53 protein-coding genes, 1 tRNA gene and 2 pseudogenes (2 of these 56 running past the window's edge) are annotated in these 56,948 nt (G+C 62.7%); 22 read left to right on the plus strand and 34 right to left on the minus strand.

What is annotated here, in order from left to right:
• The 5 genes and pseudogenes from J8I87_RS08180 to J8I87_RS08200 all read right to left on the minus strand — a co-directional run.
• Positions 1 to 199, minus strand: the start of a protein-coding gene (locus J8I87_RS08180) for an MdtP family multidrug efflux transporter outer membrane subunit (RefSeq protein WP_209930940.1). Its footprint begins 1,286 nt before the window's first position; the window shows 199 of its 1,485 coding nt (coding positions 1–199); it begins with the start codon at positions 197 to 199; the stop codon falls past the left edge of the window.
• Positions 196 to 2,295, minus strand: a complete 2,100-nt coding sequence (locus J8I87_RS08185; protein WP_209930941.1) for an FUSC family protein — start codon at positions 2,293 to 2,295, stop codon at positions 196 to 198. Before J8I87_RS08185 ends, J8I87_RS08180 begins: the two co-directional genes overlap by 4 nt.
• Before the next feature lie 9 nt (positions 2,296 to 2,304).
• Positions 2,305 to 3,363, minus strand: coding sequence for a multidrug transporter subunit MdtN (gene mdtN / locus J8I87_RS08190; protein WP_209930942.1), 1,059 nt, complete (start codon positions 3,361 to 3,363; stop codon positions 2,305 to 2,307).
• 22 nt (positions 3,364 to 3,385) lie between these two features.
• Positions 3,386 to 3,727, minus strand: a complete 342-nt coding sequence (locus tag J8I87_RS08195; protein ID WP_313064253.1) for a YtcA family lipoprotein — start codon at positions 3,725 to 3,727, stop codon at positions 3,386 to 3,388.
• 126 nt (positions 3,728 to 3,853) lie between these two features.
• Positions 3,854 to 4,281 (minus strand): annotated as a pseudogene (locus J8I87_RS08200) (methyl-accepting chemotaxis protein); the annotation flags it as partial.
• A 235-nt stretch (positions 4,282 to 4,516) separates the two neighbouring features.
• Here J8I87_RS08200 and J8I87_RS08205 point away from each other — a divergent pair.
• From J8I87_RS08205 to J8I87_RS08215, 3 genes are all read left to right on the plus strand, one after another.
• Entirely contained in the window at positions 4,517 to 5,389 is an 873-nt protein-coding gene (locus J8I87_RS08205) for a hypothetical protein (protein ID WP_209930943.1), read from the plus strand.
• A 362-nt stretch (positions 5,390 to 5,751) separates the two neighbouring features.
• Complete coding sequence (locus J8I87_RS08210) at positions 5,752 to 5,997, plus strand: hypothetical protein (protein WP_209930944.1); 246 nt, start codon at positions 5,752 to 5,754, stop codon at positions 5,995 to 5,997.
• Positions 5,998 to 6,142: 145 nt separating this feature from the next.
• Complete coding sequence (locus tag J8I87_RS08215) at positions 6,143 to 6,898, plus strand: SDR family oxidoreductase (protein ID WP_209930945.1); 756 nt, start codon at positions 6,143 to 6,145, stop codon at positions 6,896 to 6,898.
• A gap of 433 nt (positions 6,899 to 7,331) precedes the next feature.
• Here the strand turns inward: J8I87_RS08215 and J8I87_RS08220 are convergent, their stop codons facing one another.
• The 3 genes from J8I87_RS08220 to J8I87_RS08230 are packed head-to-tail and all read right to left on the minus strand — an operon-like array spanning position 7,332 to position 8,897.
• Positions 7,332 to 7,790 (minus strand): carboxymuconolactone decarboxylase family protein, encoded by a 459-nt coding sequence (locus J8I87_RS08220; RefSeq protein ID WP_209930946.1) that lies wholly within the window; start codon positions 7,788 to 7,790, stop codon positions 7,332 to 7,334.
• Between the two features lie 40 nt (positions 7,791 to 7,830).
• Positions 7,831 to 8,463, minus strand: a complete 633-nt coding sequence (locus tag J8I87_RS08225; RefSeq protein WP_209930947.1) for an FMN-dependent NADH-azoreductase — start codon at positions 8,461 to 8,463, stop codon at positions 7,831 to 7,833.
• On the minus strand, positions 8,460 to 8,897 hold the full coding sequence (locus tag J8I87_RS08230) for a GNAT family N-acetyltransferase (protein WP_209930948.1): 438 nt from the start codon (positions 8,895 to 8,897) through the stop codon (positions 8,460 to 8,462). The genes J8I87_RS08225 and J8I87_RS08230 overlap by 4 nt, the downstream gene beginning before the upstream one ends.
• Positions 8,898 to 8,987: 90 nt before the next feature.
• Between J8I87_RS08230 and J8I87_RS08235 the strand changes: the two genes are divergently transcribed.
• From J8I87_RS08235 to J8I87_RS44550, 3 genes are all read left to right on the plus strand, one after another.
• Positions 8,988 to 10,427, plus strand: coding sequence for a PLP-dependent aminotransferase family protein (locus tag J8I87_RS08235; RefSeq protein ID WP_209930949.1), 1,440 nt, complete (start codon positions 8,988 to 8,990; stop codon positions 10,425 to 10,427).
• 226 nt (positions 10,428 to 10,653) lie between these two features.
• Entirely contained in the window at positions 10,654 to 11,178 is a 525-nt protein-coding gene (locus tag J8I87_RS08240) for an Ohr family peroxiredoxin (RefSeq protein WP_209930950.1), read from the plus strand.
• Positions 11,179 to 11,395: 217 nt separating this feature from the next.
• Positions 11,396 to 11,671 (plus strand): DUF3331 domain-containing protein, encoded by a 276-nt coding sequence (locus J8I87_RS44550; protein ID WP_245253785.1) that lies wholly within the window; start codon positions 11,396 to 11,398, stop codon positions 11,669 to 11,671.
• Between the two features lie 73 nt (positions 11,672 to 11,744).
• On the opposite strand, the gene J8I87_RS08250 is transcribed toward J8I87_RS44550, so the two are convergent.
• Both J8I87_RS08250 and J8I87_RS08255 read right to left on the minus strand, forming a co-directional pair.
• The gene (locus tag J8I87_RS08250) at positions 11,745 to 12,224 is read right to left on the minus strand and encodes a hypothetical protein (protein ID WP_209930952.1); all 480 of its coding nucleotides are present in this window, start codon (positions 12,222 to 12,224) and stop codon (positions 11,745 to 11,747) included.
• A gap of 445 nt (positions 12,225 to 12,669) precedes the next feature.
• A complete protein-coding gene (locus J8I87_RS08255) occupies positions 12,670 to 13,095 on the minus strand; it encodes a nuclear transport factor 2 family protein (RefSeq protein WP_209930953.1) in 426 nt (141 codons plus the stop codon).
• A gap of 204 nt (positions 13,096 to 13,299) precedes the next feature.
• Here J8I87_RS08255 and J8I87_RS08260 point away from each other — a divergent pair, with 204 nt between their 5' ends.
• Positions 13,300 to 13,497, plus strand: a complete 198-nt coding sequence (locus J8I87_RS08260; RefSeq protein WP_209930954.1) for a LysR substrate-binding domain-containing protein — start codon at positions 13,300 to 13,302, stop codon at positions 13,495 to 13,497.
• A 14-nt stretch (positions 13,498 to 13,511) separates the two neighbouring features.
• Positions 13,512 to 14,153 (plus strand): annotated as a pseudogene (locus J8I87_RS08265) (sigma factor-like helix-turn-helix DNA-binding protein); the annotation flags it as partial.
• 119 nt (positions 14,154 to 14,272) lie between these two features.
• Here J8I87_RS08265 and J8I87_RS08270 read toward each other — a convergent pair.
• The 4 genes from J8I87_RS08270 to J8I87_RS44555 all read right to left on the minus strand — a co-directional run bounded on the left by J8I87_RS08270 (position 14,273) and on the right by J8I87_RS44555 (position 18,228).
• Positions 14,273 to 15,094, minus strand: a complete 822-nt coding sequence (locus tag J8I87_RS08270) for an SDR family NAD(P)-dependent oxidoreductase (protein WP_245253786.1) — start codon at positions 15,092 to 15,094, stop codon at positions 14,273 to 14,275.
• 216 nt (positions 15,095 to 15,310) lie between these two features.
• A complete protein-coding gene (locus J8I87_RS08275; RefSeq protein ID WP_209931036.1) occupies positions 15,311 to 16,036 on the minus strand; it encodes a cysteine hydrolase in 726 nt (241 codons plus the stop codon).
• Positions 16,037 to 16,262: 226 nt separating this feature from the next.
• Entirely contained in the window at positions 16,263 to 17,471 is a 1,209-nt protein-coding gene (locus J8I87_RS08280) for an NAD(P)/FAD-dependent oxidoreductase (RefSeq protein ID WP_209930956.1), read from the minus strand.
• A gap of 364 nt (positions 17,472 to 17,835) precedes the next feature.
• Positions 17,836 to 18,228, minus strand: coding sequence for a hypothetical protein (locus tag J8I87_RS44555; protein ID WP_245253787.1), 393 nt, complete (start codon positions 18,226 to 18,228; stop codon positions 17,836 to 17,838).
• On the opposite strand from J8I87_RS44555, the gene J8I87_RS08290 reads away from it, so the two are divergent.
• Complete coding sequence (locus tag J8I87_RS08290; RefSeq protein WP_280923062.1) at positions 18,208 to 18,543, plus strand: hypothetical protein; 336 nt, start codon at positions 18,208 to 18,210, stop codon at positions 18,541 to 18,543. The genes J8I87_RS44555 and J8I87_RS08290 overlap by 21 nt on opposite strands.
• Before the next feature lie 172 nt (positions 18,544 to 18,715).
• Here the strand turns inward: J8I87_RS08290 and J8I87_RS08295 are convergent, their stop codons facing one another.
• The gene (locus J8I87_RS08295) at positions 18,716 to 18,994 is read right to left on the minus strand and encodes an HU family DNA-binding protein (protein WP_209930957.1); all 279 of its coding nucleotides are present in this window, start codon (positions 18,992 to 18,994) and stop codon (positions 18,716 to 18,718) included.
• 74 nt (positions 18,995 to 19,068) lie between these two features.
• Positions 19,069 to 19,353, minus strand: coding sequence for a hypothetical protein (locus J8I87_RS08300; RefSeq protein WP_209930958.1), 285 nt, complete (start codon positions 19,351 to 19,353; stop codon positions 19,069 to 19,071).
• A 121-nt stretch (positions 19,354 to 19,474) separates the two neighbouring features.
• Between J8I87_RS08300 and J8I87_RS08305 the strand changes: the two genes are divergently transcribed.
• A complete protein-coding gene (locus tag J8I87_RS08305; RefSeq protein WP_209930959.1) occupies positions 19,475 to 19,858 on the plus strand; it encodes a tautomerase family protein in 384 nt (127 codons plus the stop codon).
• 62 nt (positions 19,859 to 19,920) lie between these two features.
• Positions 19,921 to 20,508 (plus strand): TetR/AcrR family transcriptional regulator, encoded by a 588-nt coding sequence (locus J8I87_RS08310; RefSeq protein WP_209930960.1) that lies wholly within the window; start codon positions 19,921 to 19,923, stop codon positions 20,506 to 20,508.
• Positions 20,509 to 20,572: 64 nt separating this feature from the next.
• Here the strand turns inward: J8I87_RS08310 and J8I87_RS08315 are convergent, their stop codons facing one another.
• A complete protein-coding gene (locus tag J8I87_RS08315; RefSeq protein WP_209930961.1) occupies positions 20,573 to 21,223 on the minus strand; it encodes an FMN-dependent NADH-azoreductase in 651 nt (216 codons plus the stop codon).
• 112 nt (positions 21,224 to 21,335) lie between these two features.
• Here J8I87_RS08315 and J8I87_RS08320 point away from each other — a divergent pair, with 112 nt between their 5' ends.
• The gene (locus tag J8I87_RS08320; protein ID WP_209930962.1) at positions 21,336 to 22,265 is read left to right on the plus strand and encodes a LysR substrate-binding domain-containing protein; all 930 of its coding nucleotides are present in this window, start codon (positions 21,336 to 21,338) and stop codon (positions 22,263 to 22,265) included.
• Positions 22,266 to 22,629: 364 nt separating this feature from the next.
• A tRNA-Sec gene (locus tag J8I87_RS08325) sits at positions 22,630 to 22,722 on the plus strand.
• A gap of 37 nt (positions 22,723 to 22,759) precedes the next feature.
• On the opposite strand, the gene selB is transcribed toward J8I87_RS08325, so the two are convergent.
• The 6 genes from selB to fdnG all read right to left on the minus strand — a co-directional run bounded on the left by selB (position 22,760) and on the right by fdnG (position 31,927).
• The gene (selB, locus tag J8I87_RS08330; protein WP_209930963.1) at positions 22,760 to 24,700 is read right to left on the minus strand and encodes a selenocysteine-specific translation elongation factor; all 1,941 of its coding nucleotides are present in this window, start codon (positions 24,698 to 24,700) and stop codon (positions 22,760 to 22,762) included.
• Complete coding sequence (selA, locus tag J8I87_RS08335; RefSeq protein ID WP_313064302.1) at positions 24,697 to 26,085, minus strand: L-seryl-tRNA(Sec) selenium transferase; 1,389 nt, start codon at positions 26,083 to 26,085, stop codon at positions 24,697 to 24,699. Before selA ends, selB begins: the two co-directional genes overlap by 4 nt.
• Before the next feature lie 165 nt (positions 26,086 to 26,250).
• Complete coding sequence (gene fdhE / locus J8I87_RS08340) at positions 26,251 to 27,183, minus strand: formate dehydrogenase accessory protein FdhE (RefSeq protein WP_209930964.1); 933 nt, start codon at positions 27,181 to 27,183, stop codon at positions 26,251 to 26,253.
• 92 nt (positions 27,184 to 27,275) lie between these two features.
• Entirely contained in the window at positions 27,276 to 27,911 is a 636-nt protein-coding gene (locus tag J8I87_RS08345) for a formate dehydrogenase subunit gamma (RefSeq protein ID WP_209930965.1), read from the minus strand.
• Positions 27,908 to 28,846, minus strand: a complete 939-nt coding sequence (gene fdxH, locus J8I87_RS08350) for a formate dehydrogenase subunit beta (protein WP_209930966.1) — start codon at positions 28,844 to 28,846, stop codon at positions 27,908 to 27,910. The genes J8I87_RS08345 and fdxH overlap by 4 nt, the downstream gene beginning before the upstream one ends.
• A 9-nt stretch (positions 28,847 to 28,855) precedes the next feature.
• Positions 28,856 to 31,927, minus strand: a complete 3,072-nt coding sequence (gene fdnG, locus J8I87_RS08355) for a formate dehydrogenase-N subunit alpha (RefSeq protein ID WP_209930967.1) — start codon at positions 31,925 to 31,927, stop codon at positions 28,856 to 28,858.
• 272 nt (positions 31,928 to 32,199) lie between these two features.
• Here fdnG and J8I87_RS08360 point away from each other — a divergent pair, with 272 nt between their 5' ends.
• Positions 32,200 to 33,525 carry a YihY/virulence factor BrkB family protein gene (locus J8I87_RS08360; protein WP_209930968.1) on the plus strand — a complete coding sequence of 442 codons (1,326 nt, stop codon included), beginning with the start codon at positions 32,200 to 32,202 and terminating at the stop codon, positions 33,523 to 33,525.
• 395 nt (positions 33,526 to 33,920) lie between these two features.
• Entirely contained in the window at positions 33,921 to 35,090 is a 1,170-nt protein-coding gene (locus J8I87_RS08365; protein WP_209930969.1) for a porin, read from the plus strand.
• A 185-nt stretch (positions 35,091 to 35,275) separates the two neighbouring features.
• On the opposite strand, the gene J8I87_RS08370 is transcribed toward J8I87_RS08365, so the two are convergent.
• The 7 genes from J8I87_RS08370 to J8I87_RS08400 form a co-directional block, all read right to left on the minus strand.
• The gene (locus J8I87_RS08370) at positions 35,276 to 36,190 is read right to left on the minus strand and encodes a proteasome-type protease (RefSeq protein WP_209930970.1); all 915 of its coding nucleotides are present in this window, start codon (positions 36,188 to 36,190) and stop codon (positions 35,276 to 35,278) included.
• A gap of 185 nt (positions 36,191 to 36,375) precedes the next feature.
• Positions 36,376 to 37,182, minus strand: coding sequence for a transglutaminase family protein (locus tag J8I87_RS08375; RefSeq protein WP_209930971.1), 807 nt, complete (start codon positions 37,180 to 37,182; stop codon positions 36,376 to 36,378).
• 13 nt (positions 37,183 to 37,195) lie between these two features.
• Positions 37,196 to 38,146 (minus strand): alpha-E domain-containing protein, encoded by a 951-nt coding sequence (locus J8I87_RS08380; RefSeq protein ID WP_209930972.1) that lies wholly within the window; start codon positions 38,144 to 38,146, stop codon positions 37,196 to 37,198.
• Between the two features lie 147 nt (positions 38,147 to 38,293).
• Positions 38,294 to 39,703: a circularly permuted type 2 ATP-grasp protein gene (locus J8I87_RS08385; protein ID WP_209930973.1), complete on the minus strand. Its 1,410-nt coding sequence runs from the start codon at positions 39,701 to 39,703 to the stop codon at positions 38,294 to 38,296.
• A gap of 1,228 nt (positions 39,704 to 40,931) precedes the next feature.
• A complete protein-coding gene (locus J8I87_RS08390) occupies positions 40,932 to 41,384 on the minus strand; it encodes an HU family DNA-binding protein (RefSeq protein WP_209930974.1) in 453 nt (150 codons plus the stop codon).
• A gap of 326 nt (positions 41,385 to 41,710) precedes the next feature.
• Positions 41,711 to 43,180 carry a PLP-dependent aminotransferase family protein gene (locus J8I87_RS08395; protein ID WP_209930975.1) on the minus strand — a complete coding sequence of 490 codons (1,470 nt, stop codon included), beginning with the start codon at positions 43,178 to 43,180 and terminating at the stop codon, positions 41,711 to 41,713.
• A 155-nt stretch (positions 43,181 to 43,335) separates the two neighbouring features.
• On the minus strand, positions 43,336 to 44,853 hold the full coding sequence (locus J8I87_RS08400; protein ID WP_209930976.1) for a peptide MFS transporter: 1,518 nt from the start codon (positions 44,851 to 44,853) through the stop codon (positions 43,336 to 43,338).
• A 779-nt stretch (positions 44,854 to 45,632) separates the two neighbouring features.
• Between J8I87_RS08400 and J8I87_RS08405 the strand changes: the two genes are divergently transcribed.
• The 7 genes from J8I87_RS08405 to J8I87_RS08435 all read left to right on the plus strand — a co-directional run bounded on the left by J8I87_RS08405 (position 45,633) and on the right by J8I87_RS08435 (position 53,544).
• A complete protein-coding gene (locus J8I87_RS08405; RefSeq protein WP_209931038.1) occupies positions 45,633 to 46,202 on the plus strand; it encodes a cupin domain-containing protein in 570 nt (189 codons plus the stop codon).
• Between the two features lie 208 nt (positions 46,203 to 46,410).
• Positions 46,411 to 48,027 carry a peptide ABC transporter substrate-binding protein gene (locus J8I87_RS08410; protein WP_209930977.1) on the plus strand — a complete coding sequence of 539 codons (1,617 nt, stop codon included), beginning with the start codon at positions 46,411 to 46,413 and terminating at the stop codon, positions 48,025 to 48,027.
• Positions 48,028 to 48,045: 18 nt separating this feature from the next.
• On the plus strand, positions 48,046 to 48,984 hold the full coding sequence (locus J8I87_RS08415; RefSeq protein ID WP_209930978.1) for an ABC transporter permease subunit: 939 nt from the start codon (positions 48,046 to 48,048) through the stop codon (positions 48,982 to 48,984).
• Between the two features lie 16 nt (positions 48,985 to 49,000).
• The gene (locus tag J8I87_RS08420) at positions 49,001 to 49,891 is read left to right on the plus strand and encodes an ABC transporter permease (RefSeq protein ID WP_245253788.1); all 891 of its coding nucleotides are present in this window, start codon (positions 49,001 to 49,003) and stop codon (positions 49,889 to 49,891) included.
• A 1-nt stretch (position 49,892) separates the two neighbouring features.
• Positions 49,893 to 50,882: an ABC transporter ATP-binding protein gene (locus J8I87_RS08425; protein WP_209930979.1), complete on the plus strand. Its 990-nt coding sequence runs from the start codon at positions 49,893 to 49,895 to the stop codon at positions 50,880 to 50,882.
• On the plus strand, positions 50,879 to 51,874 hold the full coding sequence (locus J8I87_RS08430) for an ABC transporter ATP-binding protein (RefSeq protein ID WP_209930980.1): 996 nt from the start codon (positions 50,879 to 50,881) through the stop codon (positions 51,872 to 51,874). The genes J8I87_RS08425 and J8I87_RS08430 overlap by 4 nt, the downstream gene beginning before the upstream one ends.
• A 155-nt stretch (positions 51,875 to 52,029) precedes the next feature.
• The gene (locus J8I87_RS08435) at positions 52,030 to 53,544 is read left to right on the plus strand and encodes an OprD family outer membrane porin (RefSeq protein ID WP_209930981.1); all 1,515 of its coding nucleotides are present in this window, start codon (positions 52,030 to 52,032) and stop codon (positions 53,542 to 53,544) included.
• Positions 53,545 to 53,727: 183 nt separating this feature from the next.
• Here the strand turns inward: J8I87_RS08435 and J8I87_RS08440 are convergent, their stop codons facing one another.
• From J8I87_RS08440 to J8I87_RS08455, 4 genes are all read right to left on the minus strand, one after another.
• Positions 53,728 to 54,027, minus strand: a complete 300-nt coding sequence (locus J8I87_RS08440; protein ID WP_209930982.1) for a hypothetical protein — start codon at positions 54,025 to 54,027, stop codon at positions 53,728 to 53,730.
• 83 nt (positions 54,028 to 54,110) lie between these two features.
• Positions 54,111 to 55,049 carry a 2-dehydropantoate 2-reductase gene (panE, locus tag J8I87_RS08445; RefSeq protein WP_209930983.1) on the minus strand — a complete coding sequence of 313 codons (939 nt, stop codon included), beginning with the start codon at positions 55,047 to 55,049 and terminating at the stop codon, positions 54,111 to 54,113.
• A 143-nt stretch (positions 55,050 to 55,192) separates the two neighbouring features.
• A complete protein-coding gene (locus tag J8I87_RS08450; RefSeq protein ID WP_209930984.1) occupies positions 55,193 to 56,377 on the minus strand; it encodes a thiolase family protein in 1,185 nt (394 codons plus the stop codon).
• Positions 56,378 to 56,444: 67 nt separating this feature from the next.
• On the minus strand, positions 56,445 to 56,948 hold the 3' end of the coding sequence (locus J8I87_RS08455) for an efflux transporter outer membrane subunit (protein WP_209930985.1). The gene runs 987 nt beyond the window's last position; 504 of the gene's 1,491 nt are visible here — the last part of the coding sequence; its start codon lies off the right edge, out of view; it ends in the stop codon at positions 56,445 to 56,447.

Here is a 56,948-nt window from a genome sequence, read left to right on the forward strand (position 1 = left end):
GCGTCCACCAGCGGGCAGCCGGCCAGCCATCGCGGGCGAGATGGATGTCGTTCGCAAGATTGATCTGCTCGGGCGCGATCTCGCGATAGGGCGCGCTGTCGTGATGGATCAGCGCGCAGCCCTGCAGCACGCATGACACCCATGCGACGTTTATCGCGCATCGGCGCCATGCCGTGCTTCGACCCGCTCGCGCGTTCATGTATTGACCGCCTGTGAAGAAGGCGCCGTGACGGCCGCGTCGACATGCCAGTCGGGCAGTCCCGCCACCTCGCGCGAGAGATTCCCGGCCGCCGCGACGAGCCTCGATTCCGCCATGGACACCGCAAGCGCGGCGATCTCGACGCGTCGCGGCGCATGCGCAGCGGGCGGATTGGCGGCAAGCTCAGTCGCGTAGCGATCGAGTTCTTCGCGTGCCTGGTCCTGAACCGCGTGCACTGCACGGGCCACCGCCGGGCTCGACGTTGCGTCCTGTGCGGCGAGCGCGTTGCGCAGCACATCGCCCGCCAGCATGATTTCGCGCCCTTGCGCCAGCACCGTTTGCGCGCGCAGCGTCAACCAGGCCTGCTCTCCTTCGTGCCAGTTGGGCTCGAGCACGACACGCGCCAGCGTCGCTTCGCAATCGGCAAGCGCCGCCCATGCTTTGAGCTGACGTTGCGCATAAGGCATCTCGTCCGTTCGATCGGCGCCCGCGAGCGGCGCGCGCAGTTGCGCGGCAATGGCACGCAGCATCGTCGCGAGCTTCTGCCGCAGCACGTCGCCCTCGCCTTCGCGCCAGAACGACATTTGCACGAAGGTCGCGACGCCCACGCCAAGCATGATGCCGACCATGCGATCGCGGATCTCAGTGAGATTCGTGGTCGGACCGAACTGGTCGAGCAACGCCAGCGAGAAGGTGAACACCAGTTGCACGCCCGCGTAGCCGATCCGTTCCGATCCGGCTGCAATCCACGCTCCGAACGCGACGACGGGCAGCGTCACCAGCAGCAGCTCGACGATGTCGTCCAGATGCGGGAAGACGAACACGACCATGAACAACGCGAGCGCGCTGCCGGTCACGGCCCCGGCAACCCGCAGCAACGCGCGCTGCGTCGATGCGCCGAGGCTCGGCAGCGCGACGATCACGCAGGTCAGCATGATGGTGTGAATGCCCTGCCAGTCGGCGGCGTTATAGAACACATAGCAGCCGAGCACGGCGAGCAGCGTCTTCAGCGAAAAGCGCATGTACGCGGGATTGGTCCACGCGTCCGGCGCGATCATCGGTTCGCTCGCGGGCGGCTTGCCGGGTTGCGCGCCGCTTACGGCCAGATCGGCGTATGCGTTCAGCGCGCGCTGCAATTCGCTCGCGCCGGGAATCGCATCGGCGGCAGCGCGTTCTTCAGGGGTCGCCGTGCTCACGTAGCGATAAGGGGCGCCTGTCATTACCGCTTCGTCGAGCGCGCGGACGTTTGCGCGCAACTCGTGCAGCATCTTCAGTTGCGCTGCCGAAGCACGCGGCCCGTCGTGCGGCAGTTCACTCGCGCCGCGATACAGGCGCGATACCGTCGCAACGCACGCGAGCTGCGCCGCCTGATGCTCGCGATAGCGGGCGTCGCGCATCATCGTGAACCGCAGCAGCTTCTGCAATGTCATCGCGCCTTGCTGGACAGCCGTGAGCGCAATCGGCGCGGCCGTCGCAACGCCGTCGATCAGTTGCGTCAGGCGCGCTTCGAGCGCCGTCAGCTGACGATGGATCTCCGCCTTCAGTTGCAGTTGCGGCTCGGCTGGCAACAGCAACGTGTTGATCACGAGCGTCAGCGCAATCGGATAGTTGACGGCGACCCAGACCCACAACACCGCGCGTATCAGCAGATCCGCCTGGCCGGTCCGATCGACGAAGCTCTGCACATAGATGATGACGATTGCGACGACGAAGAATACGACGCCGATCCTGAGCACGCGGATCAGGTAGACGCTGCCGAAAAACAGCAGACTGGCGACGACGATGCGCACCAGCGGGTAATCGAACGTGAACTTCAGCAGCAGGATCGACAGGCCGATGGCGAGCGTCGAACCGATGATGAACATCACGCCGACGAGGCGCGTCAGCACTACGTTCGCTTGCGTGACGTAGAACACCACCAGCAGCGACAGCGGCAGTTCCGGCACCTGCAGCGCCATCGACGCGACGATCGCGATTGCGCTCGTCAGCATGCAACGCAACATCACGTTGGTCCGCCCCGGAAACGGCGCAAGCTCACGTTCGAGGAACGCGCCCATCTGACGCAGCGTAACGGGCAGGTAGTCGGCCACGGACATGCGCGCTCCTCAACGACGCCCGACGTCGTTGCCGCTGCCGGCGTGCAGCACGGCGACCGCCGATGTGCCGACACGGAACAGCTCCGGATTGGGATGCTCGACGAGGATCTTCACGGGGAAACGCTGCGATACATGAACCCAGTTGAGCGTTCGCTGGATGCGCGGCAATCCGCCTGGCAGCGCAATGCCGCCTTCGTCGGGCGACACGCCGTAGCTGATCGAATCGACGGTGCCCTTGAAGCGCTGCCCCGTATCGCTCATCAGATAGACGGTGGCCGGCGTGCCGGAGCGAACACCCTGCAGTTCCGTCTCGCGGAAGTTTGCGACCACATACCAGCGTCGTGTGTCGATCAGCGTGAAGACGGGCTTGAGCGCCGATGCGAACTGCCCCGTCGTTGTCTTTAGCGACACGACGCGTCCATCGAACGGCGCACGCACGCTTGCATACTCGAGGTTCAGTTCGGCGATGGCAATCTCGGCCATGATCACGGCACGCTGCGCGACGAGTGCGTCGACGCCGCTCACCGCCGCTGCCGCCTGCTGCGCCTGCAGTTGCGCGGCGCTCAGTTCGGCCTGCGTGGCGCGCTGCGCGGTGCGCGCGCGATCGACGTCCTCTGCCGACACATAACCGTGCGACAGCAACGGCTCCATCCGATGCAGCGTGTCGGACGCCTGGCCGGCCGCGGCGCGCGCCCGCTCGACGGCGGCGCGCACCGACTCCGCGTTGTACTGCTGCGCATTGACCGTACGCTGGGTCAACTCGATCTGATGGTCGAGCGCGACGAGCGATGCCTTGCCGCGCGTCAGCGCGTCCTGATACGGACGCGGATCGATGCGAAACAGCAGATCGCCCTGCTTCACCGCCTGGTTGTCGTGCACCGCCATTTCGACGATACGGCCGTTGACTTCGGGCACGACGTCGATGGTATCGGCGTACACGTAGGCGTCGTCGGTGCGCGGCGCGCGATCGAGCTCGCGGATGACGAAAAGCAGCAGCAACAGCGTCACCACAACCAGAACGATGGCCGGCCAGGTTCTCTTCGATGTTCTACTGGCTGTCGTCGCCATTTACCCACCTGAAAGAGATTAGTTATCTGAACAACATCAACCAGACAGCGAACGAAAAGAAAGCGACGAGCGTCGGGTACACGACGGCTGAAGGCCCCAGCAGATGGCCGGCCTGGAAACGTTTCAAAAGCAGATAAATGACGATCGCGAACACAACGCCCGCGATGATGCAGAACAGCCAGTCCGGAAAGTAGGCGCCAAGCACGCTGATCGACGGCGAGTTGACACAGCCGGCCAGCGGAACCGCGGCAATGGCTGCAAGACCGAGTGAATGCCCTGGGTATCGGCCCAGAGGGCTGGCGCCCATCGTTCTATGGTCGTTCTCGTTGTTCGAATCGATTTCACGGACGGCGGTGCGGTCCACGTTCTTCAGTAAGGTATGCATAGATCACAGATCAGCAATCCGGGAAGACAAATGCGCGGCCAAGCCCCCCGCAAGCATACCAAGAACGAAGAAAAAGCAGAAATCGCGCAATAAAAGCATGCGCCCGACGAGCGCGGCATTCTGTTGCGTCACCGAGTCCATTTGCCCGACTGCCTCTGACCCTGGCCGATGCCTTTGCTTTGCTCGATCGATGCCGACGCGATCTCGCTCATGATATCGGTCACGCGTTGCACGGATTGCACGATCCCGGTCATGGTCGAACCGGCGACGCTGACGAACTCCGTGCCCGCCTTCACACGTTGCACCGAGTCCTCGATCAGTTCCTTGACTTCCTTGGAAGCCGATGACGACCATTGTGCAAGCGAGCGCACCTCGGCCGCGACGACGGCAAAGCCGCGCCCCTGTTCACCCGCGCGCGCAGCTTCGACGGCGGCATTGAGCGCAAGAATGTTTGTCTGGAATGCAATGCTTTCGATGATGCCGATAATATTGGCAATCTTCTGAGAACTGGTGTTGATGCCGTCCATCGCCTCCGGTGCTGGTCAACGACGGCTTTCGCAGCGCACGTATGCATCGATGTGCCACCGTATCAAGACATGCCCTTTATAAACGGCTTCCGCATGCACGACAGCACACGGGTCCGGCCACCGCCCCCCTTCGATGACACGTTTTGGCACCGCTCATATAATCGGCCGGGTTTGACAAATTCGCCCCATTCGCTACTTTGAAAATGTCCAATAGTCGGTTCCTTTGTGGCTAACGACGATCGTGCATACCATCCAGATCCTGCTTCAAACGACCATCCCGGCCGCGCCGGACGACTGGTCGATCGCGCGGTTCGACCGCCTCGCGCAATTGCTGCGTGCCCATCGCGATTGTGACGGGCGCGTGACGTTCAACGTCACTGCCCGGGACCGCGATCCCCTCGGGCAGCCCGATTCTGTTCTCTCACGTCTCGATGAAAGCGGCTTCGACGAGTTGTGGTTGTTCGCCGTTGATAATGGTGACGGACTGACGCCCGAAGACTGTGCGGGAATCACGCGATTCCGGCAGGCGGGCAAAGGCCTCTTCGCCACGCGGGATCACATGGATGTGGGCAGTTCGCTGTGCAGTCTGGGCGGCGTGGGCAAGGCGCATCACTTTCACACGCGCAATCTGGACCCCGACGAATCCATGCGCACAACCGACGACCCGTTTTCGACCCACATCTCGTGGCCTAATTTTCATTCGGGTGCGAATGGAGATTTTCAGGAAGTGGCGATCGTCGCACCCGTTCATCCCGTGTTGGCGAACCCTGACTCTCCGACGGGTGCAATCCGGTTCCTGCCGGCGCACCCGCATGAGGGCGCCGTCGACGCTCCCGATGGCCAACCCGCCCGCGTGATCGCACGAGGCAAAAGCAAAGTCACAGGAAAGGGCTTCAATCTGGCTGTCGCTTTCGAGTCGTCGGCAGATGGCGGACGCGCCGTCGCCGGCAGTACTTTTCACCATTTCGCCGACTACAACTGGGACGCACGACTCGGCTGTCCGAGCTTTGTGGATGAGCCTCCTGGCAACACCATGCAGACTGAGCCGCAAGCCTTGCGCGACACGCATCGCTATTGCGTCAATCTCGCGCTGTGGCTGGCGGGAGCCGTCTGAAATGCGGCGACGACAAGGCTACAAAAGCAATACGCGCGCCTTTCAGATCCATATACCATTTTGCGTCAGAAGGTATATCGTTAAGCGTGCGTCTTCCTTTGCACGCACCGGGCTCACCGGCCCATGACAGTTCTTCAGGTGCCCCTGTCACCTCGAACGTCACGCGCGGCATCGCCGCGTTCCTTTACCTCAGAAATCCGGCAGAGGGCCACGATCAAGGCCTTGGCAACCGGGTCATTCCAGCATCAGGCGCAGTCGCCGGCAGTGCCTGGCAGACACGCGTGCAAACCGTTTCGCCTGGTGTCTAAACCAAAGCGGCAGCAAGTTCTGAAATCTGATTTCGTGTTGAAGGAGAGCAAGTCATGAAGACAACATTCCTCCTGTCTGCGGCATTCCTCGGTGCGATTTCGTTCGCGGGTGGAGTGAACGCCCAAAGCACATCGGGCCAGCAAAACGCGCAGCCGGCGACCACCTCGACCAGCAACACCGAGTATGGCGGTGTGTCCGGCACGAGTAGTGCAATGGGCAGTTCGGCACGCGCTGAATGGTCCCAGTACGTGACCTCCTGCGGGCACCTGCCTCGATGCAGCCCGAATGCGGGCCACTAGAGCGCAACACGCAACACTCGCGGAAGTCGTCAGCGGCATTTTCGCGGATGGGGCCGACTCGTCCGCGAAGAGCGCCGCGATGTTTCCCTCGACTGCATTCAGACCCAGTCAGGGTTCCAAAGTGCTCGACAACAAAGGGTGAATCATGAAGATCGTCGTCGTCGGCGGCACGGGCCTGATCGGCTCGAAGACCGTCCCCATTTTGCGCCAGGGCGGCCATGAGGTCGTCGTCGCCTCACCGAAGAGCGGTGTGAACACCATTACGGGCGAAGGGCTCAAAGAATGCCTGGCGGGCGCACAGGTGGTGATCGACCTCGCCAATTCGCCCTCGTTCGAAGACAAGGCCGTGCTCGAATTCTTCGAGACCTCCGGCCGCAATCTGCACGCAGCGGAAAAGGCAGCCGGCGTCGGGCATCATGTCGCGCTATCCATCGTCGGCATCGACCGCTCGCCCGACAATGGCTATTTCCGCGCCAAGGTGGCCCAGGAGAAATTGATCGCGGCTTCCGGCATTCCCTACACCATCATCCGCTCGACCCAGTTCCTCGAATTCCTCGGCGGCATCGCCGATTCATGCGCGAGCGGCAACGTCGTCAGGATTTCACCGGGCTTGTTCCAGCCCATCGCGGCCGACGACGTATCCGCCTTCGTCGCCGATGTGGCGCTTGCGGCGCCGCGCAATGGCATCGTCGAAATAGCGGGCCCCGAACGCGCGCCGTTCGACGAAATCATCGCCCGCTATCTGAAGGCAGTCGGCGACCCGCGTGAAGTCGTGCGCGATCCCGAGGCCCGATACTTCGGCAGCCTGGTCGACGAACAGTCACTCGTGCCGTTGGGTGACGCGCGCCTCGGCGCCGTTGGTCTGGATGAATGGCTTCGCCGCTCGAAGGCGGCAGGCTGATTCCAATTGCGATGCAGCCCGTATGGAAGGCCGTATTGCGTCGCGAGAAATGCGCACGACGGTCGCGCGCCGGTGAACCGCTATCAGACTTCAAATGCTGCCGCTGAACGAGACTGCGAGCGCAAGCCCGACGTTGACGGCAGCCAGCATGATCCAGCACGTCAGCACCAGCACAGGTCCAAAACGAAACATGATGCTCTCCACGAACGGCCTCGGTGATGCGTCGACTCAGTCGAGTCACGCGCGCTGCCGTGTCGGAATGAAACGTGCCGGATTCCCGCCGCCGTAGGCACGCATCGGGACATTCGCTGTTTCCGCGCAATACCGTAGCGGCCGGCACTCCTCACTCCATACAATCGGCCCGGGATTCGAGGGGATCACGGGCCGCTTGCCCTGCAACCGGCCTCGATATCCGGGCTTCACCTGCGCACCGTCAGTCGATGGGATTCGTATCGACGGGTTGGTGCATGCTGATCGCCATGCGATTCCAGGCATTGATCACGGCAACGGACCACGTCAGCTCAACGATTTCTTCGTCGCTGAAATGTTCGCGCAGCGCCTGATACTCGATCTCGCGCTCCGAATAGCCGTCGGGCAGACGGGTCAGCGTCTCGGCCCATGCCAATGCGGCCTTTTCTTTTGCAGTGAAAAGGTTGGTCTCCTGCCATGCCGACAGCACATTCAGTCGGTGCCACGTTTCGCCGCCCTTGCGCAGTTCGCGTGCGTGCATGTCGAGACAGAACGCACAGCCGTTGATTTGCGACACGCGCGTCTGCACCAGTTCGATCAGGTTGCTGCCGAGAGACGATTTGGCGAGCGCCTGGTTGACGCCGTACATCGACTTGTATTGAGCGGGCGCGAGTGTGGTCCACGGAAGACGAGGTGCATTCATGATGATGAATTCCTTGAATTGAAGTATGAAATAGCAGTGTTCAGACGCCGCTCACTGCCTGGTCTTCGCGCAGCCATTGCGCCGCCTTCGTCTGCACGACGGAAAGCGGCTCGTCTGCGAAAGCGAGACCCGTGGCAGGGACGTAGGTGATGTCCTCGATTCCGATGACACCCAGCACGGCAGTCAGATAAGGGCGGAAGAAGTCAGGCTGGAGTGCGGGCTCGCGGAACATCGCGCCGCCGGACGTGACCGCGACGAATGTCGGGCGGTCACGCAACAAGCCGACCTTGCCCGTCTCCGTCGTGGTGAACGTCACGTCGCGACGAACCACCAGGTCGATCCAGTTCTTCAGCACGCCCGGCACCGTAAAGTTGTACACGGGCGTCGAGATCCACAGAATGTCCGCCTGATCGAGTTCCTCGATCAGTTCGTCCGAAAGCGCAAGCGCGTCGCCGAAACGCTCCTTTGCCGCAGCCGCCGGCATCACCAGCGAGTCCGCATACTCTGCCGAGATGGCCTCGAGCGGCTCGACGCCGAGATTGCGCCGGGTGATCTGAATGTCGCGCCCGAGACGCGCGGACAGCGCGGGCAACAGGTGTTGAGTGAAGTGCCGGCTCGTCGAGTTCTCACGCCGGGGGCTGCAGTCGAGCAGAAGCAATTTGAGGCTGTTCATTGCAGATCCATGCTGAAGTGAAGGCCACGGGCAAGCAAGCCGAAGCGAAAATAGAAGCGTTGCGCGAGCGCGTTGGCGAGCGCCGTGTCGAGCACGAGCTTTTCGCAGTTCTGTGCGCGGCCGAGCGTGCTCAGTTCGGACAACAGGCGCTCTCCGTAGCCGTGGCCGCGTCCGCTCTCGTCCGTGATCAGATCGTCGACGTAGACGAAACGGCCATGAATCAGGTTGTCCAGATGCCGATAGCCGGCGAGCGCCACGGGCCTGCCGTCACTCCAGACGGCAAGCAGGCGATATCCTTGCGGGCGCTGCACCGCGACTCTCGCGAGAAGATCGTCTGATGATTTCAAATGTGGCCGCAATTGCCGCATGACATCGAAACAGGCCATCAATTCGGCGTCCGTTTCCGCGTGTCTGAGAATGAGGGTGTCAGTCATGATGCCGATGAATCCGGGTTGGTGTAGGCTCCAGTGTCGTCGATCGATGACACAGCGGACAGGGACATTTTTTTCACTTTGGACCAGGCCATGAACCAGTCACCGGCTCCGGACGCATCCGGCAGCGCGCCGATCCATGAGCAGATCTACGCCCGGTACCGCGCGATGATCGAGCAGGGGCAACTCAAGCCGGGCCAGCGGGTGTCCTCGTTGCGGGCGCTGGCGATCGAGCTGGGCGTCGCGCGGGGGACGGTACAGGTGGCGTACGACCGGCTCCTCGGAGAGGGTTATCTGATATCGAGGGGGCCCGCCGGGACCTTCGTCTCGGAGCACACCACACCCGCGAAACCTGAGCGCGCGAAGAGCCCGCGTGCCGCGGTTCATCACCTGCCACTGCAGGACACGTCCGGCGCCATGTTCGAAATGGAAGGAGGCGATCCGGCGGCGTTGCAACTGGGCCTGCCCGCACTCGACGAATTCCCGCGGAAACTGTGGGCCCGCCTGATGGCGCGCGAAGTCCGAAAGGCGGGATCACTGAACAAGCCCGCGCCTGCCGGCTATGCGCCGTTGCGCGAAGCGCTGGCGGCCTATCTGCATCGCTCGCGCGGCATCGACGCACAGCCGACGCAGGTGTTCGTCGTCCCCGCCTATACCGCAGGCGTTGCGCTCGCCGTGGACGCGCTCAAACTGACGGGCGCCAGCGCCTGGGTCGAGTCTCCCGGTTATCCACCGACGTCGCACACGCTGGGGCGCATCGGTCTGCAGATTTGCGACGTGCCTGTAGACGACCAGGGCGTCGATGTCGGTTACGGGCGACAGCATTTCCCGAATGCACGCCTTGCCGTGGTGACGCCGTCGCATCAGAGCCCGACTGGCGTGGCGCTGTCCCTGCAGCGTCGCGTCGAGCTGCTCGACTGGGCAGGCAAGCGCGGCGCGTGGATCATCGAAGATGACTACGACGGCGAATACCGATATCGCGGCCACCCTTTGCCCGCATTGAAAAGCCTCGACGCGTGCGACCGGGTGGTCTATTGCGGGACACTGAGCAAGGTGCTTTTTCCGGGGCTGCGACTCTCCTATGTGGTCGTTTCGCCGAGCCTCGTGCCGTCGTTCGAGCTGGCATGCAGGCGCACAGTGCACGGCGGATGTCCGGAGCTCATGCAGGCGGCCGCGGCCGGGTTCATCGCGGAAGGACATTTCGCCCGCCATATTAAACGGATGCGGACCCTCTACGCGCGCAGGCGCGCGATGCTGGCCGAGGCGCTCGCGCCCTATGCAGCCGATGGCTTCACCGTCCATCTTCAGGACGGCGGCATGCATCTTCTCGTCGATGTGCGTGACGATCTCGACGACATCGTTCTCGCCACGCGCGCACGCGAAGCAGGCTTCGCGGTGCATGCGCTGACGGCATGGCGCAACGGCTCGCCCGGGCGACGCGGCCTGCTGATGGGGTTCACGAACATTCGCAATCAGGCCGAGGCGAAGCGCCTCGTAGCGGAACTGATGCGGGCCTTCGATCTCGCTGCGTAGCAGCGCTTTGCAACGGTAAGCGTTGCGTTGCCTGCTTCTCAATGGCCCATCCTTCGGCCGACACGCGTCGATCGATGTTCCTGACGCAACACCGTGCTCCGGCAGCGAGTCTTCTGCATATCGGTGGTTAAGCCTACGATGCACTGCCGACAGACCGAGTGCGAAATGGGCCAGTTTCGTGGTTCGCGCGCTCACAGTGCCACGAAGCGAACCTCGATCATCCGTAATGAGACAACCGACGACGTTGTGCCCGCCTCCGCTGACGCTACTCGACAAGTATCGCGGACAAGAATCTCAAACGCTGTATTCGACCACCGTCACCGTGACGGGTGGCGAAGCGCGTCACGGGCGCGCGTCGGGCGTCGCGACTTCCGACGATGGTCAACTCGCAGTCGAGTTGCGTCTGCCCGTGGCACTCGGCGGGCCGGGTGGCAGCACGAACCCGGAGCAACTCTTTGCCGCGGGATATGCAGCCTGCTTTCACGGTGCGCTCAATCTGCTGGCGGCACGAGCCTCCATTCCCATTCCCGGCGCTTCAGTCGATGTCACCGTTGACTTCGGACGCGATCCCGTCGATGGGCTGTTCGTGCTCAGCGCACATACGCGCGTGCGTCTGCCGGGTGTCATCCGCGCCGTCGCTGAAGAACTGGTCCGTAGCACGGAACGGTTTTGCCCGTACACGAAGATGGCAAGGCAAGGCATCGCGAACGTCGTCTCGCTCGTTGTGGCCGGAGACGCAAGCGAATCATGACGCAGCTCACCGTATCGTAGAGAGATTGGAAATGAACAGAACCGATCCATGGCTCCAGATTGTCAGCGGCTTGAATGGTCGCACTCTTTTGATTGCCCAGCCGGGTCGAACGTCCGCAATCGGCTCCGCGGTTGCTTCCTCAGTCGGGTCTGCAGTTGGGTCCTCAGTCGGGTCCTCAGTTGGATCACGCAAACACCGCTACTCGACGATGTCCGCGATGGCCAACGCTTCGTCGATTCGCCGCATCGAGTGGCGCACGAGTTGCACGATCCTGGTCTCGTGGAGCGATTCGACGCGAGGAAGATACGAGGATCAGACATGGCGCGCGGGCTTTGCACGTACTTCCGGAATCTGCGGCCTGTCGGGCGTGCCGGTGCGTCGCGGCGACCCCGTATTCCGCCCGCTCCACCGCGATGGCGTGATGCCGCCAAACGCGCTCGACATGATTCGCGCCGACACGTTGCCGCACGTGAAAGAGGCTGACGACTTCTAGAAACGACGACGCCGCACGAAGTCCCATATGGCAGGCTTTGCGTGCCTGCCTGGATTTTTCCTCGCAGGCAGGCTCAACTCTCCAATCGGCCGGTTCGCTCGATCTGCGACGCGAATGCTACCGCGCCCTGTTTTTTCGCCAGCACCAGAGCCTCGCGTAAGCTCGACATACTGGCCTCATGTTCTTCGATCGCACTGAGCGCATCGGCTTTCGTCATTCGAAGCATCGGAAGATAGAGCTCGTCTCCGTTGATTTCTATTGCCTGAATGGCCTCTTCGCAGACAACGAGCGCCCGTCGCGCATCGCCGTTCGCGCACAATGCCTTTGCCAGCGCATTCCTGAACACGGAGGCGGACATCGTATAGCGGCACTTCTTCATGCCGTCGAGGCACGCTTCCAGCATGGCGATACTCTCGTTGTATCTGCCATCCACATATGAAATTTGCCCGCGCAGCCCAACCGATACATAGCGATAGGGGCAAAGCCATTCGCACCGACGATTGCATCGAGTTCGTCCGCTATTTTGCGAAGCTTCGACCAGTTCTCCATCCACGCAAACACCTCGCCCGCCCATATGAGCGTCATAGCCTGGATAGCCGGATGCCGAAGGGAACGCGCGCGTTCAAATGCTTCAAGGGCTGCAAACTCCGCTTCCGGGAAGCGTCCCATCGGTGACCATGAGTGCCTGCCCGTATGCCGTGATCAGATCGAGTTCAATCGAGCTTCCCCGTTCACGATCGCTGAGCTTCGATAATGCAAATTGCGCCCATTTTTTGGCCTCGCCAAGCAGCGACCTCCTCAACAATAGCTTGGTGACAACGCGACCAGCTTGCAGCCTTGCGCGATGTCCTGATCGCGAACGAGGGCCCGTCTCGCTGAAAATCTTCGCCTCTCTGGATTCTATATTAGCGATGCATAGACTCGGACCCATCGAGCCGATGTCACTTCTAAAACTGAAACTCGGAGATGCATTCCGAGCACGCACTCTGCCACGACGATTAAACGACCTTCGGCCTGCCGCCGCGGACGTCCGCGGAAGTATCGACTTTTCTCTCCAGTAAAATGAATAGCCTGGCTATTCGATCGTCGAATATCGAAAAATGCAGATTAAGGATCAGCGGGTTTGGCAACCCATTTGCATCGAATGTACCCGTAATGGCGCCGACTATCGTCGTTACCCTATAGTGCTCAAAAGTGTGTAGCACCTCGATTCGCAGATTGTCGGCGATCACTTCAGATGCGATCCACGCATCGATCGCTGCTCGCCCCCAGAAATTGCGAAGCTGATCATTGACGAGAGCATCGTCCCTGAATAACGTTCCCATGCCATCGGCGTCGGAGCGGTTGAACGCCGCCAGAAACGAGGCGATGACATGTGCGTTCTTTGGTGAGACTCTTCTTATTCGAACTTCAAGATCACACATGCCGCTTCCTTGTGGGAAAAAACGATCATAAATAGTGGTCTATTCCGAATGTTCTGTCAGCTAGATGTTGTTAGCAACTGTTAGCGATTGCGATATATCCAAAAGGATTGCGACGCTAACAAAGCAATTTCGACTATAAATCCCATCTGAACGAGTCCACCAGGCAATCGTGTTCTGATAAGCATCCTGGATGCAATTGAACAAATGCGCGACCTGCGCGCAGGCCCGCCTCGCGGTCTCCTGCGGATCAGTTCGACAGTCGGAGTCGGCAGAAAGGTCATCGCACCGCTGTTGACGAAGTTTCGACGCATGTATCCGGAGGTCTCGATCGATCTGATGCTCCACGATGGCACTGTCAACTTTACAAGCGACGGTGTCGACGTCGCTTTCCGAAACGGGTAAACCACATATCTTTATGGCTTTTGGAACCTGAAATGACCGATCCGTCCGCTACGCCACAAGGCATCGGAGAGCGCGCCGACGAAGTTTCCGTCGCGTTCATGATGCTGCTCGAACGATTGACGCCGGAGGCACGCGCGGCCTTCCTGCTGCGTGAAATCTTCGACGCTGATTACGATGAAGTCGCCCGCACGATCGGCAAGACCAAGGCCGCGTGCCGTCAACTGGTCAGTCGCGCAAGGGCACAACTGCGCGACACGCGTCCGCGTTACGCGGTTTCGCGCGAAACACACCTTCGCCTGCTGCAAATGTTCGTGCAAGCGCTCCATCGCGGCGATTTCCATGCGATCCGCGCCTTGCTTGCCGACGACGCGGTCCTGATCGCCGACGGCGGAGGCAAAGTGTCTTGTTTCCCGCACCCGTTGGCAGGCGGACGGCGCATCGCGCAACTCTTCTACGCGACGCATCTGCGTCATGGCAATGAACTCAGCGCCAGGCTCGTGATGCTCAACGACCAATGGGCAATGTTGTGTTATATCGAAGGCAAACTCAAATCGACACATACATTTGAAACGGACGGCGAACGTGTCGTGCGTATTCTTGTGCAACGCAATCCCGACAAGTTGGCGCGTATTGCCGCTGCATATGGCGGTGTGTGAGCGCTTCCGCTTTACGGCGCGGACGCCGCGAGTACATCAGATGCAAAGGGCGCGATCTGCCTGATACCTCCCGGGCAAATCGCGGCACCTTCAATTACCGGCTCAATGCCGGCAGCGCACTACTGCAACGTATAGCCGTTGTCCACGATCAAATCCTGACCATACAGGCCGCGAGATGCGGATGACAGCAAGAAGAGAACCGTGTCGGCAACCGCAGCGGGGTCGAGGAAGCAGCCAGAGAGCAAACGCTTATTGACCTGGCCGGCAACATCTGAAAGCTGATCCGCAGGCAATCCCAATGACGACCAGATGGCCGTCGCCGTCGGACCCGGCGAAACAAGATTGATTCTGATGCCTTGAGGCGCCAGTTCCACCGCCAGTGTCTTTGCGTGGGCCTTGAGAGCGCTTTTCGAGGCGATATAAGCCGCCAAACCGGGAAACGTGATCTGCGACAGAAACGTTCCAATGAAGACCACGGAAGCCGGCTTTGCCAATTGCTCCCGCACGGCCGACAGCGTGTTGAGTGCGCCCGCTCCGTTCACTGCCCACTGATGCTCGAAGGCAGAAGGCTCCATTCCGTTCGCCAACCGCGCAATGCCCGCGTTGGGCACCAGATAGTCGATTTGGCCAAGCTGCCGGGCAAGGTCGGACAGCGTTTGCAGGTCTTCGCTTTTGGTCACATCTCCTTTCATACACTTCAACTTCGTAGCGTACTGAGATCGCAAAGAATCCAGGTCGCCCATCGTGCGGCTCATCGCCAATACACGCGCACCGTTCTCCAGCAAACGACGCGTAGTCGCAAGGCCAATTCCGGAGCTTGCTCCCGTCACGACAGCTAGGCGATCTTCAAATTCCCTAAACATAGTTGTTTCCTTTTCATTGAGTTCATTCTCTCGTCTGTCGACCTTTATCTGGTCGTCGCGACGGGTTTGATATAACAAGGATCGGGCCAGATAAAAAAGGCTTGTTTTTCAGGGATTTGAAATCGTGTGATGTCGAAGTGACAAGAAGCGATATGACTACTTCAGTAGTCTTATCGACAAGGGAGAGAACCGGTTTTCGATAATTCAACCAAGCCATGGAGAAGCGAGATCGGAGAACTCACGCATTGCGGTGCGCGCAGCGTCTGAATGGAACTGCGCGCTCCCCGGCTTTCGTCAAGCCGCAGCGGCGTTGCTACCAAGCAATCGTTTGACGGCCTCCTCGGTTGTCCAAAGCGCGTTTGCGATATAGCGGAAGTTGACTAGCGCCGCGTGATAACCGTCGCCCTCCGGCAGCTTCGGACCAGCCACGGCATCGCGCACCACCGCGACTTCGAAGCCCTGTTCAAGCAGATCACGCAGATGCGACTCCACGCAGAGGTTCGCCGCCATGCCGGCGAGAATCACCTGGTCCACACGCTGCTTGCGCAATTGCAGTGTCAGGTCATTGGCTTGCGGACCGTACAGCTTGTGAGTCGAGCAGATAATCGTCTTACCGTCCTCGACATACGGCTTCAGTTCCGGGACGAAATCGGCGCCTGAGCCACGAAATCCATCCACTGTCAGGGAGCCCGGACGGTCGAACATGCCTATTGCGTGCTGAAACATCTCTGCCGGGCCTTGCACCTTCCAGGTGTGGTCGTGCGGATAGTAGTAATGCGGCGAAACGGCAACAGTGATGCCCGCCTGTTTTGCCGCCTGAAAAAGACGGATCAGGTTGGAAACGAGATTCTGCTCAGTCACGCTTTCCCCGACGACGGCCCAGCTGCGACCTTCGGGGCTCATGAAATCGATCTGCGGATCGATCACAACAAGCGCCGTGCGGGACAAGTCGAGTTTCAGTTCAGAACAGGGCAGAGCGGGATCGGCGGGATCAGCATAGTGGGAGGGTAGATTGCACATGTTAAATGGCTCTCGAATTGGGCCAGAAAGGCCCCAATGACACGACTGGATAGAACCGCGGCAGGTTCGCGCGGTGCGGTGCCCGGACCATCGAATGCTTCGTCGGGTTGGCGAAGCTGACTGGTGCGGTGGCGGCACGCGTGTGTCTGTTGAACACGCTGTAAGCCGCGACCGCACGTGGTCCATTCATTCCGCCTGCTACCGTAGAGCAGGCGAAGTCAACCCGTCAGCCAAAGGACGCCAGCGGGTTGCCTGCGGCCAAAGCTTCGGCGCGATTCGGCGCGGGCGGATAGATCCATTGCGTGTTGATCATCTGTTTGCGCGTCTTGCCTTCAGCGTGCGTCAGTTTGATCTGGCGGTCCCAACCTTCCGAGTAGATAGCGCCCCATTCGCCGAGGTCGACACACGTCGCATAGAACGGCTGTGTGTAAGCGAGAGTCGGAACGCCGATCAGATCGGCGGCCACGTTGTATCCACCGAACTTCCCCATCACCATCGCGTGCTGACAGGACATCAACGCATAGCGCCCATCATCGTCGCACTGGGCGCGCGCCACATCACCCGCCAGAAACACATCCGGTGCTTCCGCCACGCGAAGATCAGCTGCCACTTCAACGCGTCCGAGCGGATCCAGGCGCGATGACACTTGTGCCGCGAGTGTGCTGGCGCGCATGCCGCCTGCCCAGATCACGGTACTGGCTTCGATACGGACACCCGACGCGGTGCGAACGCCGTCCGCATCGACCGACACCACGCCGGAACCGAGCACGGCCTCGACACCGAGCGTCTTGAACGCTTCAGCAATGAAGGGACGTGGGTTGGCTCCAAGATCGGGACCGATCTCCTCCTGAGAGCCGATCACGACGACACGAACCGCCGCGTCTGCACCAAACAGGTCGCGCAACCGCTTGGGCAGTTCGGTTGCGACTTCGATACCCGTGAAGCCGCAACCGACGACGGCGACCGTGTTGCGCGCGGGCGTTTCCGGCAGCTTCGCCAGCTGGGCGAAGTGGTTGTCGAGCACGACGGCGTCCTCGATACGATCGACAGAGAATGCATATTCAGCCAGACCCGGAATCGGCGGCCTGTTCAGCTTGCTGCCACTCGTCAACAGCAGCCGGTCATACGCGAGCGAACGCTTCTCGCCATTCGCCGACGTGACACGCACGCTCTTGTCGCGAACGGAAATCTCTTCGACGCTACCTTCGACATACTTGACGCCGACAGCATCGAGCAGCGGCAGCAGCGGTGCAGCCATTCGCTGCGGCTCGCTTTCGTACATCCGCGGCCGAATCTGCAATTCCGGCTTCGGCGAGATCAAGGTAATTTCCACGTCGCTGCTCCGTACGCCAGCCCCATCGAGCACGCGCGCTGCGCCTAGTGCGCCCCACACTCCGGCAAAGCCGGCACCCACTATCAAAATCTTCTGCGACATGATATTGCTTTCCGTAAGAAAGTTGCGAAGCCGACGACAAGCAACCGCAAGCGCCGCAACTCCTGCGCTGCTTCGTCACGCAGAGATCTTTCGCGATCGCCGCACGGTGCCTGTCTCCGGGATGACATTGGCCGGTTCCACTTCATCGCGAGGCGTACCTCTCTCATCGAGAAGCTCGACTGTCGCGATCGCGCTGACCAGGAATTGATCCACTTTCATCAAACTGCCTGGTCCAGTGTGGAAATGGCTGAGCATGACTCGCGGACATCGCTTGTCCGGACACTGTCAAGGCAGATTCTAGAATTGCAGGTCGAGCGCCAGTAGCCCCGCAAATCAGCTCACCATGTTGCTTCGGCGGCAACAATCAAGGACGGGCGATATCGCTTTCCGCGGACCTTTGGGCCGGTGAATTCAACGGGCGACTATCCCCTTCGAACAATCCCTGTGGATGAAGGAAAACGCATGGTCGCGTTTTGTCCCGCGTGCGTTTCGCAGCCCGGCATGTGCCGGTTGGGCGCTTCATTGCCAGATCTGTCTCGCGCAGCCGCTCGGCCTTGCGGCGGCTTGCAATCAGAAGCGGGAATCGACAGCTGGAAGCGCGACAGCAGTTCGAGCAGGTACGCTTCGAACGCTTCGTCGGTGTTTGGCGGATCTCGTCGATCAGCAGCACGGGCGCGGGCCTTGTCGTAATGGCTTCGAGCAGCGGCCGCTTGAGCAGATAGCGCTCGGAGAAGACGTGCTGCTCCTTGTCGCGCATGGGCCGCGCATCCTGCTCGAAGAGCTTGATGGCGAGCAGTTGATGCGCGTACGACCTGAAAGACATCATCCGCTTTCAGCGGCGACGGACACTACACGACGATCGTCACGAAAGACGACCGTTATCTGTCGAACCTGTCGCTGGCGGATCTCCGTTGCGCTCGACAGCAGTCTCTTTTTGCGCGTGCGTCGCAGCCATATTGTCAGCCTGCCGCATGCGCTAGCGTTGCTAAAGGCTGATCAGAGCATGAACCTCGTGATGGGCGACGCGCAGCGCAGTGTGGTGCCCGTCAGCCGCACGCGCCCCCGCTACTGAAAGAGCGGTTTGGGGTCGCCTGACTCGCGACATGATCCAGCGGCCTCGGGATAGCACCCGGCCGCGTCGTGATTAGCGCAGAAATTTCCAGAACTGCCTTGTCAACGAGTTTCATGGCAAGGCAGCGATCCGGTAATGTCCGGCAAAAAGCCGGGCCGATTACACAGATTGTTCAGGTGCCGTTCACGATGTCCTTGAATGCTTTTCCAGCCGTAAACTTGACTGTTGTCGCCGCAGGAATCGTGATGGTCTCGCCCGTCGACGGATTGCGACCCGCGCGCTCGGCGCGGGCTCCCGTCGAAAACGACCCGAAGCCGATCAGTTGCACCGTATCGCCACGCGTCACCGCCGCGGTGACGGTTTCGAGGATGGCGTCGATAGCCGCGCCCGTGCTGGCCTTGCTTTCACCCGTAGCGGCCGCCACGGCATCGATCAAATCCTGTTTATTCATATGTGAGCCCCCTTTGACGTAACGTCCGCAAATCGCGGACCGGACATCACCCTACCTTATGCATACGGTAGAAATCAACCCATAGCGCTTGTGGAAATGGCGTCGCGGCCGATATCTTCAGGCGAGGCGCTCCCGCTGGCGCGTGCGCCGGGAGCTTGAACCGACAGATTTTCCGCCTCATGAACGACCGCGAATGGTGCCTCGCGATCTTCGGCAAGCGTCCCGGCACACTGCGGCACACGACGTTCGGTCACCGCGCTGATCAGCGGGGTTTTGCTGGGCGAGCGTGCAGCAGTTCGTGCCAAAGCGACATGTGCCACACGCAAAACTCGCGGCGACTGATAAATGACGGTCGTCATCTATTGAATACATTATGATCATCATTTATTATCGCCATGTGACGAACCCGCTACCGGGACTTCTCTTTTGCATCCGCTGGCCATGTGCGCCGGCGCAATCGCACTCATTCAGGAGACAAACATGCCACTTGTCCGCATCGATCTCGCGGAAGGCCAATCCGCCGAATATCGCAGCGCCGTCGCCGATGAAGTCTACAAGGCAATGACCACCACGATGAACGTGCCGGCCGACGACCGTTTCATGGTGGTCAACGAACACCGGCCCGGCGACTTCATCGCCGATCCGAGCTACCTCGGCATCCAGCGCTCGCCTCAGTGCATCATCGTGCAGCTCACATTGAATACGGGGCGAGATGTCGCGACCAAAAAGGCGTTTTACAAGGCGTTGAGCGAAGGTCTTCACGCGCGCGTCGGATTGCGGCGCGAGGACCTGTTCATCAGTCTCGTCGAAGTGCCCAAAGAGAACTGGTCATTCGGCAACGGCCAGGCGCAATACGCGCAATAAGCGAATGATCGACACGCGCGGGCCGCGCGGGCGGTTCGCGTTGCACACGACGGAGAGCACGGATGCCTCGCGTATCGAGGGAACAAACCGACAAGAACCGCCAGCTGATCGAGGCGGCTTCCGCGCGCCTGTTCAAGGAGCGCGGCTTGAACGGCGTGTCGGTGGCGGACATCATGGCAAGCGCAGGACTCACGCATGGCGGGTTCTACGGCCATTTCGAATCGAAGGACGAACTCGCGGCGGTGGCGTGCGAGCGAGCATTCAGCGAGTCCGATGTGCGCTGGAGGTCGCTGGCGAGGGAGGATGCCGATGAGCAGGCTTTCGTCGGCGCGCTCGCGAAGCACTACCTCAGTGCGAAGCAGCGCGACGAGCCCGGCAGCGGGTGCCCCGCAGTGGGCCTCGCCGCCGATGTGGGCCGCGAGGACACGGCCAAGCCGGTGCGCGGCGCGTACGCGCAAGGTATCAAGGCGATGCTCGGCAGACTGCTGTCGTTTGCTGGTCCGCGTCCGTCGAAGAAGACACGTCAGCGCGCCATCGCCCGTCTGTCGATCCTGGTGGGGGCGGTCACGCTCGCGCGCGCGGTGCGCGGCGATCCCCTCTCCGATGAAATACTCGTGGCTGTGCGCGACTATTTGCACGACGGTTTCTAGCTGCGCGCCAGAGCAAGAAACTCAGCGCGCGTTTCACCGCGGCGAGGCGTTAGTGCGGAGTGGCTCACTCAAGAACCGACACGTTAGCCGCCCGCGCAAGCTCCACAGCACGCTCGCGCGCAGCCTGTCTGGCCACGCGATCGACTTCGGAACCCAGCAGCGTCTTCTCGACAATGATCGATTCGACATCAGTGACGCCGACGAATCTCAACCACGCTTCCATGAATGGCCGCTGAAAATCGAACGAATGCGCGGGCGTCCCCGAGTCCATTGAATAGTCGAGGCCTCGGGCATAGATCACCACGGCCTGCTTGCCCTTCAGCAATCCCGAGGCCCCTCGCTCATCGAACGAGAAGAGGATGTTCCGTTGTGAAACGACGTCAATAAAATGCTTCAGCTTGTACGGAATGGAAAAATTCCACAGTGGCACGGAGAACAGCAGCGTATCCGCGTCGTGCAGCCGCTGTGCGGGGTGCTGGATGTGCGCCCATGCGTGCTGCTGGGCAACACTTAATGTCTCCCCGCTCAGGTCCGCATACTTCGCATCCAGCGCGTCGCCATTGAATTCAGGCAATTCGGTCGACCACAGGTCCAGCACGTCGACCCCGTGATCCGGATGGATTTGGCGATACGCGTCCAGATACGCACGCGCCACTTCAAGCGAGGCAGACCGCGTTTTGCGTGGCGACGATTCGATGTGCAGCAGAGTCGGCATGGGATTGCTCCAGACTGGATGAGTTCTGCAATCAGAACATATTTCAACGCGAAATATAAATGAAGTATCATGGCGCTATTCATTTGAGATCGCACTGAATTAGGTGAGCCTCATGTTCGATACCGTTCTGTTGCGATCTTTCGTGGCGGTTGTCCAGGAAGGCGGCTTCACACACGCGGCCGCCCGTCTCAATCTGACTCAGTCCGCGGTCAGTGCGCATTTGCGGCGTCTGGAAAAACAGATCGGCCGTGATCTGCTCGCACGCACCACACGCTCGGTGACACTCACGTCGGACGGCGAGTTGCTGTTGGGTTACGCGCGCGCCATCCTCGCGCTCAATCATGATGCGCAGGCACAACTGTCGCGCGGACCTAGCGAGGGTGCGATACGTGTCGGCTTATCCGAAGATCTTGCCAATGTCAGGCTGATGAACGTGATGCAGTCGTTCGCGGTCCGCTATCCGCGTGTGGCGTTCAGTGTCAAGGTTGGCATTCCGGCCGACCTGCTGCATGCGATGGATCAGGGCGAACTTGACGCGGTAATAGGTGGACGCTGCCAAGGCGCGCGCCCGGGACGAGTACTTTGGCGCGAACCGCTCGTGTGGGCAGGAGCCGAGTGGGCATCGCTCACCCCTGGGGCTCCTGTGCCGCTCGCGCTGTTGCCAGAACCGTGTCCGTATCGTGAGGCCGCGCTGACCGCACTCGCGCGAGCCAGCGTCGATTACCGGATCGCGTTCGTGTGCTCGAGTGGCGCAGGCCTGTGCGCCGCGGCGCAGGCCGGCTTTGCGGTGACGCCGATTGTGCAGACACAACTCGCGCATGGCTTGCGCGTGGTCGCGCCGGATGCCGGTCTGCCTGCGCTGCCCGACGTCGAGTTCACGATGTTCGCCGCCGAGGGTGCTTGGGCGCATATCGTGGACGAACTGGGCAGAGCGATCGTGCAGGCATTCGCGCACAAAGGCGCGACTGCGGACGGTCAGCTGGGTCATCCAGCGACGTCCGCGCTACGCGAGTGCAGAGAGTGGCTGAAACAGGGCGCCTAACGACAATTGCGCATATTGAAGACATCGGTCGGCTACTCACGCCGGTTCCCAGCTGTACAAACCACTGGAATCTGCTTGCACCGCTAACGACGCAACGCGAACGATTCCCGGCGACGACGCCCGCATCTTTGAGTTCAGTGGAGAGAACGGAAACTGGCGCGCGCCCTCTTAGGAGAACGCTTGCGGCGGCTCCGTTGCCGCATCGTGCCCTTCCCGCGACCAACCTCTGCTTGATTTTTCTTCCGCCCACGGCGCGCGCTCCTGCGTCATTCCTATGGCGAATCGGGGGATACGCAAAGGCTCAAAATTAACTGAAGAGAACTCAGTGTGACGCGTCGTACAATGGCTGGCCGGGATCGACACAGGAAGGCATTCGTATCTGGTGGTGCGGCTGGGCTTCAAACCCAGTAGGGGGCGTCAGCCGCTCCCTGGTCGGTTCGACTCCGGCTGCCTTCCGCCCAGCGGCGGCGTGGGATTTCAGAGAACCTGAATCTTCACGCGCCGGATTCGCACACCAGCGCTTCATGCAATTGCGAATCTGGCCTCAACCAGTGAACACCGCGCTGAAAACGCGTATAACCGATGCGATCGAAGAACTCCAGAATCTGGATCGCGCGCTTGCGTCCCAAACCCGTCGTGTCGCGAAACGCCGTCGCGACCAACGCGCCCCCATGATCGTTTGCGATATCCGCGATGAGCCTTGCAAGTTCATGCACCACCGCGCGGTGATAAAACAGATCGTGGACGACCTGATACACATCGCCTTGCCGCGCAAGCTTGCGCAACACCTGGCGCACCGCGTCTTCATGTGCGTCCGTCGTCTTCGCTAGCTCGCGGACCCACGGCGGATCGTAGCGGCCCTGCGCAAGCAGCGGCAGCAAAGCATCCGCGAGAACCTGCTCGTTGGTATCGAGCGATACCGAATGCGCGGGCAGATGCAGCCACGGTCCGTTTTTCGCGAGCGTGCCTTCGTCCACCATCGAATCGATCAACGCGCGCCACATCGCATCGGCCACGAGGGGCGCGGCGATGCGGCGCAAGCGCGCGGCATCGGGTCCAAGCTCGTCCGGCGAGCGCGCATGGTATTGGTCGAGTGACGCGAGCACCGTCGAGCGCAGACGCGCCCAGTGCGAACGCAGCACGATCATCGCATCGGCCGCGTCCTTGCCGTGCAACGCAATCTCGACGACATCGGCGGGCAGCGGCAATGCGTCGGCGGGCAGGCCCGTCAACTGCATCAGCATCGAACGCGCTACGCCGCGCGGCGCCTGTTCGAGCAGCGGCCCGATGCGCCTGTCATCGAGCCACGCCTGCATTGCATCGAGCCACGCGCGCCGCTCCGCCGTCCTTCGCTTGCGCGATGGACCGAACGGATCGAGCACGCGCCCGCCACCGACCGTGCGTGTCGCCTGCGCATTGCGCACGATGAAGCGGTCACCCGGCAGCGCGCAGACGGGCCCATCGAACACGAGTTGCACCCGCGCCGTGTGCCCCGCGGCCAGCGTGCCGGCATCGAGCAGGGCGACATGCGCGACGCGATGCAACGTGCCCAGATGCACGTGCAACGGCGCCCAATGTTGCAGCGTGATGCCCACATCGGCGAGCAGTGTCAGCTCGACGTCGAGCCGCTCGCCCGGTTTCGCGAGCCGTTCATCGACGATCCAGTCGCCGCGCGCAATCGCGTCCTTGTCGATACCCGCGAGGTTCAGCGCGCAGCGCTGTCCCGCGCGCCCCACATCGGTTGCGCGGTTTTGCGCATGAATGCCGCGCACGCGCACGGTTCGATGCGCGGGTTCGAGCATCAACGAATCGCCCGTCGCCGCGCGTCCTGCGAACACCGTGCCCGTCACGATCGTCCCCTGCCCCGCGAGCGTGAACACGCGGTCGATCGCAAGACGGAACAGTCCGTCGTCGCGCCGTGCTTGCCAGGCAACAGCCATGTCATGCAGATGACGCGACAGCGTGCGCACGCCCGCATCATCGGGCGCGGTTGCGTTCGTTTCGAACAAGGGCGCTTCGCGCAGCACCGTCGAAGCGAGCCATGCACGAATCTCTTCGCGCGCTTGAACGACGCGCGCGTGATCGACGCGATCGGTTTTCGTCAGCGCGATCGCGCCGCGCGTGACGCCGAGCAGTTGCAGGATCGCGAGATGCTCGCGCGTCTGCGGCATGATGCCGTCGTCGGCGGCGATCACGAGCAGCGCGTAGTCGATGCCGCACGCGCCCGCCGCCATCGTATGCACGAGCTTTTCGTGGCCCGGCACGTCGATCATGCCGAGCACGTCGCCGTTATCGAGCGGCGCGTACGCGTAGCCGAGTTCGATCGAAATGCCGCGTGCCTTCTCTTCTTTCAGGCGGTCGGTGTCGACGCCCGTCAGCGCGCGCACCAGCGTCGTCTTGCCGTGATCAATGTGGCCCGCCGTGCCGACGATCATATTCGCAGCTCCGCGCATTGCGCGGCGAATGCGGCTTCGTCGGCGGCTTCGAGGCAGCGCAGATCGAGACGCAGCGCATCGTCGGCAATGCGGCCGATGACGGGGCGCGGCAATGCGCGCAGCGCTGCTTCGAGCTTCATCAGCGCGCGGCCGCCGCGTTTGCCGGCCGCATTGCGCACGACGAGCCCGAAGCTCGGCAACTGATCGACAGGGAATGCGCCGCTGCCGATCTGGCTCGCCATCGGCTCGGCCGTCACGCTATACGCTTGCCCGAGTGCGCGTTCCAGCACGCCTTGCAGACGCAAAGCCTGAGCGTGCATTTCGGCGGCGGGACGCGTCAGGAGACGCAGCGTGGTCAAACGCTCGCGCAACAGTTCGGGCGCGCGATAAAGCTGCAGCACGGGTTCGAGCGCCGCAAGCGTGAGCTTGCCGACGCGCAGCGCGCGCTTCAACGGATGCTTCCTGATCTTGCGGATCAGCTCCGCGCGCCCGACGACCAAGCCCGCTTGCGGGCCGCCCAGCAGCTTGTCACCGCTGAACGTGACGAGATCCGCGCCCGCGCCGACGGTCTCTCGCACGGTCGGCTCGGTCGGCAACCCGTATTGCGCGAGATCGACGAGCGTGCCGCTGCCCAGATCGACGGCCATCGGCAGGCCGCGCATATGCGCGAGCCGCGCGACTTCGTCGACGGATACGCTTTTCGTGAAGCCCTCGATTGCATAGTTGCTGCAATGAACCTTCATCAGCAGCGCGGTGCGCGCGCCGATCGCTTCATCGTAATCCTTCAGATGCGTGCGGTTCGTCGTGCCGATTTCGCGCAGCTTCGCGCCCGCGCGCGACATGATGTCGGGAATCCTAAAAGCGCCGCCGATCTCGACCAGCTCCCCGCGCGACACCACCACTTCCTGCTTCGACGCCAACGCCGATAGCGTGAGCAACACCGCCGCCGCATTGTTGTTGACGACAGTCGCCGCCTCGGCGCCCGTCAGTTCGCAGATCAGTTCTTCGATCAGGTCGTCGCGATCGCCGCGTCCGCCTGTCGTGAGATCGAACTCGAGGTTGACGGGCCGCGTCAGCGCTTCGACCACGGCACGCACGGCTTCGTCGGGCAACAGCGCGCGGCCGAGATTCGTGTGCAGCACGGTCCCGGTGAGATTGAACACGGGGCGCAGATGGGCGCGTGCGCGGACCGCGAGCAGGCGGGCCGCATCGTCGACGAGCTTCGTTTCGAAGCTGAACGACGCGTCGAACACCGCGCCTGCCAACAATTCGCGTCTGAGCGCATCGGCTGCGGCGCGTATCGCGTCGACCACCTGCGTGTGTCCGTATGCGCCCATCAAAGGCTGCGCGGCCGGCGACGACAGCACGCGCTCCACAGCAGGCACGCGCGCGAGCTTCGCACGTGCCTTGTCATGCGGCTCACTGGGCGGCTCATCGCGCGGCTCGTCGCGCGACTCATTGCGCGGCTCATTGGGCGGCGCGTTCGCCGCATGGTTGGCTGACGCCTTGCGCGACACTTCGTTCACGGCTCGCGTCCCCCGTATCGACGTTCATTCGTCGGATGGCACTTCCGGCCACAACAGCGGATTAGGACTGCTGCGCCTGTAGCCTGCTTCGTTCATCAGCAGATCGAGCGTGAGACTCGCGAGATCGTCCGCGAGCGGCTCGAAGTCGTAGTCCTTCTCCTGATAGCCGATCTTGCGGTACGTGTGGCATTCGTCGCACGATTCGGCCTTCAGCGCGTCGCTGCCGCCGTCGATCCCGTGATAGGCGATGCCTTTCGTCGAATCGCAATTCGAGCACTTGACGCGCACCACATGGTATTCGGTCGCGCACAGTCCGCATTGCAGATAGCGATAACCCTGGAACTGCCCGCCGACGCGCACGATGCTCGCCACCGGCTGCGCGCCGCAGACGGGACACGCGCCGGGCGTGTCGAGATACGGCACATCGCGCTCGTGGATGCGGCTCGCGATGTCCGTCCACAGCACTTGCAGCGCGGCCATCACGAACGGCGCGCTCGCCGGCTCGACCTCGCTGAAGCGCAGCGACAAAACGGCATCGGCGAGCGCATCGAGTTCTTCCGCGCGTTTCAGGCGCAACCCGTCGATCACTCGCGCGAGCACGGGCGTTACGAGACCCGCCGCTTCGACGCGATCGAGCAAACTGTGCAGCACGTCGCGCCACTGTGGATCGCGTTGCGGCGTGGAGGCGGGCGCAATCGGCATCGAATGCTGCTGGGCAAGTGCAATGGATTCGGCGGAAGGCATCGCCGCGCTGACCTGCGCGAGCACCTGCTGCTGCGCATCGGCGAGTGACGCCATCAGGCGGATATAACCGCCGATCGGGCTCGTGCCCGCCAGTTGACGAAGCCGCGCCGCGCGCGTCGCGAACACTGACGCGCGTTCCGGCATGCGCAGCCGCGGAATGGCCGAATGATCGAGACTTTCGATCTGGCCGGGGTCCAGTATGCGTTGCACCAATTCAGGTTCCTGCCATTCAGGACGTGGATGGCGTCAACAGTAGCAGATATGCGGGAGCAGCGCGCGTCCCGGCCCCGCGCGCGCGGCCCGGCTTACTTGATGCTCTCGCGGAACCACTTCGGATGATGCTTGCGCGCCCAGCCAAGCGTCACCGAGCCGCGCACCATCGCGCCGATCGAGCCCTTCACCCACAGCGCCGCATAGATGTGCACGATGATGCTGCAGATCAGCACGAAGGCCGTGAAGGCGTGAATCAGGGCCGCGACGCGCACCACCCCGATCGGGAAATAGAACGCGAAGTACGCGCGCCAGATGACGATGCCGCTCAGCAGCAACAGCAACAGGCACAGCACCAGCACGAAAAACAGCAGCTTCTGTCCGGCGTTGTACCTGCCCACTTCGGGCAGCTTGTCTTCGCGGTTCGCGAGCACGTCGCGATACTGACGCAGCCATTGCCGGTCGTCGGCGTCCAGATAGTTGTGATGCCAGAAACGCAGCGCAAGAATCATGAACGACACGAACATCACGATGCCGATGAACGGATGCAGGATACGCGTCCATTGCCCGCCGCCGAATAGCGCACTGAGCCAGAACATCGCCGGATGAAACATCGCGAGGCCCGACAGCGCGAGCAGGACGAACGTGATCGCCGTGATCCAGTGATTCGTGCGCTCGTTCGGCGTGTAGCGCTCGATCAGATCCGGGTTCTCATGCCGATGATGTTTCATTTGACGGGCTCCTCGGGCTTGTGCTCACGCCGCTCGCGGATGTCGTGCGCGGCGTTGCGGGCGGCCTCTTCGTCTTCATCCGTGACCTCGTTCGGGCCGACGCGCGTGTAGTGGAAGAAGCCCGCCAGCGCCGTGATCGCCATCGCCGCGAGCGCGAGCGGCTTCGAGATGCCCTTCCATATCTGCACGAACGGGCTGATGTGCGGATCGTCGGGCAGGCCGTGATACAGCGACGGCTTGTCCGCGTGGTGCAGCACATACATCACATGCGTGCCGCCGACGCCCTGCGGATCGTAGAGCCCCGCCTTCTCGAAGCCGCGCTCCTTCAGGTCCGCGATGCGCTCTTCGGCGTGCGCGATCATGTCGGCCTTGGTGCCGAACACGATCGCGCCTGTCGGGCAGGTCTTCACGCAGGCCGGCTCCTGGCCGACGCCCACGCGGTCCGAGCAGAGCGTGCATTTATAGACGCGATGGTCCGCCTTCGACAGCCGCGGGATATTGAACGGGCAGCCCGCAATGCAATAGCCGCAGCCAATGCAGTTCTCCTCGTGGAAATCGACGATGCCGTTCGTGTACTGCACGATCGCGCCCGGCGCCGGACACGCCTTCAGGCAGCCCGGGTCTTCGCAATGCATGCAGCCGTCCTTGCGGATCAGCCATTCGAGGTCGCCTTTCGGGTTCTCGTATTCGGTGTAGCGCATCACCGTCCACGAATGCTCGGTGAGATCGCGCGGGTTATCGTAGATGCCCGTGCTGATGCCGACGTTGTCGCGCAGATCGTTCCACTCCATGCACGCCGTCTGGCACGCCTTGCAGCCGATGCACTTGGTCACGTCGATCAGTTTCGCGACCGTTTGCGTCGGCGGCTCTCGCACTGAAGGAGGCTGCACGGTCGTGGCGGAGAGGCGCTTGATATCGAGCGATTGAAATGCCATGACGCCTCCCTATGCCTTTTCGACCTTCACGAGGAACGACTTGAATTCCGGTGTCTGCGAATTCGCATCGGCCACGACGGGCGTCAACGTGTTGGTGATGAAGCCCGGCTTCGTGAGCCCCGTGAAGCCCCAGTGCAGCGGAATGCCGACGGTCTGCACCTTCTTCCCGTCGATCATCAGCGGCTTGATCCGTTTCGTCACGACGGCCACGGCGACGATGAACCCGCGATTGCTCGACACTTTCACGCGATCGCCCGCCACCACGCCGATCTGTTTCGCGAGGTCTTCGCCGATCTCGACGAACTGCTGCGGCTGGATGATCGCATTCAGGCGCGCATGCTTGGTCCAGAAGTGGAAGTGTTCCGTCAGACGATAGGTGGTCGCCGTATGCGGGAAATCCGGTGATTTGCCGAACGCCTTGCGATCATCCGGAAATACGCGCGCGGCCGGGTTGCTGGTCGCTTGCGGATTGTTCGGATGGAACGTGTTGTAGCCGAGCGGCGTCTCGAACGGCTCGTAGTGCTCGGGGAACGGACCTTCGTTCATCCCGTCGCGGGCGAAGAAACGCGCGACCCCCTCCGGGTTCATGATGAACGGGCCCATGCCGTTCTCAGGCGGCTCGTCGACCTTGAAATCGGGCACGTCGATGCCGCTCCAGCTCGCGCCATTCCACGCGATCAGCTTGCGCTTCGCGTCGAACGGCTTGCCGTTCAGATCGCACGATGCCCGGTTGTACAGCACCCGCCGGTTTGCGGGCCACGCCCATGCCCAGCCGAGCGTCTGGCCGATGCCCGTCGGATCACTGTTGTCGCGCCGGCCCATCTGGTTGCCCGCCTGGGTCCACGCACCGCAGAAGATCCAGCAGCCGCTCGCCGTCGTGCCGTCGTCCTTCAGTTGCGCGAAGCCTGCGAGCTGGTCGCCCTTCTTGACCAGCACCTTCGCTGGGTCCTTCGGATCGGGCAGATCCGCCAGCGCGCGGCCGCTGTATTCCATCGCGATCTCTTCGGGCGTCGGGCTGTCGGGATGCGCGTACGGCCAGCTCAGGTTCACGATCGGATCGGGATACTTGCCGCCTTGCTCCTTGTACGCCTTGCGCATGCGCAGGAAGATGCCCGACATGATCTCCAGGTCGCTGCGCGCTTCGCCCGGCCCTTCGGCGCCCTGCCAGTGCCACTGCAGCACGCGGCTCGAACTCACGAGCGAGCCGCGCTCTTCGGCGAAGCAGGTGGTCGGCAGGCGGAACACCTCGGTCTGGATTTTCGACGAATCGACATCGTTGTACTCGCCGTGGTTCTTCCAGAACTCGGAGGTTTCTGTCGCGAGCGGGTCCATGATGACGAGCCATTTCAGCTTCGCGAGGCTCACGGCTGTCTTGCCCTTGTTCGGCGCCGCTGCGAGCGGATTGAAGCCCTGGCAGATATAGCCGTTCATCTTGCCTTGATTCATCAGCTCGATGGCCTGCAGCAGGTCGTACGGCTTGTCGAGCTTCGGCAGATAGTCGTAGCCCCAGTTGTTGTCGGCTTTCGCCGCATCGCCCCACCACGACTTCATCATGCTGACGTAGAACGCGCGGTAGTTCTTCCAGTAGCTCAGCTGGTTCGGCCGCAGCGGCTGGGCGGCGCGCTTCTGGATGTAGCCCTCGTAGTCCTGCTCGGGCTCGTTCGGCAGCGTCATGTAGCCCGTCAGCAGATTCGACATGAGGCCCAGGTCCGTCAGTCCCTGGATGTTCGAATGGCCGCGCAACGCGTTCATCCCGCCGCCCGCGATGCCTATATTGCCGAGCAGCAGTTGCACCATCGCGCCCGTGCGGATCATCTGCGCGCCGATCGAATGATGCGTCCAGCCGAGCGCGTACAGGATGGTGCCCGCGCGATCGGGCGTCGCCGTCGTTGCGAGCGTCTCGCAGACGTGCAGGAACTTGTCCTTCGGCGTGCCGCAGGTCTTTTCGACCATTTCCGGCGTATAGCGCGAATAATGCTGCTTGAGCAGGTTGTACACGCAGCGCGGATTCTGCAGCGACATGTCGACCTTCACGAAGCCGTCGTCGCCGCGCTCGTAGTCCCACGTCGACTTGTCCGTGTACTTACGCGCCTTCGCGTCATACCCGGAATAGATGCCGTCGTTGAACGCAAAGTCTTCACGGACGATGAACGGGAAGTCCGTGTAGTTCTTCACGTAGTCGTGCTGGATCTTGTCGTTCGTCAGCAGATAGTTGATCACGCCGCCGAGAAACGCGATGTCCGTTCCCGTGCGGATCGGCGCGTAGAAATCCGCGACGGACGCCGTGCGCGTGAAGCGCGGATCGACGACCATCAGCTTCGCCTTGTTATGCGCCTTCGCCTCCGTCACCCATTTGAAACCGCACGGGTGCGCCTCGGCCGCATTGCCGCCCATCACGAGAATCACGTCCGCGTTCTTGATGTCGACCCAATGGTTCGTCATCGCTCCACGGCCAAACGTCGGGGCAAGACCTGCCACCGTCGGGCCATGTCAGACACGAGCCTGGTTGTCGAACGCGAGCATCCCCATGCTGCGCACGGTCTTGTGCGTCAGATAGCCGACCTCGTTGCTGCCCGCCGACGCCGCAAGCATGCCCGTGGTCAGCCAGCGGTTGACCTTCTTGCCGTCGGGCGTGCTCTCGACGAAATTCGCGTCGCGGTCTTCCTTCATCAGCTTCGCGATGCGGTCGAGCGCGTCATTCCACGAAATGCGTTCCCAGTGATCTGAACCGGCAGCGCGATACTCGGGATATTTCAGGCGGCTCGGACTATGGATGAAGTCGATCAGGCTCGCACCCTTCGGGCACAACGTACCGCGATTGACCGGGTGATCGGGGTCGCCTTCAATGTGAATGATGCTGGAAGTCGCGTTCTTCGCACCGTCGCCCAAGCCGTACATCAGGATGCCGCAGCCGACGGAGCAATAGGGACACGTGTTGCGCGTTTCGGTAGTACGAGCCAGTTTGTACTGTCGGACCTCGGCGAGCGCGGGTTCCGGCGAGAAGCCCATCAGGGCCAGGCTCGATCCGGCCAGCGTGCTCGCCGTCACCTTCAGGAACTGACGGCGGGACATTTGCAACATGATCGCCTCTCGTTCTATTTGTGGGGAAGTGAGAAAAAGTATAAGTCGTTTCTCGCCGTTCGTAAGCAGAACAGAGCACCAGCTCCGCACGCCGCGTGCCCGGCGGCCTGGCTGACTCGCGGTTTGTCGTATCCACATGGAAAGATGGGCATGACGCTTGCGTCATACGATTGGGCATCTCGCGAATGTCCTTGCGCGCCGCGACGCGCGATGAATCCGTGAGAAGATGCATTTGCCGTCTGCCGTGTCACATCCTCGCCGAGAAGACCGCCATGGAACTCGATTCACTCTCCACCGAGAAGTTGCAATCGGTTGCGAAAAAGCAGGCGTCGTGGGCTGTCGGCGCGCTGCGGCAATTTTCCGACAACCGCTGCCCCGCGATGGCGGCGAGCATCGCGTTCTATGCGGCGTTCTCGCTCGCGCCGACGCTCGTGATGGTGATCGCGATCTCGGGCTGGTTCTTCGGCGCCGAAGCCGCGCGCGGCGAACTCTTCAGGCAGGTGCATAGCGTGCTCGGCAACGATGCCGCCGCCGCCGTCACGACGATCGTGCAGAACGCGCATCGCAGCGGCAGCGCCGGCGGCGTCGCGGCGATCATTTCGTTCGTCGCGCTGGCCATTGGCGCATCGGCGACGTTCTCGTCGCTGAACAGCGCGCTCAATATCGTATGGCCGACGCTCACGCCGCGCACCTCCAGCGTGATCGCGCTGGTGCGCGTCCGCCTGATCTCTTTCGGCCTCGTGCTCGGCGTCGCGTTTCTGCTGATCGTCTCGCTCGTGCTCGATACGGCGATCATCTTCATCGGCAACTGGATCTGGGGCGACTCGCCTTATGTGGTGATCGGCAATCTGCTGCAGTTGGCTGTCGGCTGGCTGGTGCTCGCCTTCGCCTTCGCCGCGCTGCTCAAGTTTCTGCCGGACGCGCCCGTGCGCTGGCGCGATGCGCTGGTCGGCGGCACGGCGGCGGCCGCGCTGTTTTCGGCGGGCAAGAAACTCTTCGCGCTCTACCTCGCGCATGCCGGCATGGCGAACTCGTTCGGCGCGGCGGGCTCGCTTGCGGTGCTGCTGATGTGGCTGTACTTCTCGGCGGTCGTGCTGCTGCTCGGCGCCGAGTTCGCCGCCGCGCGCGGGCGCCTGCACGATCCGCGCGGCGCATGGGGCTTCGCGCCCGCCACGCCGCCCGGCAGCCGCGCGATGCTGGCGTCCGTGCTGGCGGCATCGACGGTGGCGGCCAATGCGGCGCGCGGTTCGTTGCGGGGCATGCCGCCAGCGCCCCTCGACAAGACTGGCGCGCCGCTCCAGCGACCGCGCCCGACGGTTGCGGCGCGGCTCGCTGCCCGACACGACGCCGGAATCAGCAAGGCGGTGGCGATCGGAAAGTCCGTCGTCGACGCGGAAACGCAGGCGACGCGCGCCGCCGCCCGCACGCTGGTCCAAGCAACGCGCAAGGCGGTTGCCGCGGACCGCTATGTCCGCAAGCATCCGTGGGGCTCGATGCTGATCGCGGCGGGCACGGCGATGGCCGTCGCGGCGCTGGCGGGACGCCGCAACGGCCCGAACGATGCGGCAACGCCGCCCGCCTCCGATGACGGCCATTAAGCGTCTGCTTCAACGGCATGCACCAAAGCGATCACAACTACGCGCGTCTGTCTACCGGGCGCGCCGCTTATTTGCGCAGGCGGTCTTAATGCCTTTCCTATATAGATGCCGAATTTTTCCGATTTGACTAGACAACTACATTACTATTTGCCTTCCATATGGCGTGTAATTCCTACCGATCCGGTCGATCACTGTCATAAAAACAACAATAATGCTTAGTCAAACATTCAATATTGCTGAACTAGCAACAATTATTGACATGCTTGCGCGATAAGGCGGCGAAAGGGTTGTCACATTTTCGATACACCTTAATTTTTTTCAGTTCTTACACCAAGTGACACTGCGCTATTCTCCGATTCGCAACAACGAAACCAATCATCTGCGTGGAGAAATGGATGAAACGAATCGCACTGTCGACCCTCTCGCTGGCACTGCTCGGCGCTGCAGGCGCAGCACATGCACAAAGCAGCGTGACGCTCTATGGCTTGATCGATGAATCGATCCAGTACGTGCACAACGCGAATACGGCGAACGACCACCTGATCCAGACGTTCGCAGGGAACATCCAAGGTGACCGCTGGGGCCTGAAGGGCACGGAAGACCTTGGCGGCGGCCTGAAGGCGATCTTCCAGCTGGAAAGCGGCTTCGATGTGAACAACGGCAGGATGAGCCAGGGCGGCCGCCTGTTCGGCCGTCAGGCATACGTCGGTGTGACGCATGACGCATACGGCACGTTCACGATGGGTCGCCAGTATGACCCGCTCGTCGACCTTGTCCAGCCGCTGACGGCTGACAACTTCTTCGGCAGCACGTTCACGACGCCGGGCGACGTTGACAACAACGACAACAGCTCGCGTACGAGCAACGCCATCAAATACGTGTCGCCGGTGTTCAGCGGCTTCCAGTTCGAGGGCATGTACGCTCTGGGCGGCGTCGCTGGCGCAACGGGCGCAGGTCAGTCGTGGGCAGGCGCGGCCACGTGGAGCGGTGGCCCGTTCAGCGTTGCAGCCGGCTACTTCCGCATGGAAAACGCCAACACGGTCGCTGGCCGCGCAGGTGGCTGGGGCACGGGCGTGACCTCGGGCGGCACGTTTGACGGCTCGAACATCAACGGCGCGTACGCATCGGCGAAGCAGATCGACATCACGTCGGCAGCTGGTCAGTTCGTGACGGGTCCGTTCACGTTCAACATCCGTTACAGCTTCGCGCAATACAAGCCGGACGCATTCTCGAGCTTCGCTGCGCAAGAGAAGTTCCAGGTTGCTGGCGCGTTCGCTGGCTACCAGGTCACGCCGGCAATGCTGGTCGGTCTGGGCTACACCTACACGCACGGCGCAGGCGACACGTCGGCGAACTACCACCAGGTTTCGCTGGGCGCCGACTACAACCTGTCGAAGCGCACCGACCTGTACCTGCTCGGCGCTTACCAGCACGCAAGCGGCACGCAGCGCGATGCAGCGACGGGCGGACTCGTCGATGCAGGCGCATCGGTTGGTTCGTATGGCTACCAGGCAGGTAAGGACCACCAGGAAATCGTCAGCCTGGGTATCCGTCATAAGTTCTAATAGAACAATATGACGTACGGCCCCGAGACGTCGGGCCGCACCCTGAAGCCAGCCGGAGGCGCAAGCCGAAGGCTGGCTTTTTTCATTGGCGCGGGTACAAAGACGGCATGCATGCGCGCGCCATCCGTATTCGCGCGCGCCGTGGGCGCGCCCTCGTTCGAAGCAGAAGCGAAACGCGCGCCGATTCAGCCGCGTACTTTGGGCTTGTCGGCCTGCGCCAAAGTCTGCGCGGGCCGCACGTCGGCGCCTGCGGCTATACGGTCGGCGTCCGCGCGCAATGCGCCGTGCAACGCGCCCGGCGGCCGGTACAGCACCATCTCGCCGATATGGCCGTTCTGCGGCACTTCACCCGCGCTCTGCCAGTCGGGCTCGGGAATCTCGCTGAACACCTGCCGCAACCGCTCGCCCCATGTGCGGTGGATCATCTGGTAGTACGCGTTGTCCTGATCGATCGACACGAAACGCGTCACGCGCAGCGCGTCCTTTTCGTAGACGAGCAGATCGAGTGGCAGCCCGACGGAGAGGTTCGAGCGCAATGTGGAATCCATCGAGATCAGCGCGCATTTGGCGGCTTCATCGAGCGGCGTGGATGGCACGAGCACGCGGTCGATGATCGGCTTGCCGTATTTCGACTCGCCGATCTGGAAGTACGGATTCACGCGCGACGATTCGATGAAGTTGCCCGCCGCGTAGATCATGAACAGCCGCGGGCGCGGCTGCGCGACGCCTTCCCCGCTGTCGCGAATCTGGCCGCCGAGAATGAAGCTGCAATTGAAGTCGACGCCGAATTCCTGCAACGCGTTCGCTTCGCGCTGATGCACGTCGCGCACTGCCTGACCGACGACGCGCGCGGCATCGGCCATCGTCGACACGGTCCATAGCGTCGGCCGCGACGGCTCGGACGGCTCCGACAGTTCGTGCAACACGGCCTGCGTGAGCGACAGGTTGCCCGCGCTGAGCAACACCAGCATGCGCTCGCCCGGCTCTTCGAACACCGACATCTTGCGCGCGGTGCTGATGTGATCGACGCCGGCATTGGTCCGCGTATCCGACAGGAACACCAGCCCCTCGTCGACGCACATCGCCACACAGTAGGTCATGACAGGAATCCACACGGCTGCCGCAAACGGACCACGGGCGAGCCGCAAAGAGGCACGGGCCGCGGCGCGCCGCGGGACGCTGCCATTGTAATGCGCGCGCCTTGCGCGCTGCAGCCAACGTCAGGTGGCGCGGCGCGGGCGATGCGGCGAACGGATCGAAGCAAAATCAGGCAGACCGGCCGCGCTTACTGCGACGATTGCTCCTGCGCCTTCACGGCGACGGATACGTCGAGCGTCTCCTCCAGCCCGCCGATGCGCCGCCCGCGCACGGGCGCAGCCGCCTCGTAGTCGCGCGCCGCCGCGAGGCGGCAATACATCTCGCTCGCGAACGCCGCATGCGTGACGTCGACGGAAACCCAGCCGATGCCCGTGAGCCATACATCGACCCACGCGTGACTGGCCGCGTGCGTGACGTCGCCGGGTTCGATATAGCCGCTCACGTAGCGCGCCGGAATGTTGCGCGCGCGGCAGCACGCGAGCATCAGATGCGCGTGGTCCTGGCACACGCCCTTGCCGAGCGCGAGCGCCTGCGACGCGGTGCTCGTCACGCCCGTCGCGCCCGTCTCGAACTGCACGCGCGCGATGATCTTCTCGGCGAGCGCAATCAGCGCCGCGGGCTTGTCGAGGGAAGCCACCGCCGCGGCCAGTTCGCGGATCGCGGGATCGCAGTCGGTCAGGCGCGTCGCGCACGTGAAATGTTCGAGCGGGATCGCGCCCGCATCGTCGCCGAGCCTGCCGTCGACGAGCGGAAACGTGTCGATTTCGCCTGCTACGTGCACGCGTATCTCGTCGTGCGGCTTGTTGAGCACGAGCGTGTGCAGCACGTTGCCATAGGCGTCGAACGTCGAGTCGAGCTTGCCGGGCGCATCGAGCGTCCAGCGCCGCACGGCCTGGGAAGCCCCGCTCGACGGCGTCAGACGTAATTGCTGGATCGAATAGTGGACGGTCGATTCGTAGTGATAGGACGTATCGTGGCGGATCGAGAGAAACATTGATGGCACTCCGTCATGCAACAGGCAGCATCAGATAGGTGCGCGCGACCATGTGGCCGAGTTCGAACACGCGGGCAAGGAACTGCGTGAGCCACGCGTGCAGGCCGGCTTCGAAGATCTGGCGGATGTCCGCGTAGACCAGTTCGGCGCGCAGCTTGCCGGCAAAGCGCTCGCACTGGTTCGAGCCCTGCGTGCGCAGCATCGCGAGGTTTTCGCAGACGCCGTCGAGCGATGCGAGCAGCGAGCGCGGCATCTGCGAGTTCAGGATCATCAGCTCGACCACGCGCGCAGGCGTCACGACATCGCGATACACCTTGCGGTAGATCTCCAGTGCCGACACCGAACTGAGGATCGACGTCCAGTAATAGAAGTCTTCAAGCTGGCGGGCGGCCTCGCGCGAGTTCGGCTCGGCGTCGGTGAAGCGCACGTCGAGAATGCGCGCCGTGTTGTCCGCGCGTTCGAGGAAAGTGCCGAGCTGCGTGAAGAAGAACGCGTCGTCCTGCAGCGCCGTGCCGAGTGTCACGCCGCGCGACAGATGCGAGCGGAACTTCACCCATTCAAAGAGCGCAGCCGGATTGCTCGCAACCTGGCCGTGTGCCGTGCGCTCGTTGAATTCGAGCCACGTGTCGTTGATCGTTTCCCACCATTCCGTCGTCAGCGTGCCGCGCACCGCGCGCGCGTTTTCACGCGCCGCCTGCAGGCACGCCTGAATGCTCGACGGGTTCGAGGAATCGGCGATCATGAAGTCGAGCACGTTTTCGCGCGTCGGCTCGTCGTAGCGCTGCGCGAACGCGTCCTCCAGTTCGGAGATGCGCAGCACCGAACGCTGCGCGCGTTCCTCCTGCTCGGTCGTCTGCGGCAGCAGTTGCGCCTTCAGGTTGATGTCGAGCATGCGCGCGGTATTCTCCGCGCGCTCCATGTAACGGGCCATCCAGAACAGATGATCGGCGGTGCGGCTCAGCATGTCGGCTTTCCGTATTGATTGGGCGCGCCTGTCGTCAACGCGTGACGGCAGACGCGCCGGGTTGCCCGTTTTTTACGCCGGCCTCCACGGAAACTCGAAGAGAATCGCGGATGCCGGCCATTCAGAACATCGGTCGAACGCTGCCAGTCAGTCGACCATCCAGGTATCTTTCGTGCCGCCGCCCTGCGACGAGTTGACGACCAGCGAGCCCTCCTGCAACGCGACACGCGTGAGACCGCCCGCGCACATCGTCACCGTCTTGCCCGACAGCACGAACGGACGCAGATCGATATGACGCGGCGCAATACCCGCTTCGACGAAGGTCGGACAGGCGGACAGCGCGAGCGTCGGCTGCGCGATATAGCCGGCGGGCTTTTCGATCAGCCGCCGGCGAAACGCCTCGATCTCCGCCGACGTCGACGCTGGCCCGACCAGCATCCCGTAGCCGCCCGCGCCGTGCACTTCCTTGACGACGAGCTCGGGCAGATTCGCGAGCGTATAGGCGAGGTCGTCCGGCTTGCGGCATTGGTAGGTCGGCACGTTGTTCAGGATAGGCTTTTCGCCCAGATAGAACTCGATCATGTCGGGCACGTACGGATAGATCGACTTGTCGTCGGCGATGCCCGTGCCCATTGCGTTGGCGAGCGCGACGCGGCCCGCGCGATACGCGGTCAGAAGGCCCGGCACGCCGAGCGCGGAGTCCGGTCGAAACGCGAGGGGATCGAGAAAGTCGTCGTCGACGCGCCGATAGATCACATCCACGCGCCGTGGACCTTGCGTCGTGCGCATGAACACGTAGTTGTCGTCGACGAAGAGATCCTTGCCTTCCACCAGTTCGACGCCCATCTGCTGCGCGAGGAACGAATGTTCGAAGTAAGCGGAGTTGTACATGCCCGGCGTCAGCACGACGACGACGGGATCGTCGACGCCTTCGGGCGCGACCGAGCGCAGCGTGTCGAGCAGCAGATCCGGATAGTGCGCAACGGGCGCGATGCGGTTCTGCACGAAAAGCTCGGGGAAGAGCCGCATCATCATCTTGCGGTTCTCGAGCATGTACGACACGCCCGACGGCACGCGCAGGTTGTCTTCCAGCACGTAGAACTCGCCGTTCTCGCCGGCGCGCACGACATCGACGCCCGCGATGTGCGCATAGACGCACAGCGGCACATCGACGCCCTGCATCTCGGGGCGGTACTGCGCGTTGGTATAGACCTGATCGGCGGGAACGATGCCTTCGCGCACGATGCTGCGATCGTGATAGACATCGTGGATGAAGAGGTTGAGCGCCTGGACGCGCTGCCGCAGACCTGCTTCGAGCGTCTGCCATTCGTTGCGCGGGATGATGCGCGGAATCAGATCGAACGGGATGAGACGCTCCGTGCCGGACAGATCGCCATTGACCGCGAACGTGATGCCGACGCGGCGAAACAGAAGATCGGCTTCCGCCCGCTTACGCGCGATTGCTTCGGTGCCCTGCTGCACGAGCCAGCGTTCGAACCGCTGATAGTGCGGCCGCACGGCGTCATCGAATTGACGCATCTCGTCATAGCATCGCATGTCACGCCCCACTCTTTTTGTCGGATAGAAGGCGAATGCGCTGCGCATTCGGTTTCAACCACGATCAAGCAAGCGTTATGCCATCGGGGTTTCATGCGCGACGCGGGAGCGGATGCACATGAATAGCGCACACGGACTGGCAAGCAACCCGCTGCCATCGTAGCGCGGCGACGTCCGATGCGCTACTTCTGTGCGTATCCGTGCGCACATGGTTCGGTGTGTGCCGAGTTTGGGAATTGGGTTTGCGGTCTGCGACAGGTTTTGTTCGCTGTGTTGCGTTGCGGGGTGTTCGCTCTGGCATCCGCGATGCGGTTCGCTTTGCCCTTGCGCGGGCATCCGCGATGCGGTTCGTTTCGCCGCTATCGCTGGCATCCGCGATGCGCCTCGCGGCGCGGGCGTCGCCCCTGTGCGGGGCGGCACCTACTTTCTTTGCCGCGGCAAAGAAAGTAGGCAAAGAAAGCCGCTCACACCGCCAAACCTTGACCGTTAGCCACGGGCTCCCAACGTCCCCATGTTTATCGCGGCAGTGTGCTCGCCCACGCCCGTTGCCTGCGCACTGACCGGCGCCGCACCCGCTTCATGCACCCGCGTGCAAACCACGCCCCTCGATTATCCCGTGCCCCGCATGCGGCAAACCTATGTAGGCCTTCGCGCCATCAGAACACCTTCGCTGCGCGATGCGTCTTCATAGTTAGGGCGCAGCCCTGTGAGGCGCGACAACCAACATAGGTTTGCCGCACAAGGGCAGTGAAACATCAGGACGGTTAGCAGTTGTGCGAGCGCGTGAAGCGGGTGAGGCGTTCAGATAGCGCGTTGGCAACGAGCAAAGTCAGCACGCTGCCATGTGAAGTGCGGGGACGCCAAGAGCCCGTGGGTAAACGTCAAGCATTGACGGGGTGAGCGGCTTTCTTTGCTTACTTTCTTTGCCGCGGCAAAGAAAGTAAGTGCCGCCCCGCACAGGGGCAACGCTCGCGCCGCGAGGCGCATCGCGGATGCCAGCGATAGCGGCGAAACGAACCGCATCGCGGATGCCAGCGCAGGGCAAAGGCGAACCCTATCGCGAACGCCCACGCAAGGGGCAAAGGCGAACCGCCTCGCGAATACCCGCGACGGCCATACCAAACCAAACAGCGTCGCAGACACAAAAACAAAGTCCCCACACACTTGCGCATGTGGGGACCGCGATATCCAACAACGGCGGCTCGTGCCGCCGTCAGGAGCGCATCGATTACGCTGCTGCTGCGTCCTTCAGCTTCTTCAACGCACGTGCCTTCACACGCACGCTTGCCGGCTTGGCCGGGAACCAGCGCTCTTCACCCGTGAACGGGTCCTTGCCGAAGCGCTTCTTCTTCGCCGGAACGGCCTGAACGACGATCTTCAGAAGACCCGACAGCGTGAATTCGCCAGCGCCCTTCTTGTGGACCGAACCGAGGATCGTGTCTTCGAGTGCAGCCAGAACTGCCTTCGCCGACTTGGGCTCGACGCCCGCACGCTCCGCAACGTGTGCAGCCAGCGAGGCCTTCGTGAAGGTGTCCTTGATCGGCGAGGGAACGCCGGACGCCTTCACGGCGACCTTCTTAGCCGTGACTTTCTTTGCGGGAGCAGCAGCTTTCTTAGCAGCAACCTTCTTCGTCGGTACCGTAGCAGCCTTCTTGGCTACCTTTTTTGCGGAAGTCGCCATATTTCTCCTACCTCTTAGGGTCGTTAAATGCGAGAAGCGCGCGCGATATGCGCATGCTTCAAGGCCGGATTCTACAAGCGCTTTTGCGTTCTGAGCGAATCTTTTGTGTGTAACGGTTACGGTGTGTTGCGTGGCGCTGACTAACCCACGCATTTCGCGCCTGTTTTTAAGGGGTAAACACGATGACCAGGCGATTTCGGCACACCTGTCCAGCGCGAAACCTCGTTTGAATCGCACGAGTGTTTGCACTCGTGTCGATCAGAAGTCATGCGTCGAAGCGTCGGGAGCGCCCTACGGATGATGCACTCGCGCGCTCGCAGGCGCGCTCAAGTCCTTGATTCGACACGCGGCAGCAGCTTCGCGAGTTTCGTCAGCGCCGCGTCGATCAGCTCCGCCTCGATGCCGCCGTAGCCGAATACGAGCCCCGTTTGCGGCCTCGCGCGCACATGAAAAGGCGCGAGACCGTGCAGCGCAATCGCTTCTTCTCGCGCCGCGTCGATCACGGCGGCTTCCGTCAGCGGCGCCTTGAGCAGCGCGGCGAGATGGATGCCCGCTGCCGGCACGATCGGCTCAAACCAGCGCGCGAGATCGCCGTGCAGATGCGCGAGCAGACATGCACGGCGCGCGGCGTAAAGCTTGTGCATGCGCTTCACGTGCCGCGCGAAGTCGCCGTTCAGCATGAAGCGGGCAAGCGCCGTCTGCGTCAGCGAGCAGCCATGCCAGTCTCCGATCTGTCTGGCCTTGCGCAGCGTGTCGAACAGCGCCGCGGGCGGCACCACGTAGCCGACGCGCAACTCGGGAAAAAGGGTCTTCGAAAACGTTCCCACGTAGGCGACGAGTCCCGCGCGGTCTAGGCTCTTCAGCGGCTCCATTGGCCGGCCCTCGAAGCGGTATTCGCAATCGTAGTCATCTTCGATGATGACGGCGTCGCGCTCCTGCGCCCATTCGAGCAACTCGACGCGCCGCGCAAGACTCATCGGCATGCCGAGCGGGAACTGATGCGAAGGTGTCACGTAGACGAGCCGCGCGTTCTTCGGCAGCTTGCCGACGACAAGGCCTTCGGCATCGACGGCCACGGGCACGACCTTCGCGCCCGTGGCCGTCAGGCAAGCGCGGGCTGGCGGATAGCCCGGATCTTCGACGACGGCCACGTCACCGGGCCGCAGCGTCACGCGTGCAATCAGATCGAGCGCGTGCTGCGCGCCCTGCGTGACGATCACGTCTTCCCAGTTGCTCGCGATCGCGCGGCTAAACGCGAGATAGCGCGAAATCGCAAGACGCAGCTCCTGCTCGCCAGCGGCATCGCGATAGGTGCCGCGCCCGCGCGCCTGGACACGCAGCGCGTGATTCACGCAGCGGCGCCAGACATCGAAGGGGAAATGCGACTTGTCGGTGATGCCGCCGACGAAGTCGAACGGGGTGCCCGGCGTCGGCTGCGGACCGAGCAGGTCGGGAACGGCATGCCATACGGGCTGCGCGCGGGCGCCGGATCGTGCGGACGTGCTCGCGTCTTGAGCGGCGCGAGCATGCGCCGGACGATCGGCGGGCAAGCGCTGCAGCCCTTCGGAGACGAACGTGCCCGAACCCGCACGCGCATGCAGGAAGCCTTCGGCGAGTAGGCGCTCGAACACGTCGAGCGTCGTCTTGCGCGAGACGCCGAGTTGCGTCGCGAGGTCGCGCGTCGACGGCAATTGCGTGCCGCCCGCAAGACGCCCCTCGACAATGCCCGCTCTCAACTGCCGATAGATCTGTCCGGCCAGGTCGTGGCGGCCTTCGACGGCGATGTGGATGTCCATGTGAGCCGGTTGCCTGCTGTGATGTCGTGTGCAAGCTTACCTTGGCGTCATCTGTCCCAGCGATCGAAGCTGCGCGTCACAGCGCCGTAAACGTAAAAAGGCGTGCCATCCAGCACGCCTTTGATATCCATCGAATGCCCGACGGGGCAACGGCCTTATTGCGCCGACGCCACCACTTCAAGCTTGCGCGAGTTCTCCCGCGCTTCTTCCGCGCTGCGATGATGCGCCCGCGACAAACGCCCCATCAACGGCAGCAGCAGGATCGCCACGATCGCGCCGAACGCCGCGAGCCAGCCGAGCTCCGCGAAGAGCTTCGTATACAGCGGCAGCGAAGTCATCGGATCGAGATCGCCGGCGGGCATCTTCGCCAGATTCGCGACGACGCTCCCCAGATACTGCGAGACGCCCGTCGCGACGAAGTACGCGCCCATCATGAAGCCGCTCATGCGGGCGGGGACGTAGCGCGCGATCATCGCGAGGCCGAGGCCGCTCACCAGCAGTTCGCCCAGCGAGTACAAACCGTAGCCGCCGACCATGAACCACGACGACACGCGGCCGTTCACCGCGAAGCTGCCGCTCCATGCGTAAACGAAGAAGCCTGCCGCGACCACGGCAAAACCGAACGCATACTTCGCCGCGACGGGCACGTCCTTGCCGTTTTTCGCGAGCCTCGTATACAGCGTCGCGAGAATCGGGCTCAGCAGCATGATCCAGATCGGGTTCAGCGCCTGGAACTGCGCGGCGCTCCACGTGAACAGATGCGCGCCGAACAGCGAGAACGTCGGATCGACATTGCGCAACGCGAAGAGCGTCAGCGACGTCGACATCTGCTGATAGAACACGAAGAACAGGATCACCTGCAGCGTCAGGATCAGTGCCGCGAGCAGGCCCGAACGCTCAGAGCGCTCACACTTGATCAACATGTACGCGAAGATCGCGAGAATCGCGACGCCCGCCGTGTACACGCACGCCACCGCAATCGCCTTGTGCTGCAGCACGAACATCGTCGCCGTGCCGAGCGCGACGCCGCCCGCCGCGACAGCCAGCACGCGCTTCCAGCGGATGGGTTCGGCATCCGGCGCCGAGCCGATGTGCGACAGCGTGCGGAACATCAGGAAGTAATTTATCACGCCGATCAGCATGCCGACGCAGCAGACGGCAAATGCCGTGTGCCAGCCCCAGTGATCCTTGATCCACGGCGTCGCGAGCATCGACACCGTCGAGCCGATATTCACCGCCATGTAGTAGATCGTGAACGCGCTGTCGATGCGCGCGTCGTCGCCTTCATAGATGCGGCGCACCAGATTCGCGGCATTCGACTTGAACAGTCCGTTGCCGACCACGATCACGCCCAGCGACGCATACATGAATTCGAGGCTGTCGTTCGGCAGCGCGAGCATCAGATAACCCGCCGCAAGCACGAGCGCGCCGAAGATCATCGAGCGGCGCGCGCCGAGAATCTTGTCGCCGATCCAGCCGCCGATCGAAGGCGACGCATAGACGAGCGCCGCGAACGCGCCCCACGTGAGCGTCGCGTGGCTGTCGTCGAAACCGAGCCTGTCGATCATGAACAGCACGAGCAGCGCGGCCATGCCGTAGTAACCGAAGCGTTCCCACATCTCGATGAGAAAGACGGTCGAAAACGACCGGGTCTGGGATACGGGTGAGTTCATGCGTTCCTCTTATTGATGATGCGATAGCAGCCGCGCACGCACGCGTCGAGCCGACGCAATGCCACGTGGCGAAGCTGGAAAAACTGGAGATCGTCGATGACTTGCCGTAGCCGATGCATGCGAGCGGATCGGGCGACGGTTCAGTGCGATACGAACGACGGACAGCGCGGTCCGCGTCGAAAACGGAACAACCAGGACTTCAGCGGGAGGCCGTCAACGCGAAAAACCGCGTGACGAAGGCTCAATGATAAAGCATTGCGCGCCCGGACCCGTGCTGCGGCTGCAGGGAGACTCGCGTGCTCAATATGCGGGATCGATGTGTATACAGAAGCGGAAAAACAGCAAAAGAGATCGACATACGTGTTCACCTTCGTTCGTCGGTGGCAGCCCGGTCAGGACGTACCGATCAGGAGACCGTCACAGGATCGCTGCAGACGGAAGTGCGGGCGACCCGGACCTTGCAAGCCCGAGCCGCACGAGGCAGCGATTGTGCGTATCAACTGGCGTCTTGTCGCTTCGGGAATTTACTGAGGCGCGCAAAAAAGATTCGCGCAACGACCGGCCGTTAGTCTCAATGCTTTTTGAGATTATCTGAAGCAAATCTGTAGACACGCTGTGCAATCTGGCAACATAGCATGCTCTCTCGAAAAGAAAGAACGGGCGCCGACCATACCGATGAGTTGTCAACTTCTGCAAGGCTGCACGCCCGACGGGTAGTACGTCATCAAACAACATTTGCTTGTATCAAACTAATTTTGACGGACAAATTTGGTTTTGCTATGGTCACGACACTTGAGAAGGACACGGCACTAGAACTGGGGAGCAAGATTCGCGCGCTGAGGCAAAGACTGAAGCGCACGCTCGACGAAACAGCGACGGCAGCGGGCATCTCGAAGCCGTTTTTGTCGCAGGTCGAGCGCGGTCTCGCGTCTCCATCCATCACATCGCTGGCGGGAATTGCGAATGCGTTGGGCGTGAAGGTGCAGTACTTCGTCGATACGCCGAGCGAAGAACGTTCGGTGTGTCGCGCAAACGAACTGAAGTTTTTTGGTTTTGCAGACTCGGCGAATCTGTTTGCCCGGATGACCAATCTGTCGGGGGGCCGTCAGTTGGAAGCCATCCTTGTGAGGATGCCACCCGGGCAAAAGCGTTCCGAAGTCACGACACATGCCGGTGAAGAGTTCATCTATGTCATCGAAGGGCAAATGTCGCTGACGCTGGAAGGCAAGACCTTCGTGCTGCGTGCTGGAGACAGCGCACATTACGAATCGACGCTGCCGCATAGCTGGGCGAATACGGCCCGGAAGGAATCGGTGGTCGTCTGGGTGGGTACGCCGAGACTGTTTTAGAAGGCAGGCATTCAATCCTGGTTGGAAGCGCTTCCGCACATCGAGGAAGCGCGATGAATCGGTTGTAGGATGCCTGTAATAATAATTGTAAGGAATCCTGCATGCCGTACACCGAACAAGGACCACCCCGGTCCTCACCACGCGGATAGCCGTTAGCGGCGTCCGCGCCGCTTTCGTTTCTCTCCCGACTTTTTTTGCGAATCCAACCATGAAAACAACGTTCGTCTATACGACGGCGCTGACCGCGCTCGTCGTTGCATTTCAGCAAAACGCATCGGCCGTCACGATTCCGTCCGGCGCGACGCTCGCCGCCAGCCAGGAACTGACGCGCCAGGTCCCCGCCGAAACCGAATCGCTCGATCCCGCGCACATCGAATCGTGGACGGGCAATACGATCGGCCTCGATCTGTTCGAAGGCCTCACGCGCATCGACGCATCGGGCGCGGTCGTCCCGGGCGTCGCGCAATCGTGGACGCGCACGGCACCCGACACATGGGTCTTCAAGCTGCGTCACGACGCGAAGTGGAGCAACGGACAGCCCGTCACGGCGGCCGACTTCGTGTATTCGTGGCAACGCGTCGTCGATCCGAAGACGGGCTCGAAGTACACGGTGCTCGTCGAGTTCGTGAAGAACGCGAAGGAGATCATCGCTGGCAAGTCGCCCGTGACGAGCCTCGGCGTGCGGGCCGTCGATCCGTACACGCTCGAAGTGAAGACGGAAGTGCCCGCCGCGTTCTTCCCGCAGCTCACGGCAATGGCGACGATGGCGCCCGTCGACAAAGCCGTCGTCACGAAGTTCGGCACCGACTGGACGCGTCCCGCGAACTTCGTCAGCAACGGCGCGTTCTCGCTCACCGACTGGCAGCCGAACAACCGGCTCGTCGTCGCGAAGAACGGCAACTATTGGAACGCGCCGAAGGTGGCGATCTCGAAGGTCACGTATCTGCCCATCGAAAGCGACGAAACGGCGATGCGCATGTATCAGGCGGGCCAGTTCGACTACACGTACGCGATTCCGTCGGGCATCTACAACCAGATCGGCAAGCAGTTCGGCTCGCAGTTGCAGACGGGCCTGCAGATCGCGACCTACTACTACAGCCTGAATAACGACGACCCTGCATTCAAGGACAAGCGCGTGCGCCAGGCGCTGTCGATGGTGGTCGATCGCGATCTGCTCACATCGAAACTCACCGCGAATGGCGAAGTATCGATGTATGGCCTGATCTCGAAGGGCACGGAAGGCGCAGCCGTCTACAAGCCGGAATGGGCGTCGTGGCCGATGGCCAAACGCGTCGACTATGCGCGCAACCTGCTGAAGGAAGCGGGCTACTCGAACGACAAGCCGCTCACCTTCACGTTCACCTATAACACGAACGATCTGCACAAGAAGGTCGCGCTGTTCGTGACGTCGGAATGGCGCACCAAGCTCGGCGTGAACGCGAAGCTGGAGAACGTCGAGTACAAGGTGCTGCTCAAGCAGCGTCACGAGGGCAAGGTGCAGGCGTCGCGCGACGGCTGGTTCGTCGACTACAACGACGCGATGTCGTACTTCGATCTGATCCGCTGCGGCAGCGTGCAGAACGATCAGCACTACTGCAACCCGAAGGTCGACGCGCTGATCGATCAGGCCAACCAGCAGACGAACGACAAGCAGCGCACCACCCTGCTCACGCAGGCGCATGACCTCGCGATGAACGATTATCCGATGATCCCGCTGTTCCAGTACTCGGCCGCGCGTCTCGTGAAGCCGTATGTCGGCGGCTACGCGGCGACCAACTATCTCGACATGCGCGCGTCGCAAGACATGTACGTGCTCAAGCACTAACCGGCAGGAACCGCACCCATGCTTGCATACACGTTGCGCCGGACGCTGTGGGCGATCCCGACGATTCTGGCCGTGATCACCGCATGCTATCTGCTGCTGCATCTCACGCCCGGTGGTCCGTTCGATACCGAGAAGCAGTTGTCGGCGGCCACGATCGCGAACCTGAACGCGCGCTATCACCTCGACGAACCGCTGTGGAAGCAGTACCTGCACTATCTGTGGGGACTGTTGCACGGCGATCTCGGCCTGTCGTTCCGCTACGCCGACTGGTCCGTCACCGACCTCGTGCTCAAGGCGCTGCCCGTGAGTCTCGGCGTCGGCGGCGTCTCGGTGCCGTTCGCGGTCGTGATCGGCGTCGGGCTCGGCACGATTGCGGCCGTGCGCCGCGATAGCGTGATCGATCATGCCGTGATGGTGCTCGGCAACGTCGGCAACGTCGTGCCGCCGTTCGTGCTCGGCCCGCTGCTGGTATGGGTGTTCGCCATTCTGCTGAAGACCGCGGACGGCCACGGCTGGCTGCCCGCGGGCGGCTGGGGCGAAGGCGAGTGGCGCTATCGCGTGCTGCCCATCGCGCTGCTCACGATCATCAACGTCGCGCTGATCGCGCGCGTGATGCGCGGCAGCATGATCGAAGTGCTGTCGGGCAACTTCATCCGCACGGCGCGCGCGAAGGGTCTGCCCGCGCACACGATCGTGCTGCGCCACGCGATGAAGCCCGCGCTGATGCCCGTCGTGTCGCTGCTCGGCTCCGTGTGCATCTCGTCGATCACAGCGGCCGTCGTCACCGAATCGGTGTTCGCGCTGCCGGGTATCGGGCAGCTCGTCGTCAACGGCGCAATCAACCGCGACTACACGCTCGTGCTCGGCCTCGTCGTGCTGACGACGGCCGTCGCCGTTCTGTTCAACCTGCTCGTCGACCTTGCGTATGCATGGCTCGATCCGCGTATCCGCTATTGATATCGATGAGATCCCGATGAGAATGCCACCTGTTACCTTGAGCGTCGTCGATGCGCCGCCTTCGCGCAGCCCGCTCGCGACGGCCGCACGCCGCTTCATGCGCAACCGCGCAGCGTTTGCCGCGTTGCTGCTGCTCGTCTTCATCGTGCTCGCGTGCTTCGCCGGGCCGCTCCTGTCGCCCAACAATGCAATCGACAGCGACTGGGCCGCGATCAGTCTCGCGCCGACCTTCGCGAACATGCACTGGTTCGGCACCGACGAACTTGGCCGCGACCTGCTCGTGCGCACGCTCGTCGGCGGGCGCGTGTCGCTCGAAGTCGGCCTGCTCGGCACGCTCGTGTCGGGACTGTTCGGCGTCGCGTGGGGCGCGACGGCGGGCTATCTGGGCGGGCGCGTCGATGCCGTGATGATGCGCATCGTCGACATGATGTACGCGATCCCCTACATGCTGATCGCGATCCTGATGATGACCCTCTTCGGCCGCGCGTTCTATCTCGTCGTGCTGACGATCAGCGCGTTTTCGTGGCTCGACATGGCGCGCGTCGTGCGCGGCCAAACGTTGTCGTTGCGCTCGCGAGAGTTCATCGATGCGGCGAAGTCGATCGGCGTCAGTTCGCGCTCGATCATCGCGCGCCATATCGTGCCGAATCTGATCGGCGTGGTGGTCGTCTATGCGACGGTCACGGTGCCGGGCATCGTGCTGACGGAATCCGTGCTGTCGTTTCTCGGCCTCGGCGTGCAGGAGCCGATGACGAGCTGGGGCGTGCTGATCCAGGACGGCGCGCAGAAGCTCGAATCGACGCCGTGGCTGCTGCTGTGCCCCGCGCTGATGCTGTGCGCGACGCTTTATTGCGTGAGCTTCGTCGGCGACGGCTTGCGCGACGCACTCGATCCGAAGGACCGTTGAGATGGCACTACTCGAAGTCAAAGACCTCAGCGTGCGCTTTTCGCGCCGCGACGGCGCGCCCGTGGATGCCGTGCAGCGGGTGTCGTTTTCGCTCGACAAGGGCAAGACCCTCGGCATCGTCGGCGAATCGGGCTCCGGCAAGAGCCAGACCGTGATGGCGCTGCTGGGGCTGCTCGCGAAGAACGGCAACGTCAGCGGCGAGGCGCTCTACAACGGCGCGAACCTGCTGGCGATGAACAATGCCGAGCTCAACCGCATTCGCGGCGACGGCATCGGCATGATCTTCCAGGACCCGATGACGTCGCTCAATCCGTTCCTCACGATCGAGCGGCAGATGACGGAAACGCTGCAGTTGCATCGCAAGCTGTCGCGCCGCGAGGCGAAGCAGCGCGCCATCGAGGCGCTCGAACGCGTGCGCATTCCCGATGCCGCGCGCCGCATCGGCATGTATCCGCACGAATTCTCCGGCGGCATGCGCCAGCGCGTGATGATCGCGATGGCGCTCCTGTCCGGGCCCGAAATCCTGATCGCCGACGAACCGACGACGGCGCTCGACGTCACTGTGCAGGCGCAGATCATCGAGCTGTTGCGCGAGCTGAACCGCGAGCGCGGCACCGCAATCATCCTGATCACACACGACATGGGTGTGGTCGCGGGCCTGTGCGACGACGTGATGGTGATGTACGCCGGCCAGACGGTCGAACAGGCCCCGGCGCAACAACTGTTCGCCGCGCCGACGCATCCGTACACCATCGGCCTGTTGAACGCGCTGCCGCGCCTGACCGACGACGACGACCAGCCGCTGCAAACCATTCCGGGCAATCCGCCGCTGCCGGGCGTCGCGTCGCAAGGCTGCGCGTTCGCGCCGCGCTGCGCGTTCGCCGAAAACACATGCCGGACGACGCGTCCGGCGCTCGTACCCGTCGAAGGCGAAGCGCGCGCGCTGCGCGCCTGCCATCGTCCCGTCCAGGCCATCGCGGAGGTGCTATGAGCGCTCAGGAAACGCTACTCAAGGTCGACAACCTCAGCGTGCACTTCCAGATAGCCCAGGGCGGCTACCCGTGGTCGAAAAAGGCGACGCTGCGCGCCGTCGACGGCGTGTCGTTCGATGTGCGTCGCGGCGAGACGGTTGGCCTCGTCGGAGAATCGGGCTGCGGCAAGTCGACGCTCGCGCGCGCGATCATCGGCCTCGCGCCCGTGACGTCGGGCAGCGTGCAATGGAAAGGACGCGAGTCGGTGAACGGCGCATCACGCGACACGACGCAGATTCGCCGCGACGTGCAGATGATTTTCCAGGACCCGCTCGCGTCGCTCGATCCGCGCATGACGATCGAGCAGATCGTCGGTGAGCCGCTGAAGACGCATCAGCCGCAACTGGGCCGCGAGGAAACGCGCGTGCGCGTGCGGACGATGCTCGAGCGCGTTGGTTTGAATGCGCATCATCTGCGCCGCTATCCGCATGAGTTCTCGGGCGGCCAGTGTCAGCGCGTGGGTATCGCGCGCGCGTTGATCGGCGAGCCGCAGCTCGTGATCTGCGACGAACCCGTGTCGGCGCTCGACGTGTCGATTCAGGCGCAAATCGTCAACCTGCTGCGCGACCTGCAACGCGAGCTGTCGCTGTCGCTGCTGTTCGTCGCGCACGATCTGGCCGTCGTGAAAGCGATCAGCCAGCGCGTGCTCGTGATGTACCTCGGCCGCGTGATGGAGTTCGGCGACAAGCGCGATGTCTATCGCGAGCCGCGGCATCCGTACACGCGTGCGCTGCTGTCGGCCGTGCCCGTGCCCGACCCGGCCGCGGAGCGCGCGCGCGAGCACGTGCTGTTGCGCGGCGAAATCCCGTCGCCGCTCAAGCCGCCTTCCGGCTGCGCGTTCCGCACGCGCTGCCCCGATGCGATCGATGCGTGCGCGAACGAGCGGCCCGTTGCACAGGCTGCGGGCGTCGGCCACACACAGGTCGCCTGCATACGCGCCGTCATGAGCTGACGACCTTTTAGCTTCACGAGACCCTATTTCCACGACGCAGCCAGCCGCTGCGCCGAGGGAGGCGTTCGTTTGCGCGCCGGCGCAAACGGGCGAGAAAGCGTGGTGCGGCCGACCGCCGGGCCACTGTTTCATCAACTAGAAAAAACGGAAATGCAATGACAACCCAAAGATCCACATCAGGAGCATCGAAACTGGCGCTGCTGGCAATGGGCCTGCCCGCGCTGACGATCGCCACCGCCGCGCTCGCCGAAGACGCAGCCGCGCCAGCCGCCGCAAGCGCAGCCGTTGCCCAGGCCGCGCCCGCTGCTCAGGCCACGCCCGCCGCCAAGCCCAAAGCGAAGCCGGCGGCGACGACTGTCGCGCAAGCGCAGCCCGAAACGAACAACGCGGTCGTGAATGCCGAAGCCACGCAGGCCGTCACGCCGCCCGAACAATTGTCGAGCCAGGCCAAGAGCAACGGCCTCGTCGCCGACAGCCATCTGAACCTGCTGTTCCGCAACTACGCAGACGTGTTCGACAACGAAGGCGGCCCGCACCGTCACGCGTGGGTTCAGGGCATGCAGGCGAATTTCGAATCGGGCTATACGAAAGGGCCCGTGGGTCTCGGCGTCGATGCGTCGCTGTTCGCCTCACTGAAACTCGACGGCGGCAACGGCGCGGGCAACATGGTGCACGTGGCGAAGGGCGGCGGAGGCTCGGACCAGCTCGCGTGGGCGTATCCCGGCATGTATGACATCAAGGGGCGCATCTCCGAGACGGTCGTCAAATACGGCTTGCAGATCGTCGACAACAACCCGTTCATGGAACCGCACGACAACCGCTCGTTGCCGCCGACATTCCTCGGCGTGTCGGCTGTGAGCACCGACGTTCGCAACGTGACGCTCGAAGCAGGCAGCTTCACGAAGGTCAACGCACGCGGCCACACGAACCTGACCGACATGACGACGTCGTACGGCGGCACGACGTTCAAGCGTCTGTCCTACTTCGGCGGCAACTGGGACTATTCGCCGAACGGCACGGTGTCGCTGTACGCGGACCAGGCAGAGAACGTGTGGAATCAGTTCTACGCGTCGATCGCGCAATCGGTGGGCGACATCAACGGCATCAAGTGGGCGGGTCTCGCGAACATCTACTCGACGCAGAATACGGGCTCCGCGCTGCAAGGGCACATCAACAACAACGCGTACAGCCTGTCGCTGTCGGCGCAGCACGGCCCGCATCAGGTGCTGCTCGGCTTCCAGCAGATTCTCGGCGACCAGTTCTTCGATTACGTGAACGAGACCAACGGTATCTATCTCGTGAACTCGATGGACGTCGACTACAACGCGCCGCACGAAAAGTCGTTCCAGCTGCGCTATACGTTCGACGGCAAGCACGCAGGCTTGCCCGGCTTCAAGGCGATGGTGTGGGGCGTGACGGGCTGGGGCGCGGACGCTTCAGCCGAAGCGGCTGCAAATCCGACGTCGTCGCTGTACTTCAGAAACGGGCAGCCCATCCATGGCACGCACCATGAAATCGGCTTCATTCCGAGCTACACGCTGCAAAGCGGCCGCTTCAAGGATACGAAGATCACGTTCATCGCGATGTATCACAAGTCGACGGCGCATTACTCGGACCCCGACAACATGGAATACCGTCTTGTCGTAAACGTGCCCGTCAAGGTGTTCTAAGCCGCCTTTTTCGAGCGGCGGCGGCCGCGTGAGCGGTCGCCGCGCCCCGGTGTCGAAGCACGCGCCGGGGCTGAGCCGACGTTGAGTGGCCCGGCGTGAATCAGGAACACCTATCAACAATACCGCCGGGTGTTGATGGCAAGCCGGTGGCAAAAGCGGCGATGGCAAAAGCGCTTTCTTCGCTCAGAAGACGACCGACACCACGATCGCCAGCCACAGCGCAATCACCCCGACCAGAAACATATTCCGTGCTATGCGAATCTTCGCATCATTAGTATCCGGCTCGACGGGACTGGTCACCATCCACGGCACGAGCCCCAGAAACGCAAAGCCGACGATCGCCAGCACCGCGACGAATCTGTCCGCGAGCGTCCAGTTGCCGGCTTCCTGCAGGCCCCAGTAGCCGAGAAAGATGATGCCGAGCGAGAACATCGTCGCGGAAGCCGTGCAGAGCGCCGGCACCGATCCCTGAGGAGTGGGCATGGTCCACCTCGCGTGATTCAGTGCCGTCGATTCTACTTCAGCTTCACGCCCATTCGCGACCGATGCGCGCTCGCGTCAAACGCTCACGCGGCTTGCCGCGCCTGCCTTGCCTCGTAGGCTTTCAAATGGCTGTAGGCGACGCGCAGCAGCGACAGTGCGCCTTCCTTCTGCACATCACCGCCGCGTGCGATCAGATCGCCGACGATATGGTCCGCCTCGATGCGCGATTGCCCTTCGATATCGCGCAGCATCGATGCCGTCAATGGCGAGCCCTCCGCGAACAAGATGCCCTGCGCACGCACATTCGACGCTTCGCCCAACGGATAGCCGTTCGCCGCCGCGATTGCCTTGCATTCGCCGAACAGGCCTTCGATGATGCGCCGCCCGTCGGGCGTCTTCAGAATGTCGCCGATGGCCGCGCGATGCAGGCAAGTACTTGCCGCGAGCGTTGCGAGGAACACCCACTTTTCCCACATCTGCTGAAGGATGCTATCCGAGGCCGTCGAATCGAAACCCGCGCCTTCGAATGCCGACGCAACGGCGCGCACGCGCTCGCTGATGCCCCCGCCGGTTTCGCCGAAACCGATTGCATGCATGTCGTTCAGATGCACGATTTCGCGCTCGCGGTTGAGCGTCGCGGCGATCACGCACTGACCGCCCAACACCTTCTCTGCGCCGAACTTCTGCTTGAGCACGTCGATATGATGCATGCCGTTCAGCACCGGCAAGATCATCGTCGCTTCGCCGACGGCGGGCGTGAACGATTCGATCGCGTCGTCGAGGTTGTACGCCTTGCAGCTCAGCAACACGAGATCGTAAGGCTGCGCGATCTGATCAGCGAGCACGGTCTTCACATCGCGCAGCGTAAGGTCGCCGCGCGGGCTCTTGATGACGAGCCCCGAGCGCCGCAGTTCTTCGGCACGCTTTGCGCGCACGAGAAACGTGACATCGCGGCCCGCCTGCGCTAGACGTCCGCCGAAATAACCGCCTGTCGCACCCGCGCCCACCACTAGAATTCGCATTGCTCCTCCATTGTCCGTTCATGGCGCGCGTCAGGGATTTGCGCGCGCCATGTCTGTGCATATGCAGTATGTCGCAAGCGGCTGTTATCCGCAGTGGGCTTGCATGACGCGTTGCGAACAGCGACTCTGCAACGAGCCGCGCGTCAGACGATTTCCAGCGCGAGCGCGATGCCCTGACCGCCGCCGATGCACAACGTCACGATGCCGCGCTTGAGCCCATCGCGGCGCATCGAATGGATGAGGCGCGTCGTGAGGACAGCGCCTGTCGCGCCAATGGGGTGGCCGTGCGCAATCGCACCGCCTTCGACGTTGACGATGTCGAGCGCAAGCCCGAGCTTTTGCGCGACCGCGAGGGGCACGGCAGCAAACGCCTCGTTGATCTCCACACGTTCGACATCGCCGAGTTTCCAGCCTGCGCGCTCGAGCGCGATCTGCACGGCGGGCACAGGGCCGAGGCCGAACATGCCTGGCTCGACGGCCGCGACGCCGAACGCCGCCAGACGCGCGGACGCTTCGATGCCGTGCGTATCCGCGTAGTCGCGCCCCGCGACGATCATCGCTGCCGCGCCGCTATTGAGGCCAGGCGCATTGCCCGCGGTGATCGAGCCGTCTGGACGAAACGCGGGACGCAGCTTCGCGAGCGTTTCGACGGTCGTGTCGGGACGCGGCTGCTCGTCGCGCGCGAACTGCACGGCGCCCTTGCGTCCGGCAATTTCGACGGCGACCAGCTCCGCATCGAACACGCCTCGTTCCTGCGCGGCGGCAAAGCGCTGCTGCGAGCGCGCGGCCCATTCGTCCTGTGCCGCGCGCGTCAATTCGGCTTTCGTCACGAGGTCTTCCGTGTGCCAGCCCGAGTGCTCGTTCGAGAACGCATCGACGAGACCGTCGCGCAACATGCTGTCATGCACCTGCGCGTTGCCCATGCGGCTGCCCCAGCGGCCGCTTTCGAGCAGATACGGCGCGCGGTCCATGTTCTCCATGCCGCCCGCGACAGCCACGTCGCCGAGTCCGAGCGCGATCTCCTGCGCGGCCGACACGATCGCCTGCGCGCCCGATCCGCACACGCGGTTCACCGTCAGCGCGGGCACCGACACGGGCACGCCGCCGCCGATCGACGCCTGCCGCGCGGGGTTCATCTTGTTGCCGGCCTGAACCACGTTGCCCATCACCACGGACGACAACGCCTTCGCATCGATCCCGCCGCGCCGCAGCGTTTCGCGCACGACAGCGGCGCCGAGCTGGGTGGCAGGGACATCTTTCAACGATCCGCCAAACGCGCCGATCGGCGTGCGGACGGGATGGGCAATCACGATATCGCGAACATTCATGGCTCTTCCTTCAAGTTGAAGTGCTGCACTTCGATGCCTCGCGCAAGCGAGGCGCTTTCACTGCCGTTCAATTCGCGGCGACGTCCGTTGCCGGCTTCGTCTTCGCGACATTGGCATTGGCATTGGCATTGGCATTGGCATCGGCATTGGCATTGGCAGGCGCATCCCAGCCGCCGCCGAGCGAGCGATACAGCGCAACGGCCGCCTGCGCATGCTCGCGCTTCGCCTGGTTCAACGATTCCGAGTCGCGCAGATATGCCTCTTGTGCATCGAGCACATCGAGGAAACTCGACGCGCCGCCCTTGTATAGTTCGTTCGACAGACGCAGCGCCTTGCCCGACGCATCGAGCGCGCCCGCGAGCTTCGCGACCTGCGTATCGCCGTTGACGAGATCGCTGCGCGTGTCCTCGATTTCCTTCAACGCGTTCAGCATCGTCTGCTGCAAGCCGAGTTGCGATTCGCGCATCCGGCTTTCGTTCTGGTCGATGTTCGCGGTAATCCGGCCCGCGTTGAAGATCGGGCTGGTCGCGCTCAACGCGGCGCTGAAGAGGTTGTCCGTCAGCGTCGGCAG

The sequence above is a fragment of the Paraburkholderia sp. LEh10 genome, assembly GCF_017814945.1.
Classification (GTDB): Bacteria; Pseudomonadota; Gammaproteobacteria; order Burkholderiales; family Burkholderiaceae; genus Paraburkholderia.

Excerpts from the sequence above, each read along its gene's own strand:
- J8I87_RS08280 (WP_209930956.1), bottom strand. The coding sequence starts at position 17,471 with ATGTCGCAGAAGATTTTGATAGTGGGTGCCGGCTTTGCCGGAGTGTGG.
- J8I87_RS08385 (WP_209930973.1), bottom strand. The coding sequence starts at position 39,703 with ATGCGATGCTATGACGAGATGCGTCAATTCGATGACGCCGTGCGGCCG.
- J8I87_RS08415 (WP_209930978.1), top strand. The coding sequence starts at position 48,046 with ATGCTTGCATACACGTTGCGCCGGACGCTGTGGGCGATCCCGACGATT.
- J8I87_RS08275 (WP_209931036.1), bottom strand. The coding sequence starts at position 16,036 with ATGTGCAATCTACCCTCCCACTATGCTGATCCCGCCGATCCCGCTCTG.
- J8I87_RS08210 (WP_209930944.1), top strand. The coding sequence starts at position 5,752 with ATGAAGACAACATTCCTCCTGTCTGCGGCATTCCTCGGTGCGATTTCG.
- J8I87_RS08435 (WP_209930981.1), top strand. The coding sequence starts at position 52,030 with ATGACAACCCAAAGATCCACATCAGGAGCATCGAAACTGGCGCTGCTG.
- J8I87_RS08320 (WP_209930962.1), top strand. The coding sequence starts at position 21,336 with ATGTTCGATACCGTTCTGTTGCGATCTTTCGTGGCGGTTGTCCAGGAA.
- J8I87_RS08410 (WP_209930977.1), top strand. The coding sequence starts at position 46,411 with ATGAAAACAACGTTCGTCTATACGACGGCGCTGACCGCGCTCGTCGTT.
- J8I87_RS44555 (WP_245253787.1), bottom strand. The coding sequence starts at position 18,228 with ATGCGCGACAAGGAGCAGCACGTCTTCTCCGAGCGCTATCTGCTCAAG.
- J8I87_RS08360 (WP_209930968.1), top strand. The coding sequence starts at position 32,200 with ATGGAACTCGATTCACTCTCCACCGAGAAGTTGCAATCGGTTGCGAAA.
- selB (WP_209930963.1), bottom strand. The coding sequence starts at position 24,700 with ATGATCGTCGGCACGGCGGGCCACATTGATCACGGCAAGACGACGCTG.
- J8I87_RS08345 (WP_209930965.1), bottom strand. The coding sequence starts at position 27,911 with ATGAAACATCATCGGCATGAGAACCCGGATCTGATCGAGCGCTACACG.
- J8I87_RS08440 (WP_209930982.1), bottom strand. The coding sequence starts at position 54,027 with ATGCCCACTCCTCAGGGATCGGTGCCGGCGCTCTGCACGGCTTCCGCG.
- J8I87_RS44550 (WP_245253785.1), top strand. The coding sequence starts at position 11,396 with ATGGCCAACGCTTCGTCGATTCGCCGCATCGAGTGGCGCACGAGTTGC.
- J8I87_RS08315 (WP_209930961.1), bottom strand. The coding sequence starts at position 21,223 with ATGCCGACTCTGCTGCACATCGAATCGTCGCCACGCAAAACGCGGTCT.
- panE (WP_209930983.1), bottom strand. The coding sequence starts at position 55,049 with ATGCGAATTCTAGTGGTGGGCGCGGGTGCGACAGGCGGTTATTTCGGC.
- J8I87_RS08310 (WP_209930960.1), top strand. The coding sequence starts at position 19,921 with ATGCCTCGCGTATCGAGGGAACAAACCGACAAGAACCGCCAGCTGATC.
- J8I87_RS08305 (WP_209930959.1), top strand. The coding sequence starts at position 19,475 with ATGCCACTTGTCCGCATCGATCTCGCGGAAGGCCAATCCGCCGAATAT.
- J8I87_RS08380 (WP_209930972.1), bottom strand. The coding sequence starts at position 38,146 with ATGCTGAGCCGCACCGCCGATCATCTGTTCTGGATGGCCCGTTACATG.
- J8I87_RS08185 (WP_209930941.1), bottom strand. The coding sequence starts at position 2,295 with ATGTCCGTGGCCGACTACCTGCCCGTTACGCTGCGTCAGATGGGCGCG.
- J8I87_RS08375 (WP_209930971.1), bottom strand. The coding sequence starts at position 37,182 with ATGTTTCTCTCGATCCGCCACGATACGTCCTATCACTACGAATCGACC.
- J8I87_RS08260 (WP_209930954.1), top strand. The coding sequence starts at position 13,300 with ATGCGCGACCTGCGCGCAGGCCCGCCTCGCGGTCTCCTGCGGATCAGT.
- J8I87_RS08235 (WP_209930949.1), top strand. The coding sequence starts at position 8,988 with ATGAACCAGTCACCGGCTCCGGACGCATCCGGCAGCGCGCCGATCCAT.
- J8I87_RS08390 (WP_209930974.1), bottom strand. The coding sequence starts at position 41,384 with ATGGCGACTTCCGCAAAAAAGGTAGCCAAGAAGGCTGCTACGGTACCG.
- J8I87_RS08230 (WP_209930948.1), bottom strand. The coding sequence starts at position 8,897 with ATGACTGACACCCTCATTCTCAGACACGCGGAAACGGACGCCGAATTG.
- fdxH (WP_209930966.1), bottom strand. The coding sequence starts at position 28,846 with ATGGCATTTCAATCGCTCGATATCAAGCGCCTCTCCGCCACGACCGTG.
- J8I87_RS08225 (WP_209930947.1), bottom strand. The coding sequence starts at position 8,463 with ATGAACAGCCTCAAATTGCTTCTGCTCGACTGCAGCCCCCGGCGTGAG.
- J8I87_RS08430 (WP_209930980.1), top strand. The coding sequence starts at position 50,879 with ATGAGCGCTCAGGAAACGCTACTCAAGGTCGACAACCTCAGCGTGCAC.
- J8I87_RS08420 (WP_245253788.1), top strand. The coding sequence starts at position 49,001 with ATGAGAATGCCACCTGTTACCTTGAGCGTCGTCGATGCGCCGCCTTCG.
- J8I87_RS08295 (WP_209930957.1), bottom strand. The coding sequence starts at position 18,994 with ATGAATAAACAGGATTTGATCGATGCCGTGGCGGCCGCTACGGGTGAA.
- J8I87_RS08400 (WP_209930976.1), bottom strand. The coding sequence starts at position 44,853 with ATGAACTCACCCGTATCCCAGACCCGGTCGTTTTCGACCGTCTTTCTC.
- J8I87_RS08395 (WP_209930975.1), bottom strand. The coding sequence starts at position 43,180 with ATGGACATCCACATCGCCGTCGAAGGCCGCCACGACCTGGCCGGACAG.
- J8I87_RS08405 (WP_209931038.1), top strand. The coding sequence starts at position 45,633 with ATGGTCACGACACTTGAGAAGGACACGGCACTAGAACTGGGGAGCAAG.
- mdtN (WP_209930942.1), bottom strand. The coding sequence starts at position 3,363 with ATGGCGACGACAGCCAGTAGAACATCGAAGAGAACCTGGCCGGCCATC.
- J8I87_RS08450 (WP_209930984.1), bottom strand. The coding sequence starts at position 56,377 with ATGAATGTTCGCGATATCGTGATTGCCCATCCCGTCCGCACGCCGATC.
- J8I87_RS08370 (WP_209930970.1), bottom strand. The coding sequence starts at position 36,190 with ATGACCTACTGTGTGGCGATGTGCGTCGACGAGGGGCTGGTGTTCCTG.
- J8I87_RS08215 (WP_209930945.1), top strand. The coding sequence starts at position 6,143 with ATGAAGATCGTCGTCGTCGGCGGCACGGGCCTGATCGGCTCGAAGACC.
- J8I87_RS08425 (WP_209930979.1), top strand. The coding sequence starts at position 49,893 with ATGGCACTACTCGAAGTCAAAGACCTCAGCGTGCGCTTTTCGCGCCGC.
- J8I87_RS08240 (WP_209930950.1), top strand. The coding sequence starts at position 10,654 with ATGAGACAACCGACGACGTTGTGCCCGCCTCCGCTGACGCTACTCGAC.
- J8I87_RS08255 (WP_209930953.1), bottom strand. The coding sequence starts at position 13,095 with ATGTGTGATCTTGAAGTTCGAATAAGAAGAGTCTCACCAAAGAACGCA.
- J8I87_RS08220 (WP_209930946.1), bottom strand. The coding sequence starts at position 7,790 with ATGAATGCACCTCGTCTTCCGTGGACCACACTCGCGCCCGCTCAATAC.
- J8I87_RS08365 (WP_209930969.1), top strand. The coding sequence starts at position 33,921 with ATGAAACGAATCGCACTGTCGACCCTCTCGCTGGCACTGCTCGGCGCT.
- J8I87_RS08300 (WP_209930958.1), bottom strand. The coding sequence starts at position 19,353 with ATGACGACCGTCATTTATCAGTCGCCGCGAGTTTTGCGTGTGGCACAT.